This is a genomic window from Arthrobacter pigmenti, assembly GCF_011927905.1.
Lineage (GTDB): Bacteria > Actinomycetota > Actinomycetes > Actinomycetales > Micrococcaceae > Arthrobacter_D > Arthrobacter_D pigmenti.
In genome coordinates this window covers 2,010,888-2,066,760 of the sequence record NZ_JAATJL010000001.1, presented here as the reverse complement: position 1 = coordinate 2,066,760, position 55,873 = coordinate 2,010,888, and the positions used below count along the sequence as shown (strand labels likewise).

Below are 55,873 nucleotides of genomic sequence, written 5' to 3'. Positions count from 1 at the left end.
CAGAAGCGAAGCACCTGACGGCGAGGACGCCCGCGGCCGCTACGGCGACGCCGGCTATAACGCCGGCATGGCGGTTTTCAGCTATATCATTGGCGGGATCCTCGTCTGGAGTTTGATAGGGTGGGGACTGGACAATCTCCTGGGAACGCGATGGCTCGTGCTCGCCGGGGGCCTCTTGGGTGCCGTGGGCGGTTTCTATCTTTCCCACAAGCACAACCTCACCCGCTCCAGCCAAACTGAGTCCGGCTCCCCGCCGGAGGACGGCCGCGGCCCAGCGGAAGGTTCCCAGAGCGATGCCAAATAATTTCATTCGTCGGAGCAGTAACGCTGTGCCCGATCAAACTATGCCCAACGATGGACACTGCAGAGAGGAAACGCGTTGATCGCGCTTGCGCTCCCGGCTCAAACCACCACTGAAGAGGGCTTTGTCGCCCCCACCATTGAGGATGGGCACCACCCGGATATCCTGCCCTGGGGCGACCCCTATGGCGTCTGGTTCGACCCGGGTTTCGGTAAGCAGATGCTGATGATCATCATCTCGGTGGTCCTTATCGGTGCCTTCTTCTATGTCGCATCCCGCAAGGGCCAGTTGGTGCCCGGCAAGGTGCAGTTCCTGGGGGAGTCCGCTTATGGTTTTGTCCGCAACTCCATTGGCAAAGACATCATCGGCGGCCGAGACTACCTGAAGTACGTGCCCTGGCTATTCACCGCCTTCTTCTTCATTCTGGTGAACAACATCTTCGGCGCTGTTCCCATTCTTCAGCTGCCTAGCTTCTCCCACCCAGGCAGCGCCTACGCAATTGCGGCCATCTTCTACATTCTGTGGATTGCGGTCGGACTGAAGAAGCATGGCTTCCGGTACTTCAAGCTGGCTGTCGTCCCATCAGGTGTTCCCTGGCCGATTCTCTTCATCGTCGTGCCGATTGAGATCATCTCGAACTTCCTCGTCCGCCCCGTGACTCACTCCCTCCGTTTGTTCGCGACCATGCTCGCAGGACACCTCATCGTCATGCTGGCCGGCAGTGCAATCGAGTTCATGGCACTTTCCGGAAACGTTCTCCTGCAGGGCACAGGCGTGCTCGTGCTCGGTGGCGCAGTTGCGATGTACATGCTGGAGGCTCTGATCATGGTCCTGCAGGCATACGTGTTCACGCTGCTGGCAGCCATCTACATTGAGGGTGCGCTGCATGCGGACTCCCACTAAGTAATACAAGTCTTCCCCACCGGGGATGATCCCAACCAACCTGCCGCACACCGCGGCATCTTGAAAGGAACACAATGGAAGTACAGGGTAGCCTCAACCTCGTTGGATACGGTCTCTCCGCAATCGGCGGTGGTATCGGTGTGGGCCTGGTCTTCGCCGCGTACATCAACGGAGTTGCTCGTCAGCCTGAGGCCCAGCGTGTGCTGCAGCCGATCGCCTTCCTCGGACTGGCGCTCACCGAAGCTCTAGCCATTCTTGGCCTCGTCTTCGCTTTCGTAATCGGCGCGTAGTCCCGCGCGGATCAGTTCAGGGACTAGTTGTAGAAAGACGGGTGAAACATGGATAACGCAGTAATCATCGGAGCGTCGAACCCGCTCATTCCCAACGTCTGGGAGATTCTGGTAACGGTCGCGGGCTTCGCTGTACTGATGTACATCGTTATCAAGTTCGTCATGCCGGCGTTTGAGAAGACGTTTGCTGAACGGACTGAAGCCATTGAAGGCGGCATCGCCAAGGCTGAGGCAGCACAGGCAGAAGCCAATGCTGCCCGGGAAGAGTACAAGCAGCAGCTTGTCGACGCCCGGACCGAAGCCAACCGTATCCGCGAGGAAGCTCGCGCTGAGGGTGCCCAGATCCTGGCTGAGCTGAAGGAGAAGGCAACCGCAGAGGCGAGCCGCATTTCAGCTCAGGCGGAGGCACAGATCGAAGCCGAGCGGCAGGCAGCTGTTGTCTCCCTTCGGGCAGAGGTCGGCACGCTTGCCACCGAACTAGCCGGCCGCATTGTTGGCGAGTCACTTGCCGATGACGCGCGCTCCGCACGAGTCGTGGATCGTTTCCTCGCTGACCTGGAAGCGCAGTCCGCTACCCAGAGTGCAGGTGTGTCCAAGTAATGGCAGGCGTATCAAGCCAGTCCCTCGTTGAGGCAAGGCATGAACTCGAGTCCCGGCTCAGGGGAGCAACGCTGACCCTGTCCGAGGAGTTGTTCGGAGTGCTCGATGCCCTTGACAGCAACGCCGGACTCCGCCGGGCCCTGACTGATCCCAATCGCGAGGGTAAGGACCGGGTGGCGCTTGTCGACCAGCTGGTCCGCGGGCGCATTTCAGCAGAAGCCGCTGAGATCGTTAAGGATCTTGCCGGTCGCCGCTGGGGAAAGCCCCGTGACTTCGGGGATGCGCTGGAAACTCTTGCCGCAACTGTGGCGATCGCGGTCGCCGAGAACCGGGGACAGGGTCTGGAAGGGCTCGAGGGCCTGGAGAATGATCTCTTCTCCTTCATCCGGGTTGTCGAATCGAACCATGACCTGCAGCGGGCTCTCTCTGAGCCGCAGGCTGATTCCGGCGCCAAGTCGGCACTTGCCCTCAAGCTGGTGCCAACAGCTGGAGACGAAGCCAGGCTGCTGATCCGTCAGGCGGTGCTTTCCCCCCGTGGGCTGAGGCCGTCAGCGCTGGTCAACCGCTTCGTGGAACTTGTTGCACTACGCCAGGAGAGGTGGATTGCCAACGTCAGCGTTACCCGTCCGCTGTCGGATGAGCAGTACGCGCGCCTGGCGTCGGGTCTCAATGGGCTCTACGGCCGCGACCTCAAGGTCAACGTCACTGTGGATCCGTCCCTGGTGGGCGGCGTCCGGGTGAAGGTGGGAGACGAAGTGGTGGATTCTACTGCTGTCACACGCCTTTCCGAACTTCGCCGAATGATGACGGTCTAGCCGCGCACCTTACGGCTTCGTAAGAAGCGCACGCTTCGATACAGACGAAAACAACACCGGTTGCCGCCGAAGACGCGGTGATCACAACACAGGAGAGCAGGGACTGCAGATGGCCGAATTGACCATCAACGCCGAAGACGTCCGTAATGCGTTGAACGAGTTCGCGGCGTCCTACGAACCCGGAAACGCCGAGCGGGTCGAAGTCGGCCGCGTAACTAGCGCAAGTGACGGAATTGCCAGAGTCGAGGGCCTTCCCTCGGTCATGGCGAACGAGCTGCTGCGTTTTGAAGACGGCACGCTGGGCCTCGCCCAGAACCTTGACACCCGCGAAATCGGCGTGGTTGTCCTCGGCGACTACGCGGGCATCGAAGAAGGACAGGAAGTACACCGCACCGGCGAGATTCTCTCCGTGCCCGTCGGTGACGCATTCCTTGGCCGCGTCGTTGATCCGCTGGGACAGCCGATCGATGATCTTGGCGAGATCAAGGCCGAGTCCCGTCGTGCACTTGAGCTTCAGGCTCCGGGCGTTACCCAGCGCAAGTCTGTTCACGAACCGATGCAGACGGGCCTGAAGGCAATCGACGCCATGATCCCGATCGGCCGCGGCCAGCGCCAGCTCATCATCGGTGACCGCCAGACCGGCAAGACAGCCATCGCAGTTGACACCATCATCAACCAGAAGGCCAACTGGGAGTCCGGGGACGTCCAGAAGCAGGTTCGCTGCGTCTACGTCGCAATCGGACAGAAGGCTTCGACAATCGCTGCTGTCCGCCAGACCCTGGAGGAAAAGGGCGCCCTCGAGTACACCACGATCGTGGCGTCCCCGGCATCCGACCCCGCGGGCTTCAAATACCTGGCTCCGTATGCAGGCTCGGCCATCGGCCAGCACTGGATGTACGGCGGCAAGCACGTCCTGATCATTTTCGATGACCTCTCCAAGCAGGCCGAAGCCTACCGCGCCGTTTCGCTGCTGCTGCGCCGTCCGCCGGGACGCGAAGCCTACCCGGGCGACGTCTTCTACCTGCACTCCCGCTTGCTCGAGCGCTGCGCCAAGCTTTCGGACGAACTCGGTGCGGGATCGATGACCGGCCTGCCGATCATCGAAACCAAGGCCAACGACGTCTCGGCTTACATCCCGACCAACGTCATCTCCATCACCGATGGCCAGATCTTCCTGCAGTCGGACCTCTTCAATGCCAACCAGCGCCCCGCCGTCGACGTTGGTGTCTCCGTGTCCCGTGTAGGTGGTGCGGCGCAGGTGAAGTCCATGAAGAAGGTGTCCGGTACGTTGAAGCTGGACCTTGCACAGTACCGCGACATGCAGGCGTTCGCGATGTTCGCATCAGACCTCGACGCCGCGTCACGTCAGCAGCTCACCCGCGGTGCACGGCTCATGGAACTTCTGAAGCAAGGGCAGTACGCACCGTTCCCGGTTGAGGAGCAGGTTGTGTCCATCTGGGCGGGCACCAACGGTTACCTCGACGAAGTTCCGGTTGAGGACATCCGCCGGTTCGAAGGTGAGTTCCTCGAGCACCTGCGCCACAAGTCTTCGGTCCTGACCACCCTGGCCCAGACCAACCAGCTTGAGGACTCGACCGTCGATGAGCTGAAGTCGCACATCGTCGATTTCAAGGAAGGCTTCTTCGGTCGGGGCCATGACGGTCCCACCGCAGGCCACGAGGAGCACAGCGCTCTCGCCGAGGACTCTGTCGACCAGGAAAAGATCGTCAAGCAGAAGCGCTAACGGCCTTCCGGTGTCCGCACGCGAGTGCGGGCACCAGAGCCCCAGCAGTAGCTCCTTAGGGGGACTACGAAGGAAAGGACAAGTATGGGAGCCCAGATCCGGGTCTACCGCCAGAAGATCGTGTCGACCACGTCGATGCGCAAGATCTTCAAGGCGATGGAGCTGATCGCCACCTCTCGCATTGGTAAGGCGCGCGCACGTGTATCGTCCTCGCTTCCCTACGCCAATGCAATCACCCGAGCCGTTTCTGCAGTGGCATCGCAGTCCGAGATCGATCACCCGCTCACCACGGAACCGGAGCAGATCCGCCGTGCGGCGGTCCTGATCATGACCTCGGACCGTGGTCTGGCCGGTTCGTACTCGGCTACGGTGCTCAAGCAGGCCGAGTCCCTGATGGAACTGCTGCGTGAAGAGGGCAAAGAGGTCAAGCCCTACCTGGTCGGCAGGAAGGCGCAGGCTTACTTCGACTTCCGCGGCCGGCCGTACGAACAGGTCTGGACGGGCGGTACCGACGCTCCGGAGTTTGAGACGGCACGGGAAATCGGTCGCGTTCTGCTCGAGCAGTTCAACACCGACTACGACGACGGCGGCGTTGACGAGATCCACGTCGTGTACACACGCTTCCGATCCATGGTCACCCAGGAACCAACCGTCATCCGGTTGCTGCCGCTTGAGGTTGTCGAGGAAGAGGCGGCGACGGAGTCAGACCTGCTGCCGCTGTATGAGTACGAGCCGGAGCCTGAGAGGGTTCTCGATGCTTTGCTTCCGCGGTACATCGAGTCACGCATCTTTGCGGCACTGCTCCAGGCCGCTGCGAGTGAGCTCGCGGCGCGGCAACGGGCGATGAAGTCCGCTGGAGACAATGCAACCGAGCTCATCAAGAAGTACACGCGCCTTCGCAACACCGCCCGCCAGGCGGAAATCACGCAGGAGCTGTCCGAGATCGTTGCCGGAGCTGACGCGCTCAACGCGTCCTAACCGGCCTGGGTCTCACGGCTCGGCACGAAGCTGTTTCCAGCGATACAGGTTCGTGCCACGCACTACCATTAGCACCACGCCATCTACCGAATGAAGTGAGAGAGATGACTGCCCAGACTGTTGAGAACAGTACGGACTCAGTTGCCCCCGGAGCCACTGGCCGGATTGCCCGTGTCATCGGCCCGGTTGTCGACGTTGAGTTCCCGGCTGACGCAATTCCCGCGATCTACAACGCGCTGACCACTGAGATCACTCTCAACGGCCAGACGCACACCATCACTTTCGAGACCTCGCAGCACCTGGGCGACAACCTGGTCCGCGCTATCTCCCTGCAGGCAACCGACGGCCTTGTCCGCGGAACCATCGTCCAGGACACCGGAGAAGCAATCTCCGTGCCTGTCGGCGACGGTGTGAAGGGACACATCTTCAACGTGCTGGGCAAGCCCCTGGACGTAGAGGAATCAGCACTCGAGATCACCGAGCGCTGGCCGATCCACCGCAAGGCTCCTTCCTTCGCCTCCCTTGAGGGTTCGACGGAAATGCTTGAGACCGGAATCAAAAGCATCGACCTCCTTACCCCTTACATCAAGGGTGGAAAGATCGGCCTGTTCGGTGGCGCCGGCGTTGGCAAGACGGTTCTGATCCAGGAAATGATCACCCGTGTGGCCCGTAACTTCGGTGGTACCTCGGTATTCGCCGGTGTTGGAGAGCGTACTCGTGAGGGTAACGATCTTTGGGTTGAGATGGAGGAAGCCGGGGTTCTGAAGGACACCGCGCTTGTGTTCGGCCAGATGGACGAGCCGCCGGGAACGCGTCTTCGCGTGGCGCTGTCGGCCCTTACGATGGCGGAGTACTTCCGCGATGTGCAGAAGCAGGATGTGCTGTTGTTCATTGACAACATCTTCCGCTTCACACAGGCAGGGTCCGAGGTGTCGACGCTGCTTGGCCGTATGCCCTCCGCCGTGGGCTACCAACCCAACCTTGCCGATGAGATGGGCCTGCTGCAGGAGCGCATCACCTCGACTAAGGGTCACTCGATCACCTCGATGCAGGCGATCTACGTCCCTGCTGACGACTACACCGACCCGGCTCCGGCAACAACCTTCGCGCACCTGGACGCGACCACGGAGCTCTCGCGTGAGATCGCTTCGCGTGGTCTGTACCCGGCAATCGACCCGCTCACGTCGACCTCGCGCATCCTCGATCCGCAGTACATCGGCCACGATCACTACAACACCGCCGTGCGCGTGAAGCAGATCCTGCAGAAGAACAAGGAACTGCAGGACATCATCGCGATCCTGGGTGTTGACGAGTTGTCCGAAGAGGACAAGATCGTTGTCTCGCGGGCCCGCCGCATCCAGCAGTTCCTGTCGCAGAACACCTACACGGCAAAGCAGTTCACCGGTGTTGAAGGTTCGACCGTCAGTATCAAGGACACCATCGAGGGCTTCACGGCGATTTGCAACGGCGACCTCGACCACATTGCCGAGCAGGCGTTCTTCAACATCGGCGGTCTCGATGATGTCGAGCGGAACTGGGCGCGCATCCAAGAGCAGAGCGGAAAGTAAGGCCCCATGGCTGAGCTCGAAGTTGAAATCGTGGCAGCGGACCACTTCGTGTGGTCCGGTGCAGCGAGCATGGTCAAGGCCCGTACGGCCGACGGTGAGATCGGGATCCTTCCCGGGCATTCCCCCGTGCTTGCGATCCTCGCCGAGGGCGAGCTCGCAATCCAGCCGGTATCCGGTGAGCGTGTAACCGTTGGCGTAGACGGCGGGTTCTTCTCGGTCGACAGCAATCGAGTGGTGATAGTCGCCGACAATGCCAGGATTGGCGGCGCCGTAACCGCAGACGCGAAGTAGCAGTATCGCGATGAACGGCATCAGTATCGCGTTCATCACCCTCGCGGTGCTCTTTGCCCTGATCGTGCTTCTCATCGGTGCCTTCTGCCTGCGCCGCTATCAGCTACGAAGCGCACTCGGAACCTTCGACGCCTCCATCTGCCTCCCGCCCGCGGGATGGCGGATGGGGGTTTGTCGTTATACGGACATGCACCTTGAGTGGCTGCGCCTGATGTCACTCAGTCCGAGACCCCGTCACCGCTACCTGAGAAGCTCTATTGAACTCAAAGGGTGGCGTCAACCGACGGAAGCGGAAAAGTCCAGGATTCAACCTGGGGCGATCGTGGTCACGCTCACCTATGAGGGCGAGGAATTGTTACTGGCGATGAAGTTTGACGTTTACGCTGGACTTTCGTCCTGGCTGGAAGCCGGCCCCGTCATAGGGATCGGTACGTGGCGTTGAAGTCTTGAGGATGCCGAACTCTTGAGGATTCGGCACGGCAATAGGCAGGGCCCCTGCGTGAGCGGGGGCCCTGCCTATTGCATTGAAGAAACCGGATTAGAGTGCAGTCACTCCAGTAGCCTGCGGGCCCTTGGCGCCCTGCCCGATTTCGAACTGGACGCGCTGGTTCTCATCCAGCGTGCGAAATCCACCCGTCTGGATCTCGGAGTAGTGAACAAAAACATCGCCCTCAGAGTCGTCCGGCGTGATAAAGCCGAAGCCCTTCTCAGCGTTGAACCACTTGACGGTTCCCTGTGCCATCTATATTTCTCCTCATAATGAAACATTCTTGGCCGGCACACCGCGTGCCGCCCGGGAGTTACTCCGCGGGAATTCCGTCCTGGCCAAGTGAACCTTGTCATTCGGGGAGCTCCACGCTCGCAACTTGTCTTGCGAGCATGAAAAACACGTACACAAAGACTGCAATAAGCATCACATAGGGCCATGGACTGGTCAACGGAGAATCAGAGGATTAAACGAATTGTTAAGGACAAGTTCGAATAGTTAGTCATTCGACAATTATGTAACCGGTTCAATCCATTGTCCGTGGCGCATCACGGATTGCAGCCCGAGTTCCGGGGTGGTGATGACCAGGTCCGCGCGAAGCCCTTTCCGCAGGGCTCCAAGCTCATCGGAAAGACCGAGAATACCGGCGGGCACGGAGGTAGCTGAGTGTACGGCCCCGGCTAGCTCGACGCCGGCCCGGACCGTCCTGCGCACTATATCGAGCAGGGTGGCTGTCCCGCCGGCGAGGCTGCCGGTCCTGTCCAGCGTCACGACCCCGTCGCTGACCGTGACGGGGGAGGGGCCGAGCTCATACTTTCCGTCCGGCAGCCCGGTTGCGGCCATCGAATCGGTGACCAGACAGACATTGTCCGCTCCCACTAGCCCGAACACTGACCGAACAGTATCCGGCGCCAAATGGTGATTGTCAGCGATCAATTCGACAACGGCGTTACCTGCCGCTGCGGTCTGCAGGCAGACCAGTGCCGGGCCGGGCGAGCGGTGATGGATCGGAGGCATTCCGTTGAACAGATGAGTGACGGTTGGCCGGCCATTGAGTCCCGCTGACGCCATCCTCTGATGAGCGAGGGCCAGCGAGGACGCAGCCGTGGCCGAGTCGGAGTCGGTGTGACCGAGCGAAGGCGTGACTCCGTGACTGGCCAGCAGTTCGATGAGCTCATCGGCCCCGGGGCGTTCGGGCGCGTAGGTCATCGTCTTGAGCCGGCCCTGTGCCGCCTCGAGCAACCGCAGTACATCGACAGCGTTAGGGTCGAGAATGTAATCAGGATTCTGGGCGCCGCAACGGGCCTCGGAAACAAACGGTCCCTCCGCATGAATTCCTGCGATAACACCAGTCTCAGCAAGCGTGGCGAGCTTGGCGAACGCGGCTTCTATCTCGTCGAGCGGTGCTGTCATTGTGCTGGCGAGCAGCGTTGTGGTGCCACTGGCGTGAAGGAACTCGACCGCCGCGCGGCACTCCTCCACAGAGGCTGCTGAAAAGTCCGAGCCAAACGCCCCATGGCAGTGAACGTCGACAAGTCCGGGAAGGATCAGGCTTTCGGGCGAAACATCGGGAACCAGCGAGGCATCAGACGCAGGCCGGTATTCCCCAGCAGGACCGGCGTACGTAATCCGGCCGTTCGCGAAGGCGAGGACGCCGTCGTCGACAATGGTCCTGTCCTGCACCAGTCGTGCCCGGACATACTCCTCCACCCCAGCGATTTCTGTCATCTGCCGATTCTATGTGCCGCTGCACCGGCACAACGGTGCCACGTCCCGGCGTGACGTCAGAAGAGGCGCGAATCGACGTCGTCGACCCCGCGCATCGCGAATCGACGTCGTCGACCCCGCGCATCGCGTCATAGTCGAGGGTAAGACAGTCGATTCCGCGGTCCTGGGCAAGAACCCGCGCCTGCGGCTTAATCTGCTGTGCCGCGTAGACACCTTTCACCGGCGCCATCAGCGGATCCCGGTTCAGCAGTTCGAGGTAACGCGTCAACTGTTCCACGCCGTCGATGTCGCCGCGGCGCTTGAGCTCGATGGCGACGGTTCGTCCGTGACCGTCCCTGGCGAGGATGTCGACCGGACCGATCGCCGTCATGTACTCCCTGCGGATCAGCGAGTAGCCGTCCCCGAGGAGAGTGATCTGCTCTGCGAGCAGCCTCTGTAGATCGGCCTCCACTCCGTCCTTGACCAGGCCCGGGTCCACGCCCAGGTCATGGGAGCTCTCGTGCATGAGTTCATGGATGCTGATGACCAATCGATCATCGCTTTTGGCGTGCTGAACGTTCCACGTCTGCATCACTCCGAGCTCAGCGTCTTCCGGCGCAGGTTCGATGATCCGCAGGGTTGCAGGCGGACTCATCCAGTTCAGGGGTTTATAGGAGCCGCCGTCGGAATGGACCAGCACCGAACCGTCGGCCTTCACCAGCAGGAGCCGGGTGGCGAGCGGAAGATGGGCTCGAAGGCGTCCGATGTAATCGACGGAACAGCGGGCAATGACTAAACGCACCCCACGCACTTTACCGGCCCGGAGGCCATTTTCGGTTCAGGAGCACCGCGGTGCAGACTAAAGGCATGCCCCGATCCAATCAGCCCCGGAAGTCGCGGGGCCAACCCCGTCGCAAATGGGGCGAGGCGCCCGAACTGGACCTGGAACGCGCACGTGGCGGCCTTCCGACGAGGGAGAGCGGTCCGGATGGGGTCTGGTCGGTACGGCGGATCACTGAACGCAATGCGGCGAAGCATTATCTGTGCCCGGGGTGCCACCGCGATATCCCGCCCGGAGTAGCCCACCTCGTGGCGTGGCAGGAAGACTCACTGTTCGGCGCCGAAAGCGCGCTAGCCGATCGGCGGCACTGGCACGTGACCTGCTGGAGGACGCGACGGTCCGGCTGACGTTGCGCCGGTATGCCCTGCGCATGCGCTCGGTAGACTGTTCCCGATGACCAGCACAGCCCCCGCATACGAGTACGCCGACAGCGCCGAACCGACCCAGATCCGGGCGGGCACAGTTCTCCCCGCCTCACGCCGGAACATCGAGCTCACTACGGCCGATGGACGCCGGCTCGTCGGTGAATTCGCTGCTCCGGAGGGCAGGACGCCGACGGCGACGCTCGTGACCCTGCATCCCCTACCGACCGCTGGTGGGTTCATGGACTCGCATGTGTACCGCAAGGCGTCTTTCCGGCTGCCCGCGTTGGCTGATATTGCCGTCCTGCGCTTCAACACGCGGGGTACCTGTTCGCCACGCGGGTGCAGCGAGGGCGAGTTCGACGGCGGCGGCGCCGAACACCACGACCTCGAAGCCGCCGTGCGGTGGGTGGTCGAAGAGGGGCTGACCAATGTCTGGCTGGTCGGCTGGAGTTTCGGCACCGAGTTGTGCCTGAAGTATGGAGCGCGGGAACCGGTCGCCGAATACATTGAGGGCGCGGTCCTGCTTTCGCCCCCGCTACACCGTGCGGACGAGGCGGACCTCGACTCCTGGGCCGCCGCGGGGTTGCCGCTGCGCGTCCTCGTACCGGAACACGACGACTACCTGCAGCCCGAGGAAGCGGCACAGCGCTTTTCGCGCGTGCCGCAGGCGGAGGTGATCGGCGTCGACGGCGCCAAGCATTTATGGGTGGGGGAAAAGTACGTGAGCCGTGTGCTGGAGGAAATTGCCGGCGTCGTTCTCGGCAAGCCCATCACTCTGCCGAACGAATGGAACGGCCCGACGGCGCGCGCCCAAGACTAACGGGCGAGGGTCCCGGGCCGAGCGAAGCGAGGTTTGGGAGCCCGGTAGTCGCTAACGGGCGAGGGTCCCGGGCCGAGCGAAGCGAGGTTTGGGAGCCCGGTAGTCGCTAACGGGCGAGCGCTGGATCGGCGCGTCGACGGACGAGCTACTGGCTGTCCTGACGCGCGATGAAGACTTCCTTCAGGAGCAGCATCACGGCAGCGGCTGTCGGGATGGCTATCAGTGCCCCGAGCACCCCAAGGAGCGTCCCGCCTGCAATCACGGCGATCACAGCCACTGCACCGGGGACGGCAACGGCTTTCTGCATGATGCGCGGCGAAATGAAGTACGCCTCGAGCTGCAGGTACGCCACGTACATCACCGCGAAGAGCACCGCCGTCTGCCATCCCGCTGTGAGCGCCACCAGGCTCACGAGGACGGCGGCAATCAGCGCACCGACGAGCGGAATGAAGGCGAGCATCGCCACCACGAAGGCCAGCAGGACCGAGAAGGGAACCTGCGCGATCGTCATGAAGATGAACGCGAAGGTCGCGTTCAAAAGCGCTACGCACGCCTGTCCGATGACGTAATTGCCCACGCTGCGGGTTATCTCCTCCGAGAGCCGCTCAACCCGCGGACGGCGGGAACGCGGCGCGAGCCGGTAGGCCCACTTCTTCATTCCCGGCAGGGAAGCGAGGAAGTAGAGGGTCAGCACGAGGATGATGAGCACGCCGAACAGGCTGTTGAGGATGACCGTGCCGACCCCGAGCACGCCGCCGAAGATGCCACCCACGGCCTCCGAGTTCGCGAAGAACCGGTTGACCTCCTCCGTAACGCGCTCGCGCACCTCGAATTGTTGATCGATGTTGCGGAAGAACTCGGAATTGAGGAAGTCACGAATGTACCCGGGTGCCCGCTCGACCAGTTGGGTGGTCTGGGAGACGATCGTCGGAATCAGGGTGGCGAAGAAAGCCGCAATGATGCCCGCGAGCAGCAGCAGCGCGACGGTGATCCCGGCAGGACGGGGAACATGGCGTTTCTCCAGCCACCGCACAATGGGGTCCAGGCCGAGCGCGATGAACAGCGCAGCCCCGATCCAGACGAGCAATTGTCCGACGTTCGTGATCATGAAGTACGCCAGGAGCGCCAGGCCCGCACCGACGCTGGCCATGAAGCCGAAGTGGATGGGGTGCTGGCGCATTGAACGCGGTTGCGCTCCACCGAACTTCAGCCGGTCATCGCTGATACTTACCGATTCGTCAACCGGAACGTCACCGTTGCGTTCTGGCGGGAACTCGAACCTGGGGCGGGGTTGGGCAACGGGAACAACGCGGCGAAGACGTGCCATAGCGAAGCCGAGGCCCCGCTTGCGCACCTCGACCCGGGGCGCGGCAACGCTGGCTTCGGACGAGTCCGTCGCCTGGTTCACCGACGACGCCGGACGGGGCAGAGGCTCACCGATCGGCACCTCTTTGTGTTCGCTCACCCTGTGATTCCGCTTTCGCTCGCGTAATGGTGCGCGCGGCACCGGTTCCATGACTAGCGAAACACTAACAGGAGCATCTGCACCACAGGGGAAACTTCGTCCTCCTGTTGCGCGTTGGAAATGTGGCCCCAGAATGGAAATACCGCGTACAGGCGGCGTTGAGGCATGTTCGTTACCATGGGGTCCAGTTGTTCTGCCCGTTGTCGGGCGTTCTTCCAAACCCAACGATAGGTTCTTTAGTGCGCTTCCCAATTGCTGCTCCCGTCATGGTGATCGGCGCCCTGCTGGTCCTGCTGGGCATTGGCCAGCTCACCTGGTGGGCGCCGCCGGAGACAGTGACGGTTTCCGTTCCACAGGATGTCCAGAGCGGTCCCGTAACCGTCATCGACGCCGGAGCCAAGGCACCGGACGCCGACGAAGTGGACATTACGGTTGAATCGGAGGGTCCCTTCACCCTCGCGGTGGGCCGGGCGAACGACGTCGACGCCTGGGTGGGTGGCGCCGCGCACCTGGCCGTGACCGGAGTGGGCGAAGATGAACTGTTGACTGAGTTCACCGACGGCGAAGAAACCGTGCCTAATCCCAGCGGCGCTGATCTCTGGACAAGTGAGGAGACGGCCGAGGGCAGCCTCACGCACCGTTGGCTGAACCCCGGCGAGGGGGAGTGGTCCATTCTCATCGCGGCAGACGGTGAGGCTCCGGCACCGACTGCGATTTCCATTACGAGTCCAAACGACACAGCCACCCCTTGGGCGGTCCCGCTGATGATTATCGGAGCCCTCCTGCTGGTGTTGGGCATCGCCGTCGCGTTCATCAAGCCCGGGGGAGGGCGACGACGGCCGGCTACCGTCGGTTCGCGAGCCCATGCCAGAGCGCAGAACCGCCGCCGCGACTCCAGGCGTACTTTCGCTAAGCTGCCGGCCCGTAGACCCCTGGCCCTGGCTTTTGCGGTCGTGCTCGGACTGTCGGGGAGCGGGATCGCACACGCCGCGGAAACTGCGACTCCCGCGCCGTCCGCCACCGAAGCAGCCGAGACAGCCGAGACAGCCGAGACACCTGAAGATGCCGGGACCGGGGGCGCGGCCGAATACCCGGTGGTCCTCGAAAATCAACTGAACCGCATCCTCGAGTCTGTCGCGACCACGGTCGCCGAAGCTGACGCCGCCGCGGATGCCACCCTGCTCGAACCCCGCGTCGCCGGAGCAGCCGCCACGCTGCGGGGAGCGAACTATTCGGTGCGTTCACAGGCCGACGACGTAACGGCTCCAACGCCGGTAGCCGCAGAACCGGTACTGACCAGCATGATCCCGACCGGGAACGAATGGCCGCGCACCGTCGTTGCGCTGACCCAGGGCGAATCGAACCCCGTGCCGCAGGCATTGGTGCTTGTCCAGGAAGACCCGCGGTCCAACTATCGGATGACCTCGTCGATCCAGATGCTTCCGGGCACAACGTTCCCCACCAAGGGATCACCTGAGGGTCTCGAGGAATTGCCTGTCGATGAAGCCGGCAGCCTTGCGGTATCTCCGCAGGACGCCGTTTCAGCGATCGCCAACTACCTCACCAACCCCGACGGGGACAACGCGGAGACGTTCGAACCGAACTCATTCGCCGACGCCATTACGTCCTTCCAGTCCGATGTGGTGGCAGATGCTGGGAATGACTCCGCTGAGATCACGTTCACCCACGAGGCAGCCCCGGAGAATACGCGGGCGATTTCCACCGGCGACGGCGGTGCGATGGTCTTCGGTTACCTCAACCACACCTACAGCAGTGTTCCCGAAGGGCCGGGAGACTCGATTGCGCTTGACGGAACGGTCTACGAGACCCTGACCGGAGAGAACTCCACAGAGGAGGGGATAGATGTCCGCTACGGTGAAGCCGTGATGATGCATGTTCCTGCCGCTGACAGCGAAGAGCGAATCACCGTGATCGGCGCTGCCCAGCAACTGCTCTCGGCGGAGCTGCGCTAAGCCTGCCATCCGCACTTATTGATCCAGTAATAAGGTGAAACCATGACTATCCCAAACTCCCCGGGCGGCGCGGCGCCGTCGTCGATGAATCTGCGCGGCGCTGTGGATCTGTCCGCGCTCAAGGCACGCGCGCAGTCGAAGGGTGCGCAGGATTCCGGCACCGAAGCGCCCGGCGGCGCTTCTGGTGCAGGTGAAACCGCCAGCCCGTATATTGTCGATGTCACCGAGCAGGTGTTCCCGCAGCTCGTCCAGCTTTCGGCCCAGGTCCCGGTGATTGTGGCGCTCGGCGCGTCCTGGAGCGACCAGTCCTCGCAGGTCATTTCCGTCCTCGAAACGATCGCTGTGGAGCAGGCCGGCTCGGTTCTGCTCGCCCGTGTGGACTTCGATTCCCAGCCCGGAATTGCGCAGGCGTTCCAGGCTCAGGGCGTCCCTACCGTCGTCGCCGTGCTCAAGGGCCAGCCGGTACCCCTTTTCGAGGGTCCGCTCGCGGAAGCTCAGATTCGGTCCTACGTGGACGAGCTGCTGAAGGTGGCGCAGGCAAACGGGGTCACGGGCTCGCTCAATGACGCACCGGAGAACGGAGCTGCGCCTGAGGAAGAGCCCTCCGAAGCTCCGCTGCCGCCGCTCCACCAGGAAGCGTTCGATGCCATCGAGTCCGGCGACTACGCCGCTGCGGCAGCAGCTTACCGGAAGGCGCTGGCCGAACAGCCGTCCGACGCCGACGCGAAGGCCGGCCTTGCACAGGTGGAACTGATGCAGCGCCTCGAAAATGCTGATGGTACGGCGCTGCGCGGTGCCGCAGCCGAGTCCCCCGAGTCGGTGGAAGCGCAGTTGGCGGTCGCGGATCTCGATCTCTCGGGAGGGCACGTCGAGGACGCCTTCAGCAGGCTCACGGGATTCATCGCCCGTTCCGCCGGCGAAGACCGTGAAGCTGCCCGTCTTCGCCTTCTGGCGTTGTTCGACATCGTGGGCCCCAGCGACCCGCGGGTAGTGAAGGCGCGCAGCGCGCTCGCGAGGGCACTTTTCTAAAGATCAGGGGACGGGTTTTAGTCCTTTCGGATGAGGAACCTGTGCTGGCTCAGTTGCTAGCGTGGAATCATGACTTCCCAACCTGTTGCGCCAGATTCGTCCGACCGGGACACAGTGGCGGGCCGGTCCGCGCTCGCACTGCGCGGCCTCGCCAAACGCTTCGGTGACAAGATTGCGGTCAACGGCATCGACCTGGACGTTCCGGTAGGTTCCTTCTACGGGCTTGTGGGACCAAACGGAGCAGGAAAAACCACCACGCTGTCAATGGCCACGGGTCTTCTTCGTCCCGAAAACGGGCAGGCGTGGGTGCACGGCGTCGACGTCTGGCAGAACCCGCTCAAGGCGAAGAAGCTGATGGGCATCCTGCCGGACGGCGTGCGGCTCTTCGACCGACTCACGGGGGAGCAACTGGTCACCTATGCGGGACTGCTGCGCGGAATGGACCGCGAGGAGGTGACTTCCAGGGTAGGTGACCTGTTGCGTGCGCTCGATCTGACCAACGACGCCGGCACCCTGGTGGTCGATTACTCGGCAGGCATGACCAAGAAGATTGCTCTGGCGTCCGCGCTCATCCACGCGCCGCGTCTTCTGGTCCTGGATGAACCGTTCGAGTCGGTGGACCCGGTATCTGCCGCGAACATCCGCGACATCCTGTCGAGTTATGTCGCCTCCGGCGGAACCGTTATCGTCTCAAGCCACGTCATGGACCTGGTGCAGCGCATGTGCGACCACGTCGCCGTGATCGCGGCGGGGACAGTGCTCGCCGCCGGAACAGTGGATGCCGTCCGTGGAGAAGCCAGCCTTGAGGACCGCTTCGTTGAACTGGTCGGCGGCAGGAACACCGCGGAGGGGTTGGCATGGTTGCGCACCTTGTAAGGCTCAAACTCACACTGCTGCGGAACTCACTGAAGCGCAGCACCTGGCAGCTTGTCGGGGTGATCCTCGGAAGTCTCTACGGCCTCGGACTGCTGGGTCTCGTGGTGGCGGGCCTGATCGCCCTGGGGTCCGCGGACCCCGAACTCGTGCGCACCGTCGTCGTCATCGGGGGTTCGGTCACTGTGCTTGGGTGGCTCGTGATCCCGCTGGTGGCCGCCGGCGTCGACATGACGCTGGATCCGGCACGCTTCGTGACCTTCGCGGTACCGATGCGCCAGCTGATTGCCGGGCTGACCATCGGGGCAGTGGTCGGTATCCCCGGGGTGGTCACCCTGATCGCTTCGCTGACACTGGTCGCCACCTGGATCCGCTTTCCGCTTGCTGCGCTGGCAGCGGCGGTGTGCGCAGTGGGCGCGGTTCTTCTGTGCATTGTCGGATCGCGGCTGGTGACAACTGCGGGTACCGCGCTTGCGTCTTCGCGCAAGTTCAAGGACCTCAGCTCGACCGTCGCCATCATTCCGCTAATCCTTCTCGGCCCGATCATTGCTGGAATTACCGCCGGATTCCAAAGCTCGCCGGGCTTCGCCGGACAACTGGCGGATGTTCTTGCCTGGACACCGCTTGGAGTCTTCTGGGCAGTTCCGGCGGACATTGCAGCGGGAAACGTGCCACTGGCGCTCGGAAGGTTCGTGATGGGGGTGCTGACCATCGCCGTGCTGGGCTGGCTGTGGCAGAAGAGCCTCAGCCATGCACTGGTGACGCCAGCCTTCAACTCCGTGTCGCGAAAGGGTGCCGGCAATCTCGGGTTGTTCGCGCGCTTCCCCGCTACGCCGACCGGCGCGGTCGCAGCCCGCGCCCTGATCTACTGGGTGCGCGATCCGCGCTACGCGGCGTCTGTGGTTATCGTGCCGCTGCTGCCGATCATCCTGTGGTTCGTCAACCGCGAGTCCGGCGACTTGACGCTGCTCACCTATGTGGGTCCGCTCACCGCGTTCCTGCTGGCCTGGTCGATCTCCGCTGACATCTCCTACGACAACACCGCATTCTGGACTCACCTTTCCACAGGTGTCAGCGGCAAGGCAGACCGCGCGGGAAGGGTGCTTGCGCTCGGCGTGTTCGCTTTGCCGGTGACCATCGTGTTCACCGTGGTGCCACTCTGGCTGAACGGATCGCTGCAGGACCTGCCGATGATGCTGGGGCTGAGCATGGGCGCGCTCCTGACCGGCGCGGGGCTTTCAAGCGTTGTATCGGCGAGATACACCTACAACGTTCCCCTGCCCGGCGAGAGCGCATTCAAGACTCCGCCCGGCACCAGCTTCTCTATGTTCACCATTCAGATGCTGGGCTGGATGGTGTTGCTTCTGCTTTTGCTCCCCGAGATCGCACTCACCATTGCTTACGTCGTCTCCGGCCATGCGGTGTATGGCTGGCTGACCCTTGCGGCAGGGCTCCTGCTGGGTACAACGGCGTTGATTCTGGGCATCCGGATCGGTGGGAAGTGGTATGACCGGCGGGGGCCCGAACTGCTTCAGGCCGTGAGCGTGAACAAGTGAGCTGCACCGCCTTGGACTGCCCACCGGCAGTAGGATGGACCCTATGAGCACGCCAGCAGATCCTTTTGACGACAGCCCGCACGGAATGCCCGGAGACTCTGGGACCTCCACGGCAACGATCGAACGCGAGGAACTTCGCGAGGAGGTCGAGCCAGGCGACCGGGAGCGGTTTGCGCACTATGTGCGCAAGGAAAAGATCATGGAATCTGCGCTCTCCGGCGAGCCGGTCATAGCCCTTTGTGGGAAGGTGTGGACACCCGGGCGCGATCCACAGAAGTTCCCCGTCTGCCCCGAGTGCAAGGAAATCTATAACTCCATGCGTTCCGGAGACGATTCCTAGAACCAACTTGTTCCGGCTTCCGCTGAGCCATGAGCCCAGCGGAAGCCTTTCTTGCCGATGGGGTAAGCCATGCCTGCACGGGACGCTCCACCGCGCGGCGGAGCAATGTCCGCCCCGCTGCGGTCATTGACCGTCGGCGTCATCGCCATCATCACGTGTGCCGCCTTCGAGGCTATGGCGGTGGTCACGGCGATGCCGTCCGTGGCGTCGGAACTGAACGGTGTGGCCAGTTACGGTCTGGCGTTTTCGATGTACCTCACGGCCTCGCTGTTGGGCAGCGTGTTGGGTGGATCGTGGTGCGACCGGCGGGGCCCGCGCCCGGCCCTCGCCGTCGGCATGGGCCTGATGGTCCTCGGGCTGCTGATCTCCGGCAGCGCACCGGTGTTCTGGCTGATGACTTCCGGCCGCGCCGTCTCGGGACTGGGCGGCGGTTTCATGATCGTTGCCGTGTACGTGATCATCGCTCAGGCGTATCCCCAACGGATGCAGCCTGTGGTCTTCGGCTGGCTTGCTGCCGCATGGGTGGTCCCTTCCCTGATCGGACCGTACCTTGCGGGCATCCTTGCGGAGGAGGCGAGCTGGCGGTGGGTCTTCCTGGGCGTGGCACCGGTTGTTCTCGCAGCCTTTCTGCTGGTGTGGCCTCGTACCGCGCGCCTGAAAGCTCCGGGACCGAGAAGAGCGCTTGACGCCGCCGCGCGCCGAAGCGCCGTGACGGGCGTACTGCTGGCGGGGGGCGTGTTCGCGGCGCAGTTCGGCCTGACCCGGGTTGCAGCATCGGGATTTTCGGATCCGGTCTCCGGATGGCTCTACGTACTTCTCAGCATCGCGGGCATGGTTGCTGCGGCGGCAAGTCTTCCCCGGCTCCTGCCACACGGTACCTTGCGCCTTGCGCGCGGACTGCCGAGCGTCATTGCCACCCGGGGCCTGCTCACCGTGGCCTTCTTCGGCGCCGAGGCATTCATCCCCCTCATGCTGGTTTCCGCCCGCGGACTGGACGCCTCCACGGCAGGCCTGACTCTCAGCGCCGCTGCCATCGGCTGGAGTGCGGGCTCGTTCATGCAGGCGAGGGTCACCTTCCGACGGCAGTGGCTGCTGGTGATCGGATCCTCGCTGCTGTCCGTCAGCATCGGGTCTCTGGCGCTGACGGCGTTGGACGGCGTGCCGTTCTGGGCGTTGGTGGTTGTGTGGAGCGCAGCCGGTTTCGCCATGGGCCTCACTCTCTCCAGCACCTCGGTGTTGGTTTTGAAACTTTCCAAGCCGGAGGAACAGGGACGGAACTCGGCTGCGCTTCAGCTCTCCGACCAGCTCGGCGGCGTGATCGGAACGGCGGGCGCCGGGGCATTGTTCGCGCTGCTCCGGGACCCTGCGGACCCCGATCAGGTGCCCGTCTTTGTTGCAATCTGGTTGGCTCTGTGTGTGTTCGCGGTTGTCGGTATAGTGGCCGGGTTGAGGGCTGCGCAGGGTGACCGGGCTGCCCTCCCAGCAGGTGTAGCCGAGCCGCGAAAGGTGTAAGTCCACACAAGTGAGCAACAACGCACTGTTCGGCACCGCGCCGGCCCTGCCGCCCGCCTATCCGGAGCGCGCTGCGTGGGGTACAGCACCCAAGCTCCGCCAATGGCAGGAGGAAGCGCTCGCCAAGTATTTCGCCGATTCTCCGCAGGACTTCCTGGCCGTCGCCACGCCGGGTGCGGGCAAGACAACGTTCGCATTGCGCGTTGCCACGGAACTGGTGGAACGGCGCATCGTCAACCGCATTGTCGTGGTCGCTCCCACGGACCACCTCAAGCGGCAATGGTCGGATGCTGCCGCGCGCGTCGGACTATCCATCGACCCCAACTTCCGCAACGCGGACGGCCGCCACGGTCAGGGGTTCATCGGCGTCGCGGTGACCTATGCGCAGGTCGCGAGCAAGCCGATGCTCCACCGCGCGAAGACCGAGGCCGCCAAAACACTGGTAATCCTCGATGAGATCCACCACGGCGGCGACGCTCTGTCCTGGGGCGACGGTATCCGGGAGGCTTTCGAGCCGGCCACCCGGCGCCTTGCGCTGACCGGTACGCCGTTCCGTTCCGACACTGCGGCAATCCCCTTCGTGGAGTACGCCGAAGACGCCGACGGTATTCGTCGCTCCCGTTCCGACTACACGTACGGGTACGGCGACGCGTTGCGCGACCACGTGGTCCGTCCGGTCATCTTCATGGCGTACTCCGGCCAGATGCGCTGGCGCACCAGTGCCGGCGAGGAGATGGCCGCCTCACTCGGAGAAGCCGCGGTGACCAAGGACATCACAGCCCAGGCCTGGCGGACCGCACTGAACCCGAACGGCGAATGGATTCCTGCGGTGCTCGCGGCGGCGGACCGTCGATTGACGGAGGTCCGGCGCACGGTTCCGGACGCGGGCGGCCTGGTCATCGCGACAGACCATGAGGACGCCCGCGCCTACGCCGGACAGCTGAAGAAGATCACCGGGGAATCGCCCACCGTCATCCTTTCCGATGATGCCAAGGCATCGGGGAAGATTGAGGACTTCTCCGCGTCCGAGACCCGCTGGATGGTGGCGGTCCGCATGGTGTCAGAAGGCGTTGACGTGCCGCGCCTGGCCGTCGGCGTGTACGCGACCTCGACGGCCACGCCGCTGTTCTTCGCGCAGGCGGTAGGGCGTTTCGTTCGTGCGCGCCGGCGCGGAGAAACGGCGTCGGTCTTCCTGCCGTCCGTGCCGAACCTCATGCTGCTGGCCAACCAGCTGGAGGTCGAGCGTGACCACGCATTGGATCGGCCGGATAACAACGAAGACGGCCTCGCACCGGAAGAGGCGCTCATGGAGGCGGCCAACCGTGAAGAGAAGGCCTCCGATGAGCTGACGAAGCAGAAGTTCGAGGCCCTAGAGTCGCAGGCGGCCTTCGACCGAGTCCTGTTCGACGGCGGTGAGTTCGGCACGGGCGGTGAGATGGGCAGCGAGGAGGAACTGGACTTCCTCGGAATTCCCGGCCTGCTGGACGCCGACCAGGTGGGCGTGCTTCTTCGCCAGCGGCAGCAGGAGCAACAATCACGACGCCGGCCAGCTCAGTCAGGCTCCGTGGCGCAGGAACCCGCAGCGCCCGCCGTCGTCGACCACCGGCAACTCACTGAACTGCGCGGCCAGCTGGCGAAGAATGTCGCGGCGTGGTCGGCGCGCTCAGGCATGCCGCATGGAGTTGTCCATACCGAGTTGCGGAAGGCGTGCGGAGGTCCGGCGGTTGCCCAAGCCAATGAGGAACAGTTGCAGCGGCGGTTGAAGAAGCTGCAGGACTGGTTCATTGGCCGTACCTGAGGACAGCTGAGCTACCTGGATGTCAACCGGCGGGACTCCGTGTCAATCGACCAGTTCGACGCCGGCACCTTCCAGTTCCACCAGTACCTCACCCAGGCGATCCGGGTGGACGGGACGGGTGTATTCCACCAGCACTGAGGTTGAGTAACCGGCGCCGACGGCGTCGAGCGCAGTGGCCCGGACGCAGTAATCTGCCGCAAGGCCTGCAATGACCACCTCGTCGACTTCGCGGTCGCGCAGCCAGTCATCCAACGAGACGGCGTCGTCCGGCAGGGCTGCCGGCACCGCCGTCAGCTTCTGCTCGCCAGTGGGCACTTGGTCCTCGGGTGCGAGCACGCCCTCGAAGCCGGAATAGGCAGCTTCATACTGCCCTTTCCGGAATACCGCGTCGAAACTCTCGGTGTCGAGGTCGGGGTGGAACAGTGAACCCGCCTGCTCAGCGACACAGTGAACCGGCCAGGAGTCCACATAGTCGGGCTCGTCCGAGAAGTGGGAACCCGGGTCGATGTGCCAGTCCTGAGTGGCGATGATGTAGTCGTAGTGGTCAGCTTCGGCGTCGATGTGGTCGCTGAGGGACTGGGAAACTTCAGCGCCGCCGGACACAGGCAGTGACCCGCCCTCGCAGAAATCGTTCTGCACGTCGACAATAATCAGGGCGCGGGTCATGGAAGCTCCTCGAACTCGGTGGGGATGGCGGGTTCACCACGTTGGAGACGCATGACGGAACCGGGGAGTTCCGCCATGGAGTTCCGGTGACGCTCCGCGGCGAGACGGACAGCCTCAGGGCCGGTCCAGTCTTCCAGCACTTCTCCCTCAGCGACGAACTGCTGCAGCAGTGGACGGTCATTGCCGTCGTCGTGCGGTGCACGGCCCACGCCGATCACTTCGGCAACCGCGGTCCCGGACTGGTCCAACCGTCGCAGCGCGTACTTCCGCCCGCCCACGGATGCCTTGTTCGTGGCCGTCTTGGCCACTGAAACGAATGCTCCGTGATCGTCCGTGCGGCTCACCAGCTTGTAGACCATGCCCGCAGTTGGGGCTCCCGAGCCGGTCACCAGGGACGTTCCGACGCCGTAGGAGTCCACCGGCGCCGATGCCAGCAGGCCAATGGCGTATTCGTCAAGGTCCGAGGTGACTACGATGCGCGTCTGGTGGTTGCCGAGATCATCCAGAAGCCGGCGTACCCATCGCGCCTGTTCCACCAGATCGCCGGAATCCAGCCGGACGGCGCCGAGGTCCGGCCCGCCCGCAGCAACGGCATTGCGCACGCCGCGTTCGACGTCGTATGTGTCCACCAGCAGCGAGGTCCCCTTGCCGAGCGCTGCCACCTGGGCGGCGAATGCCTCGGGTTCCGAGTCGTGGAGCAGCGTGAAGGAGTGGGCGGCGGTCCCGACGGTGGGGATGCCGTAGCGTCGCCCGGCCTCCAGGTTCGACGTGCTTGCGAAGCCGCCGATGATCGCGGCCCGTGCCGCAGCCACGGCGGACTCCTCCTGTGTGCGGCGCGACCCCATCTCGATGCACGGCCGGGAGCCGGCGGCACCGGTCATGCGCGAAGCGGCGGAGGCGATGGCGCTGTCGTGGTTCAGGACGGACAACAGGTACGTCTCCAGGATGCACGCCTCCGCGAAACTACCCTCGACAATGAGGATCGGTGAGTGCGGGAAGTACGCCTCGCCCTCTGCGTAGCCCCAGATATTGCCGGTGAACCGGAAACGGGACAGCCAGTCCAGCGTGGCGTCATCGACCACCTCCGCGGCTGCCAGCGCATCCAGCTGGGAGGTTTCGAAGCGGAAGTGCTGCAGCCCCTCAAGCAACCTGCCGGTGCCGGCAACGACGCCGTAGCGCCGCCCCTCAGGAAGCCGACGGGTGAAGACCTCAAACACCGAGGTGCGGTGCGCGGCCCCCGAATGCAGGGCAGCCTGCAGCATGGTCAGCTCGTAGTGGTCGGTGTAAAGCGCGGAGTTGGGATGCTGCCAGGTGCTATGGGGGCTCACACGAAAACTCTAGCCCCGCGTCCGGCCAATGAGTACCGCCGGTTTCATGGTGCTCAGGTCGGGGCAGTTCGCCGACCTACAATGGGGATCATGAGTGTTGGCGTTGTTCCCGAAACCCACCAGCGTGAGGAAACCGACGTTGACCACCTGACGAGTACCGATGTGCCGTGGGTTGTGATTGTGTGGAACGATCCGGTGAACCTCATGAGCTATGTGACGTACGTCTTCCAGACGTACTTCGGTTACAGCGAAGCGAAGGCCCGCACGCTGATGCTCGAGGTTCATGAGCAGGGCCGATCGGTGGTCTCCACCGGCTCCCGCGAACAGGCGGAACGGGATACCGTGGCGATGCATTCATTCGGTTTGTGGGCCACTTTCCAGACAGCGGACACATAGGGAGCTGCACGTGGCGAAGGCATTCAAGGCAACGCGGCGCGGTATTGCCGGTGAATTCGAGGCAGGGGAGCTGAGGCTGTTACGCCGCCTGTTCGACGACGTCGTGCAGCTCCTCGAGCCCGAAGTGCGCGAGAACGAGGATCCGCTGGCGGCTATGGTCGGACTCGATTCAGAGGCCGTCAAGCCTGAAGACAGCGCGGTTGGCCGGCTGCTGCCGGATGCGGTGCGGAACGACGACGCCGAGGCCCTCGAGTTCCGGCGACTCACCGAGCGCTCGCTCAGGGAAGACAAAGTCGGCGCACTGAGGGGAGCCGCGCTGCTGCTGGAGAACCCCCAGGTTCTCCTGAATCCCGAGCAAGCACAGATGCTTGCCCGCGCCTTCAATGACGTGCGGCTGGTCCTGGCGGACCGGCTCCGGATCGAAACGGATGAGGATGCGGCACGTTTGCATGAGATCGCCGATCTGAAGGACGCGGAGGACCTTGAATCCTATCTGGCGCTGGTCTATAACTTCGTGACCTGGTTGCAGGAGGGGCTGATGCAGGCACTCCTGGGCGCAGCTCATCGATGAGGGATGTGACCAAGGACACGCCCTCTCGCTTAGCTAATGGGGGCGGCGCGTCCTATCCTCAAAGGATCATGAGTTCTGCCGCTGCCGACGACGCCGTCTTCCGGACTACGGAGGCGCCGATCGGCATTTTTGATTCCGGCGTGGGTGGTCTGACCGTGGCCCGTGCCGTGATCGATCAGTTGCCGCAGGAGTCCGTTCTCTATGTCGGGGACACCGCCCACGGCCCATACGGGCCGCTTTCCATCGCGCAGGTACGTGCCCACGCGCTCGGAGTGATGGATGAGCTCGTCGATTCCGGCGTCAAACTGTTGGTCATTGCCTGCAACTCCGCATCCGCAGCGGTGTTGCGCGATGCGCGTGAACGCTACACGGCGCGCTACGGCATCCCGGTGATCGAAGTGATCCAGCCCGCGGTCCGGAGAGCGGTCGCGTCGACGCGCACCGGCCGTATAGGAGTCATCGGGACCAGCGCAACCGTCGGCTCGCGCGCATACGAGGACACCTTCGCTGCGGCCCCGCATCTGGAGATAGTTTCCGCGGCGTGCCCGGCATTCGTTGAGTTTGTCGAAGCCGGGATTACCGCCGGCCCGGACCTGCTGGAAACCGCCGCAGGCTATCTTGCGCCCCTGCGTGATGCGGACGTGGACACGCTCGTTCTCGGCTGTACCCACTACCCTCTGCTCACCGGCGTGATTTCCTACGTCATGGGAGATTCCGTCACCCTGGTCTCCAGCGCGGAGGAAACCGCCAAAGACGTATACCGAGCCCTCGTCTCACACGATTTGCTGCGTACGGCCTCCACACCGCCGCGACACCATTTCGTTGCAACCGGCGACGCCGCGAGGTTCGAGGAGCTGGCGCGGCGCTTCCTCGGCCCGGAAGTACTGAGCGTTGAGCACGTTGACCGGGTGGCCGCCCAGTACCCGACAGGCAGCATGGCACGCATCACGCCGGAGATGATCTCCTCGGCGCGAGCGGATGCAGGTCCCGGGACACCCCAGCGATGAAATTGACCATCGTCGGATGCAGCGGCTCCTTTCCCGGCCCGCAGTCACCTGCTTCCTGCTACCTCATTACGGTGCAGGAAGACGGCAAGACCTGGCGGATCCTGCTGGACCTGGGCAATGGCTCACTCGGTGCCCTGCAGCGCTACATGGACCTCAGGGATATTGACGGTATCTTCCTGACCCACCTGCATCCCGACCATTGCATGGACCTTTGCGGGCTCCATGTCGCAGTCCATTGGGACCCGGAAGGATGGAACCAGCCACGTATTCCGGTCTGGGGCCCGGCCGCTACGGCGGACCGCATGGCAACGGCCTATGGCCTGGACCCCGAGCCGGGCATGCACGAGGACTTCGAGTTTCACTCCTGGGCGCCGCGCACGCCCGTGACGCTGGGGCCGTTCACCATTACTCCTTTCCCCGTGCTGCACCCCGTCGAGGAGGCATATGCGCTGCGGGTTGAGGTGACGGATCCCGATGCGCCCGGCGGGAAGCGGATTCTGACCTATTCCGGCGACACGGACGCCTGCGAAGGTTTGCTCGAGGCAGCCGCCGGGTCGAGCATCTTCCTCTGCGAAGCCGCGTTCCACGAAGGCCGCGACGACGCCATCCGCGGCGTGCACCTCACCGGTAAGCGCGCAGGCGACGTAGCCTCAGCTGCCGCTTCCCGGCGTCTGTTGCTCACCCACCTGCCGGTCTGGAATGACGCAGTGCGGACCATGGAGGAAGCCCGGACCAGTTACGCCGGCGACGTCGCCGTGGCGGTAGCCGGCGTCTCCTACGCAGTCTGACCCGGTGTCTCCTTAGCGCCTCCTGAGAAATCGCCCGCCCGAAGCGGCTCTGGCAGACTTGGCGTATGACTTCCGCTTCCTCACAGATTCCTGCGTCAACACGCGCCACTGTCCGTGCTGACGGGCGCGCGCCGGACCAGCTTCGCCCGATCAGCATCACCAGGGGGTGGTCCAACCAGGCCGAGGGCTCAGCCCTGATCGAGTTCGGCAATACCCGGGTGCTGTGCACGGCTTCACTGACCACAGGTGTTCCACGTTGGCTCAAAGGCGAGGGCAAAGGGTGGGTGACGGCCGAGTACGCCATGCTGCCGCGCGCCACCAATACGCGCTCGGACCGCGAATCGGTGAAAGGCCGGATTGGCGGGCGCACCCATGAGATCTCCCGGCTTATCGGCAGGTCGCTGCGCTCCATCATCGATACGCGGGCGCTGGGGGAGAACACCATCGTGCTGGACTGCGACGTACTCCAGGCCGACGGGGGCACCCGCACCGCCGCGATCACCGGAGCCTACGTGGCACTGGCCGAGGCGATCCGCTACGCGAAGGAGCACGGGATCATCGCGCAGTCCGTCCAACCGCTCACGGACACCGTCGCGGCAGTCAGCGTCGGGATCATTGACGGTGTGCCCATGCTGGATCTGCCGTACGTGGAGGACGTGCGCGCTGAGACCGACATGAACGTTGTGGTGACCGGCAGCGGAAGTTTCGTCGAAGTGCAGGGTACTGCCGAGGGCGCACCGTTTGACCGGGCCGAGCTGGACGCACTGCTTGACCTCGCACTCCTAGGCACCGGCCAGCTTGCGCAGATTCAGCGGGACACCCTCGGCGGGAGTGCCGGTGCCTGAGGCAAGGCTCGTCCTGGCTACGCGAAACGCCGGCAAGCTGCGTGAACTGCGGGCGTTGCTGCGTGATCAGGTACCGGGTCTCGACGTCGACACCCAGGTGATCGACGCCGTCGCGGCCGGGGCGCCCGACGTCGTCGCGGCCGGGGCGCCCGACGTCGTCGAAAGCGGTGTGACCTTCGAGGAGAACGCGCTCCTCAAAGCCCACGCTGTGGCCGCTTCCACAGGTATCCCGGCGGTGGCGGATGATTCCGGCCTCGCGGTCGATGTGCTGGGCGGTGCGCCGGGAATCTTCTCTGCCCGCTGGTCCGGCAGGCACGGCGACGACGGCGCGAACCTGCGCCTGCTGCTGGGCCAGCTCAGCGACGTACCGGCCGATCGGCGGGCGGCGCGGTTTGTTTGTGCCGCCGCGCTCGCGCTGCCGGGCGGCGCCGAAACTGTGACCCGTGGTGAGCTGCGCGGGACGCTCCTTGCTGCTCCGCGCGGGGACGGTGGCTTCGGGTACGATCCCATTCTTCAGCCGGAGGGGCTGGACCGCAGCTGCGCCGAACTTTCGGCTGACGAAAAGAACTCGATCAGTCACCGCTCGAAGGCTTTCAGGGAATTACTGCCCGCCCTCGTGGAGGTTCTCCGCTGAGCGTATCGACGGCGGTCCTCGGACGCGCTTTCTTCAGTGCGCTACCTGATAGGGCAGACTTAACCGGGTTATGAGAACAGAACTGAGCACCGTGGCGCCCACCCAGACCGGCAATGAATCCCTACTCGGGGGTGTCGCCGACTGGGCTGTCACCATGATGGAAACAATCGGGGCACCGGGCGCGGGACTCGCTATCGCTCTCGAGAACCTCTTCCCGCCGCTGCCCAGTGAAGTGATTCTGCCGCTGGCAGGCTTCACTGCGAGCCGGGGAGATTTTTCCCTCGCTGAGGCGCTGTTCTGGACAACTGCGGGATCAGTCGTGGGCGCCTATCTGCTCTATCTCCTCGGTGTACTGCTGGGACGTGACCGGATGCGCCGGCTTGTGGCCAGGGTGCCGCTGGTGGACCTTGAGGACGTGGACAGTGTAGAGGCCTGGTTCAACCGGCACGGTTACAAGGCCGTGTTCTTTGGCCGAATGGTGCCCATCTTCCGCAGCCTGGTGTCCATCCCGGCCGGCATTGAACGGATGCCGGTCTGGAAGTTCCTTGGCCTCACCCTCGCTGGAAGCCTGATCTGGAACACCATTTTCGTGCTCTCGGGATACTACCTTGGCGAGAACTGGCACTTGGTGGAGCAGTACGCGGACATCTTCCAGAAGCTCGTGATTGCCGCCGTGGTGCTGCTGGTCGCCTTCTTCGTGGTGAGCAAGGTACGGAAGGTTCGGCGTAAGCGCCAGTCGTCATGATGTCCTTGGGCGATGTGTGGCCGCTCTTCGATCTGGAGCTTCGTACACCGCGGCTTCGGCTGGCGCCTGTCCGTGATGAACAGTTGCCGGAGGTTGTCGACGCCGTACTGGCCGGGATCCACGACCCGTCCGTCATGCCGTTCAGCGTGCCGTGGACCGAAGCGCCGCGCGAGCAGCTGATACGCGAGACCGCCAAGCATCAGTGGCGCCAGCGGTGCACCGTTGAGCCCGGGAACTGGACGCTCAACTTCGCCGTGGAGTTCGAGGGCCGGGTGGTGGGCATGCAGGACGTTTCTGCACGGGACTTCGCGTTGCTGAGGACCGTGAACAGCGGTTCATGGCTTACCCAGAGCGCACAGGGGCAGGGGCTCGGCAAGGAAATGCGTGCCGCCGTCGTGCTATTCGCTTTCGATTACCTGAAAGCGACGGCCGCGCTGTCCGAGGCGGCCGACTGGAACGTCGCGTCGCTGGGAGTGTCGAAGAGTCTCGGCTACCGCGCGAACGGCGTGTCCGACGTCGTCGACCGCCCCGGCAAAGTGACCCGGCTGGTGCACATCCGCGTTGAGGAGGAGTTCCTCAAGCGGCCGGAGTGGAGCCTTCAGGTGAGTGGTTTCGAGCCGGTGAAGGCACTGCTCACCGGCGAGTAGTGTGCAGGGCCGGCTTATCGGTGAATACGCCGGCCTGCGTAGATTTCGAAAACGCCTTGATATTAGCTACTTTGGTTGTATGGTTAGTTACATGAGTAATGAACCCACTAAGCGAGCATGCGGTACATATCCGCGCAGACAGCGGTGGGCGTCATGTTGATCGATGAGGGCCGTCCGATCTTCCTGCAGATAGCGGAACGGATTGAGAGCGACATCATCGACGGCACACTGGCCGAAGAGTCCCAGGTGCCATCCACTAACGAATTTGCCGCCTTCTACCGCATCAATCCAGCCACCGCCGCCAAGGGCGTCAACCGGCTCGTCGATGACGGGATTCTCTATAAGCAACGAGGAATCGGGATGTTTGTTTCAGCAGGAGCGCGCGCGGTGTTGATGCAGCGCAGGCGCGAGCAGTTCTTTGACCAGTACGTTCAGCCGCTCGCCCGCGAAGCGCGAAAACTCGGGATTGAGCCGGCCGAGTTGGCTGACATGATTCGACAGGGCGAGCACGCCACTCTAGGGGGAACACAGTGAGCACCATCATCGACATCCAGGGCGTCACCAAGCGGTACCGGAAATTCGAAGCGCTGCAGGACGTGACTCTCGCGCTCGAGCCCAACCGTATTTATGGCCTTCTGGGGCGCAACGGTGCGGGAAAGACAACGCTCATGTCGATTCTGACCGCGCAAGGTTTCGCCACGTCAGGACAGGTACGGGTTTTCGGTGAGGATCCCTACGAGAACGAGCGCGTCCTCAGCCGGATCTGCTTCATCCGTGAATCGCAGAAGTACCCGGATTCCTTCAATGCGACTCACGCATTCAAGTCGGCGGCACTGTTCTTCCCGAACTGGAGCCAGGAGCTTGCGGACCGGCTGGTGGAAGATTTCCAGCTGCCGATGCGGCGCACCATCAAAAAACTCTCCCGAGGCCAGCTGTCCGCTGTCGGCGTCATCATCGGCCTTGCCTCGCGTGCCGAGCTGACCTTCTTCGACGAGCCGTACCTTGGCCTGGACGCGGTGGCCCGCCAACTCTTCTACGACCGGCTTGTGGAGGACTACTCCGCACATCCCCGCACAGTGATTCTTTCCTCCCACCTGATCGACGAGGTAGCGAACCTTCTCGAACACGTGATCGTGATCGACCAGGGGCGCATCCTTATGAATGACGACGCCGAAGCCATCCGCGGCTCAGCCTTCACCATCGTGGGCTCCGCCGAGAAGGTCACGGACTTCCTCGGGGCAAAGGAGGTGGTCCACACCGACAGGTTTGCTTCTCTTGCTTCGGTCACGGCACTCGGCACGCTGACGCAGGAGGAAATCCGGACTGCCGCCGACCTGGGGCTGGAGCTCGCCCCGGTCTCGCTCCAGCAACTCATCGTCCGCAAAACCCTGGCCGCCTCCACCGCGCCCAGCACGACGGCGGACGCCCACTTTTCGGAGGTAACCCAATGAACCGCGTCATCAAGGTCATGCGCATGCAACTGACCAACCGGTGGATCTTCATCGGTATCCCGATCATCATCCTGGCTGGGTCGTTCCTGTTGTCCCTTGTCATCTGGTCCTTCATTCCCTATGAGGGAGCGAAGTATTCCGGGGGCTCACAGGCGGTCATGTGGTACTTCTTCGCGCTGGGCATTCAGGCCCTGACTCTTACCTTCCCCTTTTCCCAAGGGCTGAGCATCACCCGGCGGACCTTCTTTGTCGGAACGTTTGCGCTCTTTTCACTGATTGCGCTCACCACAGCAGTCGTCTTTTGGACTCTGGGCCTCGTTGAGCAGGCCACCGGCGGGTGGGGGATGAACGGACGATTCTTCGCCATCGAATGGATTGCCGACGGTCCCTGGTATCAGCCGATCGCGTTCTACTTCGCCACGATGATGGCTCTCTTCCTGGTCGGATTCTGGTCCGCGACCATCTACAAGAGGTGGCAGGCTACCGGAATGCTTGTCGCGGGAATCGGTGTGGCACTCCTGCTGGTCGCAGGGATGTACATTGTGGGTTCGCGGAACGCGTGGGCCGAAGTGGGACAGTTTCTCGCCTCGCAGACGCAGCTGAACGTAGCGGGCTGGCTGGCAGTGCTTGCCCTCGCACTGGCGGGCGGGTCCTTCCTCACCCTCCGGCGGGCGGTGCCGTAGCGGCCGCAGCCGACCGGCCTGCCGCCGTCGTCGTAGCTGGTAGGAAGCGCTCCTCTTCAAACGCCACACGGCGCCGCCTCCGTGGGAGGGGGCGGTCCACCGACTACCGTGTCTGAAGTGGGAATTGAGTTCACGGCGATCGACTTCGAGACGGCAAACGGGTTTCGCGGATCGCCGTGCGCCGTTGGGCTCAGTAAAGTCCGCGACGGGAAGATTGTCGAAGAAGCACACTGGCTGATGCGGCCGCCCGAGGGACATGATCGCTTCGATTCCCGCAACGTTGCAATCCACGGGATCACAGCGGATATGGTTGCGAACCGACCCCGCTTTGGAGAGCTTTTCCCGGAGATCGGGGCATTCATCGGTAACGACGTGCTGGTGGCGCACAACGCCGCATTTGACCTCGGGGTCATTCGGTCAGCGCTTGAGGTATCCGACCAGGCCGGGCCCGCGTACGACTACGCATGCACCGTCCTGCTTTCGCGGCGCAGCTACTTCCTCGTCTCCTACTCCCTTCCGTACGTGGCCGAGGCTGCGGGCGTGCCGCTCGTGAATCATCACGACGCCGTGGAGGACGCCCGCGCCTGCGCCGGCATCATGGTGGACATTGCCCGACGCGCGGAATCCGCCTCCGTTGAGGAGCTGGTCACGGGTCACCGGCTGCGGATGTCCCGGCTGGAGGCCTATGAACCGGGCGTATCGGAAATTTCGAAGGCTACCCTGACGGCGTTGCAGCGCGGACCCGGAAGCGGCTGGGCGGGATGGCCGGAGGAGGGACTGAATCCTCCACCCAACCCGGCGGCGGATCCGGCGCACCCGCTGTTCGGCCAGACGGTGGTCTTCACCGGCGACCTTGGCATCTCGCGGCCCCAGGCAAAGCAGCGGGCGGCTGTGCTCGGCGCTTCGCCGGCGAGTTCCGTAACCCGCAGGACCACGGTGCTGGTGGTCGGCAACGGCTTTGTAGCATCGGACCTGCGGAGCGGCAAGGTGACCGGCAAGGCCCGCCGGGTGATGGAGCTGCACAACCGTGGGCAGAACATCGAAGTGCTCTCCGAAGCCGAATTCCTGCAGATGACCGGCGGACGCTGGCCTGCGAATAGCCAGTAGCAGGCGGGTTCAGGCGCCGATTGACGCGGCGAGCCTGCTCGCCATTTCCACGACGACGTCGGCTCCCTCCAACGTGTCGATCGCACCCTGGGGGAGTGCGTCAATGCCGTGTACTGCCCCGACGATGTTGCCGGCCAGTGCGGCGGCGACTCTCGAGCTTTCACCACTCGCGGCTGCGGTGGTGAGGAGCGCGCTGAAGGAAGCGGCGCCGTCGTCGTGGGCTGTTGTCAGCGCAAGCCGAATGGCGGTGCAGAGGGTCTGTGAAGCGTTCTGGCCGGGCGGTTCCAAGTCGTCGCTGCCAGTATCAGTCACCAGCGCCCGCAGATCCGTAGCGAGGCTTCCGGCACCCAGTGCTTCGGCCTGTGCGGCGACAGTTCGCACGGCGTCCGGTAGCGGTTGTTTCCGGATCGCGATCTCATGCACCAGCCCGGCGAGGACGGCGGACGGGTGCTGCGCATCCGGGTGACCGTGGGTGATAGCGGCTGCGTCCAGGGCGAGGCGCTCCATCATCGCCGCCGGAACGTTGGGAAGCAGACCGAAGGGTGCGGACCGCTGGAGCGCACCGGGGCCGTCGTCGGCGGATGCCAGCGGACGCTGACGGCTTCCCATCTGCCCTCCGGCAAGCGAACTCAGGTTCGTAGGGTCGGGATTCCGGCGTTGCCGCATGACCTCCTGTTGATCGAGCCAACGGGAAGGAGGGGCCGGAGCGGACGACGGCGGCGCCTCGCCCTGGGTGCGAAGCCAGCGCAGGTAGGCGAGCCAGAGGCAGGCGGTCTCGTCCGCGGCAACGCCGTCGTTAGCCCACTCGAGGGCCTCGGTCAGGCCGTCGACGGTATAGAGGGCCAGCTGCGTTGCATCGGCGAAGGAACGGCCCGAGGTCGCGGTGGAGGCTTCAGCGAGGGCGCCGCCGAGGAGCGATCCGGCGATTCGGCTGCGGAGTTCAGGAGGCTGTGTCACGGAGAACAGTCTAGGCACCGGCGGAGCGGGATCAGGCTCGTCAGCGCGCCTTCAGGAAATTTCCAGAATCGGATGGAACGCTGGGGGAGTTTGCTCCCTGGTTGGCGAGCTGACTCCAGGCCACATCCCCTTACGCCGAAGGATTTCCATCTCATGCAAGAAGCAAGGTCCGAAGCCCATGTCACCAGTGCAGCGCGCGATGAGACGAAGCCCGGCCTGCTGACAGGCTCGCTGATCGAGGCGCTCGGGGCATTCTTCATTGTTCTGGCGGGTTTTGGCGTCACAATGCTCAACCCCCAGGGAGGATTCGGTCCAGGTTTCGCCTTTGGACTTGCGTTCCTTGTTGTCATTGCAGCGTTCGGCCGTCTGTCCGGGGGGTACTTCAACCCGGCTCTGACGCTGGGCCTCGCCATGGCGGGCAAGACCCCGTGGCGTGCAGTCCTGCCTTTCATTGTTGCGCAGACGGTTGGCGCACTCGCGGCGGCAAGCTTCTTCTGGCTGATTTTCACGACCCACCCGCAGGAGATCCAGATCGCCGGGCTGTTCTCGACCGCGGCGAACGGCTATGCGGAGAACTCGGCGAACGCATTCCCCTTGGCAAGCATCCTCCTCGTTGAGGTGGTTGCCACTGCTCTGCTGACGGCGGTGGTGCTTGGCTCCACCGGGCGGCTGGCTAGCCGTGCTGCCGCACCCTTTGCGATCGGCCTCTCCTACGCGGTACTTCTTACCGCACTGGCACCCCTCGACAATGGCGGGCTGAACCCGGCGCGATCGCTCGCGGCAGCCGTGTTCGCTGAACCGTTGGCACTGCAGCAGGTGTGGCTTTTCTGGGTTGCGCCGCTGCTTGGTGCGCTCATTGCCGGGCTGCTGTACCGGAGCGTCGAATTGGGACAGCGGGTCAGCGCTGAAAAGACCCACGACGACGGCGGCGCACGCGACGACGTCGAACCCGACACCCACCCGGCCGCTCCGGCAGTGGCTGGGTCAGCCGTTGCGGCGGCTGCTTCCCACCACGAGGGGCACAACGCTCCGGCGAAGCGCGACGGTGAGACGGGCACGGACGAAGCCCGCACGTTCTTCGAGGACTCCTCCCCTGAGGATCCGGCGCAACCGAACGGAAACGACAACGACGACAACGACGCCGGCCAAACCCGCCACAGCCAGGGCTAGCCTGCCCCTGCGCCATTTGGGAGGTGGTCCGGAGGCTGCTTCGGCTTATAGCGACGGCGGGCGGCAGCAGCCGCTATTGCGCCCGCGCGGCGTTGCCGCCCGGAACTGTCAGAGGCGCCCGGTAGCTTGGAAACATGAGGTTACTCCACACATCCGACTGGCATCTTGGCCGCTCCTTCCATGGTGTCGGCATGCTTGAAGCGCAGCAGCTTTTCGTGGATCAACTGGAGAAGACGGTCCGCGAGGAAGAGGTGGACGTTGTCCTGGTCTCCGGGGATGTCTACGATCGGGCGCTTCCCGCGGTGGATGTAGTGGAGCTGTTCGATGAAACCCTGGAAAGGCTTACGGTGGCCGGCGCCCGGGTGGTGGTGAGCAGCGGTAATCATGACTCCGCGGTCAGACTGGGGTTCGGCGGCAAACTGATCGAACGGGGCGGAGTGCACCTGCGCACCCGGCTCGAGGACATTGCGCGGCCGGCCCTGTTTCAGATTGACGGGGAGGCGGAGCTGGCTGTCTACGGTCTGCCCTACCTGGAACCCCGTATGGTCGCTGATCAGTTGGGCTGCGAAGCTCCCACCCATACCGCGGTAACCGCTGCTGCACTGGACCGTGTTCGGGAGGATCTGGGCAGGCGGCGTGAAACGCGCACGGTGCATTCGGTGGTCATGGCGCACACGTTCACCAGCGGTGGCGTGGGATCGGATAGCGAGCGTGAGCTCAGCATGGGTAATCTCGGGGTTGTCCCACTCGAGGTTTTCAGCGGGTTCGACTACGTGGCGCTCGGGCATCTCCATGGCAGGCAGCGGCTCGCCGACCGCATTCGCTACTCGGGATCTCCTCTGCCTTACTCCTTCTCGGAAGCCAGTCACACCAAGGGGGCTTGGCTCATTGACCTGGATGTGAGCGGGGTGACCGGCATACGGGAGGTCTCCTGGGAGCCGCCGAAGCGGCTGGCCATCCTGAAAGGGCCCATCGATGAACTGCTGGAGACGCCTGTTCACCGGTATGCCGAAACCGCGTGGTGCCACATTACGCTCACCGACTCCGAGCGGCCACGGCAAGCGATGGAACGGTTGCGCGTGCGCTACCCGGGTGCCCTTGTGTTGGCGTTCGAACCCGCTGCCGGCAATGACGCCACCCGGATGACCTACAGCCAGCGCATTGCTCAGGCAGCCGATGACAACGCGGTCTGCTGCGGATTCCTCGAGCATGTTCGTCAGCGGAAGGCCGATTCTGCGGAAGCCGCCCTCTTCGCCGAGATGATCGACACCATGCGCGCAGCAGAGAGCGGTTCATGAGAATTCATCGGCTGGAGATTCAGGCGTTCGGTCCCTTCGCCGAGCGGCAGCACGTTGATTTCGACGCCCTCACCGAGCAGGGTTTGTTCCTGCTGAACGGCCCAACCGGGGCAGGAAAGTCCAGCGTGCTCGACGCCGTCTGCTACGCGCTCTACGGTTCGGTGCCGGGTGCCCGGCAGACCGCGAAGAGGCTGCGAAGTGATCATGCCCCTGAGAACCTGATGCCGGAGGTCGTCTGCGAATTTTCTGCCGGTTCAAGGCGGCTGGAAGTCACTCGGAATCCGGCGTGGCAGCGCCCGGCAAAGCGTGGAAAAGGAACTACACCCGAGCAGGCAAAAACACTGCTGCGTGAGCGCGTGGAGGGGGAATGGATCACCCGTTCAACACGGAACGATGAGGCCGGGGCCGAGCTCCAGGCCCTCCTCGGCATGAACCGCGAGCAGTTCACCCGGGTGGTGATGCTGCCCCAGGGGGAGTTCGCAGCCTTCCTACGAGCCGACGCCGCTACGCGGGCTGAGCTTCTGCAGCGGCTCTTCGCCACTGACCGGTTCTCCACGGTGGAGCAGCTGCTTGCAGACTACGCGGCATCGGCGGCTGCAGGCCGGGAGAAGGCGGAGGGGGAGCTGGATGCAGTGCTGGCCAGGGCAACGGAAGAGGTACGGCGCCACGGTTTGGAGGATGACGAGTGTGAGGACGTGCCCGGAGAAGGCGGAACGGCAGAGAACCAGACTGGGCAGCCCAATCTGATCATTCTGCAGGACCGCCTGATGTCCGCTGTACAGCGGGGCCGCGAACGGGTGGCAGACCTGAAAGTCCTGCGGGACGCGTCCGTTGAGAAACGATCCCGGCTGGAAGGTGAACGTCGGGACCGCACGGGGTATCAACGGCTGCTAGCGGAGACGGAAAGTAACCGGAAGAACCTTCTGGTAGCGGCCGAGCTACAGAAGGCGATCGAAAACCACCGTCGCGCGCAGGTCCTCGAAGGGCCACTGCAGGCACGGGACCAGTGCGGGGAGGAACTGCGGCTCCGGGAGGATAGCCTGCGCTCGGCGGTGACGAGGTTGCGCCGGAACGAGCTGGCGGATAGGGAAGTGCCTGAGCTCACGGAGTTACTCAGCGACGAACGCCTCGAGGGACTGGAGACGGCATATAGGCGCATTCGCGAGGAACTGGCGGCCACGCTCGCAGCCCAGCCGCAGGAACGGGAGCTTGCAGCCCTCCATACGCGAATCGCCGGCGCAGAGCGGAAAGTCGAGGAGCATGCCTCCGACGCCTGGCGGTGCGCTGGTACCCGCGAGGAGCTGGAGGCGGAACTCGCAGCGGGCACAACTGACCTCCACGCTGCTGAGACAGCATCCGCTCGCGCCGTCGGTTTGACCTCCGAGTGCGAGGAAGTAACAGGGAGGCTCGCCCTGCACTCCAAGGCAGAGACCGCGGAGCAGTCGTTGGAGCACCTGGAAGACCTGCACAGAACTCACACGGGGCTGTTCCTTGAGGCAAAGGAACACTGGCTCGAGAAATTGCGGCTGCGTTTGGAGCAGGCTGCTGCTGAACTGGCTGCCGGACTCCGGGAAGGGGATCCGTGTCCCGTCTGCGGCGGCGAAGAGCATCCGGAACCTGCGACCATCGGCGACCATGCTTTGGTGAGTCGCGAGGAAGAGGAACGGGCGCGCACAGACCAGGAACACGCCGAACAGCGCCTGCGTGAAACGTCAAAAGCCCGTGATGCCGCTGCGCTTGAGGCGGCGGGCCTTAGAGCACGCGTCGGGTCGCTGGATCCGGAGGACGCGCGGGAAACCCTCCGCGGGCTCCAACAGGAGTTGGCCGAGACGGAACTATCGGCGTCCAGGCTCCCCGCTCTCTCCGCAAAGAAGCTCGAACTTGAAAGGCGGCTTACCGAGCTTGAGGCGCGGCGGCAGGAACTGGTGCGCAGCGAGGCGCGCGAATCGTCCCTCATTGCGGCCCTGCGGGAACAGGCTGCCGCCCTGACTCTACGGGTGGACGCAGTCCGTGCAGGCTATTCGTCGGTCGAGGAACGTGTGGCAGCGCTCAGGCAGGTGGAGGAAGGCATCGGAGCGGTCTGTTCTGCTATCAGCAGGCGGGATCACGCCCAGGAATCCTTTGCCACGGCAGAGACTGCGCTGCAGACACGCCTGGCGGACAGCGGTTTCGTGCGCGACCAGGCGGTGCGGGATGCGCTGCTGCCGCATGGTCGGGCGGCCGAAGCAGAGCGGACAATCAGGGAAGCCGAAAGCACCGCGCATCGGATTGAGCTCGAGCTCCAGCGCCCGGAAAATCTTTCGGCGGCAGCTCTGGATCGTGAGGGTCATGCTGTCCCTCGGATCGAGGACATTGATGCGGCTGCCCGGAGCGAAGAGGACGCGTTAACCAAGCTGGAACGGGCGGTGCTGGACGTTGGTCTGCTTGAACAATCAGTGGTGCAGCTTGCTTCCTACGCTGACCGCGTGAAGATCCTGGAGGAACGGCTCGAGCCCCTGCGCCGAGCGCACCAGCTCGCCAAGTCCGTTGCCGACACCGCGCGCGGCAACGGGGAGAACCTCTACAAGATGAGCCTTGCCACCTACGTGCTCGCGGCCAGGCTTGAGCAGGTTGCAGATGCGGCGACAGAACGCCTGCAGCAGATGTCGGACGGCCGGTACGCGCTCGTGCACAGCGACGCCAAATCGGGGAACAAAAAGTCCGGGCTTGGCCTCCACGTCACTGATAACTGGACGGGGACGAGCCGCGACACCGCCACCCTGTCCGGGGGTGAGTCATTCATGGCGTCGCTGGCGCTCGCACTGGGGTTGGCCGATGTCGTGCAGCAGGAGTCCGGGGGCCTGGACATTGAAACACTCTTTGTCGATGAAGGATTCGGCAGTCTGGATGAGCAGTCGCTGGAACAGGTAATGGACGCGCTCGAGAACCTGCGCGACGGCGGGAGAGTGGTTGGACTCGTGAGCCATGTTCCCGAACTCAAACAGAGAATTCCCGCGCAACTACTTGTGCTGAAAGGGCGGACCGGCTCCACCCTTCGCTTCGTGGATCAATTGCAGCGGGTGTAAAATCATGGGTGTTACCGGGTTCGGCGCATCGGGAGGAGGGACGATGCGCGCTTTGAAGTACCGGAAAGAACATGGCTACACCATCCCCGGCGTCCTCCAGCCGCACGCACAGTCCCACACCCGCTGAGTCACCCGATATGCAAAAGGGCCGCTTCAGCCGCCTTCCTGCCATTGCAGGCAAGACCTTCATTCCGCTCGGTCTGATTGCCCGGCTGCCGCTGGCGATGCTCACTGTGGGCGCGCTCACCCTGATCACTGCTGTAAGCGGATCCTACGCCGCAGGTGGTTTCGCGGCGGGCGCGGTGGGAATTGGTTCAGCGCTCGGTGCTCCGACCCTCGGATTCCTCGCCGACAAGGTGGGGCAGCGGCCCGTGCTGCTTGTCGCGGCTGCACTCAATGCGCTGGCCATCGCCGGTATGGTAATCGTCGGCTACGCCGGTGGCCCTGGTGCCGCGATCATCCCCACGCTGCTAGCTGCCTTTGCCATGGGCGCCACCTGCCCGCAGATCGGCCCGCTCGCAAGAGTTCGATGGATGGCACTGACCGAAGGCCACCGACCGGCCGACCTCGACACAGCCATGTCCTACGAAAGCACCGCCGATGAACTGACCTTCGTGCTTGGTCCCGCACTCGTGGGTCTGCTGGCAAGCCTCGTTGCTCCCTGGCTTCCGCTCGCACTCGCGGCAGCGCTGACTGTGGTGTTCGTGTCAGCCTTCGCCGTGCATCCGACCGAACAGTCAGTTGTACCGCTGCGGAGCCGGCCACGCACAAAGGCGCGGTTAACAGGCTTTCGTCGGGGCGCGGGAAGCCGCGGGATTTCAGTGGCGGTTCCCATCCTCGGAATGGTGATGATGGGAACCTTCTTCGGATCGACCCAAACCGCGCTGATCGCATTCGCCGGCAGCTTCGACGCCGCGTCCTCGGCCGGACTCCTGTACGCAGTCATGGGCATCAGTTCGGCGGTAGCGGCCCTCTCAGTCGCCTACTGGTCACAGCGCTTCAGCCACCCATTGCGCTGGATGGTGTCCGCTGCCGCCATGTGCGCCGCGGCCCTGTTGCTGTTCCTGCCGCAGGGAATCCCGCTCATGCTCCTCGTCCTCTTCGTGCTCGGCATTCCGGTTGGGCCCACGATGGTCACTATTTTCAGTATCGGCTCGCTGGTGGCACCGAAGCACCTGGTCGGAACGGTGATGACGCTCCTTGCAAGCGGAATCGTCGCCGGCACGGCCCTGGGTGCCTCGGTGGCTGGCGCGCTCGCGGAACGCGGTGGACTGAATGCCTTCGCGGTTCCTGGGATGGCGGCCGCGGGCCTGTTGCTGCTCGGGTTGCTGTCGGGTGTCGTTGTGCGGAAACATTGAGTTGCCTAGCGCGTCGAAACCTCCCCGCACTCGCTCCGCTCGCACGGGTACCCCGCGTTTCTAGCGCGTCGAAACTTCCCCGCACTCGCTCCGCTCGCACGGGTACCCCGCGTTTCTAGCTGAGTTGGTTCTCGACCGCGTGTGCGCTGCGGGCGATGCGCGCACCGAGCTCCGCAGGCGGGTGAGCTGAACGGATATAGACGACGGCCACCGCGGCCGGCAGGCGACCGGGCAGCCGCACAGGAGCAGCGACCGAGGACAGCCCGGCGATCACCTCGTCATGACTTGTGGCGAAGCCCGAATTTCGCGCGAGCCGTGACTCCTCCCGATAGGGCTGCGCAGGCGCCAGTCGTTGCCACTCTTCTTCGCTCACCGCAGATTGGATAGCGATGCCGGGCGCCCCGGCACTGAAGGCATGCCTGCTGCCCGGACGCTGCGCCACAGCAGCAGCGGAGTCGCGGGGTTCCACGGTTACGAGCGTCACGCAGTCGTGCTGATCCCAGACCGCAATGAACGCGGTCATTCCCAGTTCATTGGCCAGCGCAGTCAGCTCGGGCAATGCTGCAGCCTGCAAGTCCCGTGATACTCCACGCGCCAAAGCGGCGAGACCGGGGCCTGAAGAGACTCTGCCCGCGCCATCGCGAACCACCAGCGAGTGGTCCTCCAGGGTTCGCACTATCCGATAGGCGATCGAGCGATGGACAACCAACTCGGCAGCAAGATCGGCAATGCTCAGGGCATTAGGCGAGTCGGCGAGGATTTCCAGCGCACGCAAACCACGGGAGAGCGTCTGCGAATGCTGGGGCGTTGTGTCGGAAGTCACATCACGATATTATTCACTATAAGAACGTATTGTTCAACTATCGAACACGCTCGGACCGCTGAGAACTAGGAGGCATCACAGAAGGCGATTGAAGAGTATGATCTAAACCACATTTACCGAACGTTCTGTCGGTAATTCAAGTCCGTCCACTTGGAGTAACAATGACGTCTTCAACAGCTGCCCCACGGCAGCGCATGTCGCGGGAGGACCGCAAGGTAGTTGCCGGCACCATGGTTGGCACCACCATCGAATGGTATGACTTCTTCATCTTCGCGCAGGCAGCCGGGCTCATCTTCGCCCAGCTGTACTTTGCTCCCCTGGGCGAAGACAGCCCGGGCCTCGCCCAGCTAGTCTCCTGGGCCACTATCGGCATCAGCTTCTTCTTCAGGCCTCTTGGCGCGGTGGTCGCCGGACACCTGGGGGACCGCATCGGGCGCAAGGCCATGCTGGTCTTCACCCTGGTCATGATGGGGGCATCCACGGCGCTGATCGGCCTGCTGCCGACCTACGCACAGATTGGTGTCGCAGCTCCGATCCTTCTGATGCTCCTCCGCATCCTGCAGGGATTCTCGGCAGGAGGTGAATGGGGAGGTGCCGCCCTAATGGCGGTGGAACATGCGCCTGTCAATAAGCGCGGCTTCTGGGGCGCCTATCCTCAGATCGGCGTTCCCGTCGGGATGATACTTGCGACGCTTGTACTGTTCGCGCTGCGATCGTCCATGTCCGAGGAAGCTTTCCTTGCCTGGGGTTGGCGTGTGCCCTTCCTGATCTCCGTTGTGCTGATCGTGGTTGGATACTTCATCCGGATGGCGGTTGCCGAAAGCCCTGTCTTCAAGGAGATGTCCGAACGCAAGCAGGAGTCGTCAGTCCCCCTTGCCGAACTCTTCCGGCATAACACGAAGCAAGTAATCCTGACGGCGGCAATCTTCATTGCGAACAACGCAGCCGGTTATCTCCTCATTGCCTTCTTCTCTGCGTACGCTGTCAGGACGCTAGGCATGCCGGCCGAACCGGTGCTGTTCGCTACCCTGCTGGCATCCTTCGGCTGGCTTATCTTCACAATGTACGGCGGCATCCTTTCGGACCGGATTGGGCGCGTACGCACCTTCCAGATTGGCTATGCGATTGTCTTCGTCTGGATGATCCCGCTGTTCATGATGATCGACACCCGCAACATACTGGCTTACGGCGTTGCGCTCTTCGTGCTCACGATCGGACTGGGGCTTTCCTATGGACCAATGTCGGCGATGTACGCCGAGATGTTCCCTCCGCAGGTGCGCTACTCAGGCATCGGTATCGGTTACGCACTCGGCGCGATACTCGGCGGTGCGTTTGCTCCTTTGATCTCGCAGGCGTTGCTGAATGAAACCGGCGGCTCGATCTCGATCGCCATTTACATCATGGTGCTCTGCGTCATCTCGTTCGTGGGCGTAAGCATGGTCAAGGAGACACGCGGCGCACCGCTGCGTGTGTCGGAAGTCCACAAGCAGGCCAGCGACAAGTAAGCAACACGCCGAAGGCCGCCCTGCGTCGTCGTCCTCGTTCTATCATTGACGAGGACGACGACGCAGGGCGGCCTTTCGCTGTTTGTGAGCACTCACGAGCCACCACGACACCATGGATAGTGCCATGGGTACTTCTCCCCATGGTTGATTCCGGAGATGGTTCGTAGACTTCATATCAAGACGGGCCTTGTACGAGGGGCCCGCCACCGGGCTGACGGGCCCGGGTTTTGAAAGGCCGGCTCGCCAGGGTTCCCCCAAGCCCTCCCGAGCTGGCCTTTCGCACGTGGGGGTATTCGAACCACCCGACAGACCGCGACGCTCCGGCACCTGCTAATCGGGACTGACTGGCCGCCGCTGCTGCAGCCCGAGAAGAAGCGCATCGAGTCCCACCTCGAACGCCAGATCCGCCTGGCGCCCGCCAACTCCCCGGTCCTGTGCTGCCACGGCCGCTGTGAACCGCGGATAATCCTCGGCAAGCTTGCCCGGCTCAAAAATGGTTTCAGGAGCGGTCGCGTCGAACGCCGAGCCGAAGATGAATGACTCCAGTGCGACGATGGCCGGCACGATCATCTCCTCGGGCCAGTCGGCCTCCGCAAATCCACGGGTGACCGCCTCATATACGGCGAGAGTCTGCTTCGCACCGCTGACCGGCAGCACGGCGATCACCGGGATCAGCGGCGTGTGCCGCGTGAAGACGTCGCGGTAGGACCGGGCGAAGCGGCGCACAGCGTCTTCCCACGGCTCGCCTCCGAACCCGGATACGTCAACCTGCGTCATCACGTGGTCCTGGACCAGGATCAGTACGTCACCCTTGGATTCGACATGGTTGTATAACGACGACGGCGCCACATGCAGCGCGCGGGCGAGTGAGGACATTGTCAGGCCCTCATAGCCACGGGACTCGATCAGGGTGAGGGCCGCTTGGGTGATCGACTCCTGTGACAGGACCTTGTTGAGTGGTCTGCCTGCCGATCGCTGTGAACCTGTTGCGGTGGCCATACGTGGTGCTCCTGATGTCTGCGCGATGCTTCGGAAGGCTTACCGGCCCGCGGTCTGCCCGGTATCCACCGTAATCGAAGAGGAGTTATTGGGATGCCATAGCACGCTGGTGGTGTGGTCCAAGGGCACGAAGCGCCGCTGTCGTAAGCACATAGCGCTGCTACCGTAGTGCCATGCCGGAGATGCCTGAAGTTCAGGGGCTGGCCCAATTCCTGGGTAGCAAGCTTGTGCCCGAGGATGGGCCGCCCGCGGTTGTGCGGGACCTGCAACTGGGATCCTTCGCGATCCTCAAGACGGCGCAGGTAACGCCTGCAGCACTCGCAGGGATGTCCTTCACCGGTGTCGGCAGACGGGGCAAGTTCCTCATCCTGAGCCTCGAAGGCGTACATCTGGTGTTGCATCTTGCGCGGGCCGGATGGCTGCGCTGGTCGGATGCCATCCCGGGTACGGTGCTGCGCCCCGGCAAGGGACCCATCGCGTTGCGGCTAAGGTGCGCCGAGCCGGACGGTTACGGCTTCGACATCACCGAAGCGGGCACACGGAAGTCGGCGGCTGCGTACCTGGTCGGGGATCCTGCCGAGGTGCCCGGAGTGAGCAGGCTCGGGCCCGAGGCCTTTGACGTGGGCAGGGAGCAGTTCCTATCGATGCTCCAGGGGCACCGGAACCAGCTGAAGGGCCTGTTGCGGGATCAGTCGTTCATCGCCGGAATCGGAAACGCATACAGCGACGAGATCCTGCACGCGGCCCGGCTTTCGCCGTTCACCCTGGCGACAAGTCTCACTGATGAACAGCTCGCGGACCTTTACACGGCGATGCATTCAGTCCTCGAAACTGCGGTCAAAGCGGCCGCCGGAAAGCCTGCGAAAGAGCTCAAGGACGCAAAACGACGTGAAATGAAGGTTCATGGCCGAGCCGGAGAGACCTGCCCTGTGTGCGGGGATGCCGTGCGTGAAGTGTCCTTCGCGGATTCAGCCCTGCAGTACTGTCCCACCTGCCAAACCGGTGGTAAGCCACTCGCAGACAGAAGAACGTCGAAGTTCCTTAAATGAACGCCTCTGAGCCGAAGTCTCCACCCCATCCTGCGGGTGGCAGGAATAGGATCAATAGCGTAAGCATCCGGTTCCAACCACGGAGGTAGTCATGACCAGTGAGCCACGCGATCACGACAAGGACGCTCAGGGCGAGGAGTCCAAGAGCACTGAGCCGGAAGGAACCATCCCCAATTCCGAGGACGGGGTAGGCGCTACATCAACCGACGAGCCGAGCAGCTTCGAGCCGGAGGAAGACCCGGACGAAGACGTCAACTGAGGCTGCGGCCGCTAACCGAGGCTCGGTGCGCGCGAGGGCGGTTCGGGAATGTGTACGTTCCCGGTGGTCACGCCACCAGTGACGACCTCGTGAGTCTCGTCCTCGGCAGGCACGGAATGTGACAGGGTGAGCGGCGCGGCGTCGTCGTCCTTGTGGCTCTCCCAGGAGCGCAGGGCGACGGCGACCTCGTGCGCGTCGGGGCGCGCCTGTGGATCACGTGAGGTCATCCGCTGCAGGAGGTCCTTCCACTCCGGGCCCAGCGACTCCGGTACGTCGGGATCGCGAAGCAAGCGGGCGACGGCGGCTTCCACCACTGGCCCGGGGAATGCCTTCACGCCTGTCAGGCATTCGAGGAGAACCAGTCCGAGGGAGTAGATGTCGGTGCGGGGTTCAACGGTGGTACCTTCGGCCTGCTCCGGGCTCAGGTAGTTCGCCGTCCCGATGGTGGCACCATGGGCGGTTGACTGGGTGGCATCGACCATACGGGCAATCCCGAAGTCCGTGAGCTTCGGATACAACCGGGTGTCCTGATCACCCGAGTGGTACATCAGGATATTCGCCGGCTTCACGTCGCGGTGGATGACTCCCTGCGTGTGGATGTAGGCGAGCGCGTCGGCGAGGTCTGCACCCAGCTGTGCCACGTGGTCGGAGGGGAGCGGCCCTGATTTCAGGAGCTTGCGCAGGTCCAGTCCGTCGACGAGTTCCATGACGAGGAAGCTCGTGGTTTTCCCGGCGCCGTTGTCCTGCAGCCCGGCGTCGTGCAGCGTGACGAGCCCCGGGTGATTCAACGTCGACAGCAGCAGCGTCTCGGTGTGCTGGCGGCGGTAATCGTCATCATCAGAGGTAGTGGGGTTGAACACCTTTACTGCGACATCCCGGCCGAGGTTCCGGTCCAGTGCCCGAAACACCGAAGCTGCGCCGCCGGTACCGATCAGCTCAACCGGCTGGTACCGCTCGGCCAGGAGTTCATCCACGTGAGACCTCCGGGAAGAAAGAAGTTATAAGAGTGAAAAGCGAGTGATAAGCATGCTGATCACCTTCGATATTCTACCTTGCCCGCGGCGCGCAAAAAGCCTTGCCCTGCCCGTGGCGCTAAAAGTTCGGTAATTGTTACGCGGCCAGGAACTCGATGGCCGTGCTCTTGAAAGTTCTTGAGGTTACGGCGTTGGTGTGTGTGCGGCCTGGCAGCCAGAGGACCTCCGCCTGAGCGCTCAGCTCCGCTAGTTCAGGGAGGGTCCGTGCGCGTTCATCGGCGTCGCCGGCAACCAGTAGTAGCGGCATGTGCGGCACGGCGTCGGAGGGCACGAACGGCTCGCGCTTGATTGCTTCGATCATGGTCAGCAATGCGAAGACATCGTTTGTCGGCACCAGGCGGGCAATCGTGAGCAGCCCGGCGGTTGACTTATCCTCGATCGGAGTGCCGTCTGTCAGGAAGCGCTGGGCGGCAGCGAGGTCGAATTCGGCCAGCGGATCGCCGCTGCCGGGTCCTCCCAGGACCATCCGGTGCACCAGCTCTGGTTGGGTGGCGCCGAACTCCCAGGCAAGGCGGGAGCCCAGCGAGTAGCCGATGATGTCCACACCGGAGGCCGGATTGCCTTCGGTCAGTGGAACCACATGCGCGTCCTGGAGGATTTGCAGGATATCGGCGCGGAGCCGACTGGGGGAGTAGGCATCCATCTCCTCGGGGGCGGCGCTCAAACCGTGCCCTGGCAGGTCGACGGTGACCACTTTCCGGCCGGTCTCTGTCAGCGCCCGCACCCAGCCGGAATCCTCCCAGTTCAGCTTCGCCGACGAGGCGAACCCATGCAGCAGGAGGACCGGGCGGAGGGCTGACTCCCCAGCCGGTGCGGAGATTGCGACGTTGAGCCGCGGGTCTGTGCCCTCCACCAGATGGTCACTGTGCCGTCCCATGACATCCCTCAACTTTCTCTGCTTTGGTTGCCCGGTCAGTCCTCGACGACATTGCCGGGCCCTGCTTGAACTCTAACCACAGTTCGGGTCTGGGGCGACGCAAGTGGAGGGGGAATGACAGTTCAGCCACGGCGATGCTCCACTACTCGCTGGATCCGGAACAGGATGCCCTGCCAGGTGCCGTCGTCGCGCGCTTGTCTGCCCGAAGCGCAGAGGTGGTGGGCCTGCTCCGGATTCGACGGCGTGACGACCATCAGCCCTGGAACAAGGGTGGAGAGTGCTGCGGCTGCGATAGTTCCAGTGAAGAGTGCAGTGCAGAAAGTAAATGCGGCGAAGAACTGTGCTCCGTTGAACAGATCTCCGCCGCCCGGCCAGCAGTGGCCAACCCGTGTGACTTTAGTCACCGCTTCTGTTCGGATGCAAATCGGCGTCCACATGAGCGGCCATGTTGGCCGTCCCGGCGCGGGAGGATGCGGGCGGAGCCTGCATCGAGCGGGCGCTGACAACCGCCGCACAACCGCCGCGCGGCCAAAAAATCGCTCTGAGCGCCCGCTCGGTGAGGGAGTGGGGGACGCGTTCACAAACCGGACGTCTTCGCGGGCTGATTCGTCGATTGCTCGAAGTCGGGTCTACAATGACTTAGAGTCAACTTGACTATAAGTCCTGCATTGAGGAGGTGAACGATGGTGAGGCCCGATTCAGCCAATGTCTCCGAACGGAGCGAGCAGCCGCCGTCGTTGGCTATCTCCACGGTGATCTTCGCATTGCGGCCAAGCGAATCCTCCGGACGCCCCACCCTCTGGCTCCCGCTGGTGCGCAGGATCCGCCAGCCCTACCTCGGGCAGTGGGCACTGCCTGGCGGACCGCTGGCCCACTCCGAGTCGCTGCAGGACGCCGCTGCGCGCAACCTCCTCGATACCACGGGCCTCGCTCCGAAATACCTTGAGCAGCTCTACGCCTTCGGAGGGTTGCACCGTTCGGTTGGCCACCGGCTGGTCTCCATCGTGTACTGGGCGCTGGTGCAGCCGGACGAGGCTGAACTGACGCGGGAGTCGACCAACGTGCAGTGGTTTCGGGCGGATCGGCTGGAGGCCCTCGCTTTCGACCACAACGAAATAGTGGACTACGCGCTGTGGCGGCTGCGCAACAAAATGGAGTACGGGTCTATCGCCTACCACTTCCTGGGCGAACGGTTCACCCTCGCCCAGGTCCGTGAAGTGTACGAGGCAGTGCTGGACAGGCAATTGGACCCGGCCAACTTCCGCCGCCAGCTGCGCTCTGCGCCGCACATCCAGGAAACCGATGAATACCTCCAGGGCACGCGCCACCGCCCACCACGGCTGTACCGCTACACCGGTCCAGCACCGCTCTACGGAGCGAACCAACAGTCCAAGCAGCCCGCAGAGGGCCTGAACGAGTCCGAGTTACGGAGAGTCCCATGACGAGCATCAACACCGCCATCCAGCTGATCACGCGCGAGGACGCCGAGCGCTCGCAGGCGTGGGGAAGTACCTGCAGCCCGGAGCTGGCGAAGGGCCCGTGGGAGTTCGACGCGCCCGCAACACCGGAACAGGTTCCCGACTACGGTCCGGGCGCGTCCATGCAGGACACTGCACCGGCGAGCACCCCGCGGCAGGGTGAGCTGCCGGAGGAGTACCGCCTTGCGGGGGAAGCGGAGCTCGACGCCCGCATCGTCGCAGCGAAAGAGACGCTGGGGGACAGGCTCGTGATTCTCGGCCACTTCTACCAGCGGGATGAGGTGGTGAAGCACGCCGACTTCGTGGGTGATTCCTTCCAGCTTGCGAATGCAGCGCTGACCAAGCCCGACGCCGCGGCGATTGTGTTCTGCGGCGTCCACTTCATGGCCGAGACCGCGGACATCCTGTCCCGCAGTGACCAGAGCGTCATCCTCCCCAACCTCGCGGCCGGCTGCTCCATGGCGGACATGGCCGACATTGACTCGGTGACCGATTGCTGGGAACAGCTCGAAGAGCTGTTCGGGACCGAGCCCGACGACGACGGCCGCCAGCCGGTCATCCCGGTCACCTACATGAACTCTTCAGCCGCGCTGAAGGCGTTCTGCGGCGAGCACGGCGGCATCGTGTGCACCTCCTCGAATGCGGCAACCGTACTCGAATGGGCGTTTGAGCGGGGACAGCGTGTGCTCTTCTTCCCGGACCAGCACCTTGGCCGGAACACCGCCAAGGCGATGGGCGTCCCGCTGGAACAGATGCCCATGTGGAACCCGCGAAAGGTGCTGGGTGGCAGCAGCGAGCAGGAACTGCTGGATTCGCGCGTGATTCTGTGGCACGGCTTCTGCTCGGTTCACAAGCGCTTCACGGTGAACCAGATCGAGAAGGCGCGTGCGGAGTTCCCCGGTGTACGGGTGATCGTGCACCCCGAGTGCCCCATGCCCGTGGTGGACGCCGCGGATGAGGCGGGCTCCACCGATTACATCCGCAAGGCGATCGCCGCCGCGCCGGATGGCACCACCTTTGCCGTGGGCACGGAGATCAACATGGTCAACCGCCTGGCAGCGGAGTTCCCGCAGCACACCATCTTCTGCCTGGACCCCGTGATCTGCCCGTGCTCGACGATGTACCGCATCCATCCGGGTTACCTGGCGTGGGTGCTCGAAGGATTAGTGGCAGGTGAGGTGCGCAACCGGATCACCGTGGACAGGGACGTCGCGACGCATGCGCGGGTCGCACTTGAGCGGATGCTGGCCGCGAAGCCGTGACACGTGTCCTGGTTGTCGGCAGCGGTATTGCCGGTCTGTACACCGCACTGGAACTGCGTCGGCGGTCCAATGTCGACGTCACTCTCGTGGCCAAGGGTGCGTTGCGCGAGAGCAACACCTGGTATGCGCAGGGTGGAATCGCGGCGGTCCTGCCTGGTGCGGAGTCGACGGACAGCACGGGCCGGCACGTGGCCGATACCCTGACCGCTGGTGCCGGACACTGCGACGAGGAAGCAGTCCGTGTGCTGTGCGCGGATTCAGCGGCACATATCGACCGGCTGCTGACCCTCGGAACCCGTTTCGACAGGACCGACGACGGCGCGCTCGCCGTTGGGCACGAAGCCGCGCACTCGGCGCCGCGTATCTTGCACATCGGGGGTGACGCAACCGGTGCCGGTATTGCAGACCCGCTGGTCCGGGCCGTCGAGTCCGATCCGCGGATCACCATTCTCGAACATACTTTCCTCGCGGACCTGACGACTAGCGGCGGGCAGGTGACGGGCGCCGTCGTCGTTCGTGGAAGTGGCGAAAGCGTACCGCTGGAGACCGACGCCGTGGTGCTGGCGACCGGTGGTGCCGGCGGGCTGTTCCGGCACAGCACCAATCCGTCCGTTGCCACGGGCGACGGCGTTGCGGCAGCCTGGCGTGCCGGTGCCGTGGTGGCGGATCTCGAGTTCTTCCAGTTCCACCCGACCTCCCTGGACGTGGACGGGCATCCGTTGATCTCGGAAGCGGTTCGCGGTGAAGGCGCGGTGATCAGGGATGCCGCAGGACACCGCTTCATGGGCGACTATCACCCCGACGGCGAGTTGGCGCCGAGGGACGTGGTCTCCCGTAGCATCGCGTTGCATCTGGCGAGGACGGGCGAAAGCCGCGTCTTCCTCGACGCTACGGCATTCAGTGCCGGGTTCCTGTCCCGCCGCTTCCCCACACTGACTGCTGTGACAGCGGCGGCGGGCTTCGACTGGTCCCGGGACCTGTTGCCGGTTGTACCGGCGGCGCATTACTGGATGGGCGGAGTTGCGACGGACCTGTACGGCCGCACCTCCCTTCCTGGCCTGTATGCGGTGGGCGAGGTGGCCCGAACCGGCGTGCACGGCGCCAACCGGCTTGCCTCCAATTCCTTGCTGGAGGGACTGGTGTTCGGAGCCCGTGCGGCCAACGTCATCACCGGTTCGGCTGGAAACTGGCCGGTGTTCGACGCACAGGAAGTTGACCTGTCGATGGGGCGCGAGACCGCCCGACGCGACGACGTACGGCAGGTCATGTCCGAGCACGTCTGTGTGCTGCGCGACGAGTCCGGCTTACGCGTCGCCGCCAAGCAACTGGCTCAATGGCGGGTTGGCGGATCGTCGATCGAGGACCGGGAAACCGCCAATCTGCTGCTGTGCGCACGGCTGCTCACTCACGCAGCCGCCCTTCGGAGCGAGTCCAGGGGCGCACACTACCGCAGCGACTTCCCGACGGCGGGCGCCGCCGTCGTCGGACCTACCATGCTGAGGAGCAGCACGTGAGATTTGCACTGGCCACCCCGTCCGCAACCGAGGTCGACCGGATTGTCGCCGCAGCCCTGCAGGAAGATGCTCCATGGGGTGATGTGACCTCGCAAGCGCTGATCCCGGGTGACGCGCAAGCCGAGGCAGCGGTGGTTGCCCGCGAGGCCGGGATCTTCTGCGGCGAACTGGTGATCGAGGCGGCCATGCGGCTGACCGCCCCCGGCCTGCAGGTCGCGTTCCAAGTCACGGACGGTGAGGCGTTCGACGCCGGTGCTGTGCTGGCTACCGTGCACGGGCCCGCGAGATCGTTGCTGACGGCCGAGCGTGTGGCCCTCAATCTCGCGCAGCGGTTAAGCGGGATCGCAACGCTGACGGGGAAGTTCGTTGCCGAAGTGGCTGGTACGGCCGCCCGCGTTGTTGATACCCGAAAGACGACACCGGGTCTGCGGGTCCTTGAGCGCTACGCGGTCCGGTGCGGCGGAGGGCACAACCACCGGTTCAGCCTGTCCGATGCCGTGATGGCCAAGGACAACCACCTTGCGGTCCTGACCCAGGGCGGCGTACTTGGGCTGACCGAGGCACTTCAAGCGGCCAGGGCGCGGCTTCCCCACACCGTCCACTTCGAGGTGGAGGTGGACCGGCTGGATCAGATCGAACCAGTGCTCGCTGCAGGGGTGGACACCATCATGCTCGACAACTTCAGCATTCCGGAACTTGAGGCCGGCGTCCGGCAGGTAGCGGGGCGTGCGCTGGTGGAAGCGAGCGGCAACGTGCGGCTGGAGACCGTCGGGGCAATTGCCCGCACCGGTGTGGACATCATCTCCTCCGGAGCGCTGACCCACAGTGTGCGGGCGCTCGATCTGGGACTGGACATCAGGATCAGCATCGAATCCCCAGCGGGCGGTATGCCGTGATCTACCTGGACGCCGCTGCAACTGCCCCGGTGCGGCGGGAGGTTCTCGAGGCCATGTGGCCGCTGCTCACCAGCGACTACGGGAATCCGTCGAGCCACCACAGCGTCGGGGAGTCAGCTGCCCGGGCGCTCGACTACGCCCGCCGCCTCGTGGCGAATGAGCTGAACTGCCGGCCGAACGACGTCGTCTTCACCTCCGGCGGTACGGAAGCCGACAACCTTGCCATCAAGGGCATCGCGTTGGGGCGTCCGAAGGGCAGGCACATTGTCGCTTCGGCCATTGAGCACCCGGCTGTCCTGGAGTCCCTGGACTACCTTGAGCGCCTGCACGGGTTCAGCATCGATTTGCTTCCGGTGACGGCCGAGGGGACGGTCGAGGAGGCTGTGCTGCGCAACGCGCTGACGCCTGAGACCACCCTGTGCACTCTCATGTACGCCAACAACGAGGTGGGCACGGTGCAGCCTATTGCTACGCTCGCAGCCGTGTGCCGCGAATTCGGCGTGCCGCTCCATACCGACGCCGTACAGGCTGCCGGCTGGTTGTCGCTGGACACCGCGCAGCTGGGCGTCGATGCGCTGAGCATTTCCGGCCACAAGATCGGTGCGCCTAAGGGCAACGGAGTGCTGTACGTCCGGTCACGGCTGCCGCTGGAACCGCTCGTTCACGGTGGGGGGCAGGAGCGGGGCAAGCGGTCAGGCACTGAGAACGTTGCGGGAGCCGTGGCTGTTGCCACGGCTCTTCAGCTGGCCCAGCAGGAGCGCGAAACCGCTGCGGCTGCGGCAACTACCCGACGCGACCATCTGATCTCTGCCGTGTTGGACGCGGTGGATGGTGCATTTCTTACCGGCCACCGCGAGCACCGGTTGCCGAACATCGCATCGTTCTGTTTTCCGGGGACCAGCGGCGAGGCGGTTCTGCTGGAACTGGAGCGTGCGGGCGTGGTTTCTTCGAGCGGCTCGGCGTGTGCGGCGGGCGCAAGTGAGCCATCGGCCGTGATGCTCGCCCTTGGAATTGAACCGGAGATTGCCCAAACGGCGCTACGCCTTTCATGGACGTCTTCGACTACCGACGCCGAGATCGCGCTGGCTGCCCGCGCTGTCATTGCCTCGGTTCGGACTGTGCAGGGGCTGGGGAACCTGGTCTAGCGTCCTGTCCTGCCAGGAGAGCCGCTATCGCGTTCGGGTCCTCGACATGGGCGAAATGGCCGGTTCCCGCCAGCACGACCGTCCGCGCGTGCGCGATCAGCGTCGTCAGTTCGCGCAGTTCTGCTGCTGGGGTGAAGATGTCCTTCTCGCCGCGTACCAGAACTGTTGGACAGGAGATCCCACGCCACCTGCCGACGTCGTACTGTCCTAACGCGCGGGCCGCGGCAATGAAGGACGCCGGACGGGCGTCGCGCGCGAGGTCGGTGAAGACCTGCGCCCGAACGCGGGACGGATGGGCGAAGAACGGGGCAAGGATGAGCCGGAGCAGCCCGGTGCGCCGTGCGAAGCCGAGTAGCTTCGGTCCGGCTTTGCGAGTTGCCCTAAGGAATCGCATCAACGCATACATGCCCACCAGCGGCGCCATGGTGGGGTTCATGAGGGGATTGCCAAGGGCAGCGGCAGCGGTCAGCGCTGTTGGTGAGAGTACGACGACGGCGCGCGTCTTGCCAGGCTCAGACGCGGCGATTTCCAAGGCAAGCACCCCACCCATCGAGTGGCCGAAGATGGACCATGACCGGTAATTGAGCGCCCGCAGGACGGTCCTCACCGCGGCGCCCTGCTCCTCGATCGAGAAGGGTAGTGTGCCGGGAGAATCGCCCCACCCGGGCAGGTCGATGAGGACTATATCTGACTCCCGGCCCGGCGCGCGGGTGTCGATGAATTCGCTGAAAGTGCGCCATGAGCCGGACGCTCCGTGCAGGAAGACCCAGGGAGGTGCGGCCGGTGTCGTGCCTTTCAGGACCCGGACGGCTACAGGTCCGAGGCTCGTGGGGACGGTGTGCTTCATATAGGTGATTCTGCGCCGCGCCCGTCGCGGATGCCTCCCCGCGGTGCCTATTCCTGCATAGAGTTGGAGGCGGGGCCATAGCGAAAGGGACTGATCATGGCACAACCAGTGCAGATCCGTATTGTGGGGGCGGGCATGATGGTGGCGGCTGCGGTCGCGTTGTCCGGGTGCAATGACTTCGTTATCGGTGACCGTCCGCCGAGCACGGCCCCTTCTGAACCAGCCACGAGTGCCTCGGCTCCCGTATCAACCAGTGCCACGCCCCAGGCGCTTCCCATGCTGCCCGAACGTCCCGCACCGGGGGAGGGTTGGGTGGCCTTCACGGACGAGCAGCGTCTGGTGAGCTTCGAGCTACCCGAGGACTGGACTGTTGAGCCGATCGAGGATCCCGGTGACGGGTTCGAGGAGGGTGGGCTCCACTTCGAGGTCTTGAACGCGGATGGGGACGCCAAGGCGGAGCTGCATACGCGCATCACCCCTCGCCGCGACGAGTGTGAGCAGGATGCCGCGAGCCCCTACACCGTCCTTGCCAGCGAACCCGTTGATATCCCGTCAACTGCCGAGGCTGAAGGTTCGATCGAACCACGCTTTGTCCTGCGGCTCATTCAGGGATTCCGTTTCTTCAGTTCGTATGGTGTCACTGACATGGTGGGCGGTGCTGAGAATTCGGCGTGTGTTCTGCTCAACACAGTCCAGGGTCCAGAACACATCGGCCTGTATTCGTTCGGGGATCGCATTGCCCTGGCGGCGCTGGACCCGTCGCAGGTGGGATCCGGAACCGAGTCCTTCCCCACGATCGCGGATGCGCAGAAACGCTTCGACCAGGCGGACTTCGACCAGATCCGGCGGATGATTACCTCGCTCCAGGTTGCGAGCTAAAATTCTGCGCGAAAGTTTCAGCCCGCAGCAGGCAGGCCCTGATAGACAACGCCCGTGATCTCCTCGCTGACGCTCCAGAGGCGTGCTGCGGTTACCTCATCGAGAACGGACGGGGCAGGAGCAACGAGTGCCGGTCTGCCACGTGTCTCCCCTGGACCGTCGGGACCATAGTAATCGCCTCCGTGTACCTGATCCCCCGTGGCGGCAAGGATGGTGGGTTGTGCGCCGGCCTCGTCCGACTGCCCCATAACCCGAAAGAAGCCGCCCAGCAGGTCCAGGACACCCGCGCCCCGCATTCCCGCGGTGAGGTTGGTCGACGACAGCCCGGGATGAG

57 protein-coding genes and 1 pseudogene (2 of these 58 only partly in view) are annotated in these 55,873 nt (G+C 63.9%); 44 read left to right on the top strand and 14 right to left on the bottom strand.

Annotated elements, in window-relative coordinates; translation table 11 throughout:
* The 10 genes from BJ994_RS09525 to BJ994_RS09480 form a co-directional block, all read left to right on the top strand.
* A protein-coding gene (locus BJ994_RS09525; protein ID WP_342450338.1) for a hypothetical protein crosses the window boundary here: on the top strand, positions 1 to 304 show its 3' portion. 32 nt of this gene lie to the left of the window's left edge; 304 of the gene's 336 nt are visible here — the last part of the coding sequence; its start codon lies beyond the left edge, outside the window; its stop codon occupies positions 302 to 304.
* Between the two features lie 75 nt (positions 305 to 379).
* Positions 380 to 1,204, top strand: a complete 825-nt coding sequence (gene atpB / locus BJ994_RS09520; protein ID WP_167993628.1) for a F0F1 ATP synthase subunit A — start codon at positions 380 to 382, stop codon at positions 1,202 to 1,204.
* A 74-nt stretch (positions 1,205 to 1,278) separates the two neighbouring features.
* Positions 1,279 to 1,494 carry an ATP synthase F0 subunit C gene (locus tag BJ994_RS09515; RefSeq protein WP_019481292.1) on the top strand — a complete coding sequence of 72 codons (216 nt, stop codon included), beginning with the start codon at positions 1,279 to 1,281 and terminating at the stop codon, positions 1,492 to 1,494.
* A 48-nt stretch (positions 1,495 to 1,542) separates the two neighbouring features.
* Complete coding sequence (locus BJ994_RS09510) at positions 1,543 to 2,094, top strand: F0F1 ATP synthase subunit B (RefSeq protein WP_167993626.1); 552 nt, start codon at positions 1,543 to 1,545, stop codon at positions 2,092 to 2,094.
* The gene (locus tag BJ994_RS09505; RefSeq protein ID WP_167993624.1) at positions 2,094 to 2,909 is read left to right on the top strand and encodes a F0F1 ATP synthase subunit delta; all 816 of its coding nucleotides are present in this window, start codon (positions 2,094 to 2,096) and stop codon (positions 2,907 to 2,909) included. The genes BJ994_RS09510 and BJ994_RS09505 overlap by 1 nt, the downstream gene beginning before the upstream one ends.
* Before the next feature lie 109 nt (positions 2,910 to 3,018).
* Complete coding sequence (gene atpA, locus BJ994_RS09500) at positions 3,019 to 4,653, top strand: F0F1 ATP synthase subunit alpha (RefSeq protein WP_167993623.1); 1,635 nt, start codon at positions 3,019 to 3,021, stop codon at positions 4,651 to 4,653.
* Between the two features lie 84 nt (positions 4,654 to 4,737).
* Entirely contained in the window at positions 4,738 to 5,631 is an 894-nt protein-coding gene (locus BJ994_RS09495; protein ID WP_167993622.1) for a F0F1 ATP synthase subunit gamma, read from the top strand.
* 104 nt (positions 5,632 to 5,735) lie between these two features.
* Positions 5,736 to 7,199 (top strand): F0F1 ATP synthase subunit beta, encoded by a 1,464-nt coding sequence (gene atpD / locus BJ994_RS09490; RefSeq protein ID WP_167993621.1) that lies wholly within the window; start codon positions 5,736 to 5,738, stop codon positions 7,197 to 7,199.
* A gap of 6 nt (positions 7,200 to 7,205) precedes the next feature.
* Positions 7,206 to 7,490, top strand: coding sequence for a F0F1 ATP synthase subunit epsilon (locus BJ994_RS09485; RefSeq protein ID WP_167993620.1), 285 nt, complete (start codon positions 7,206 to 7,208; stop codon positions 7,488 to 7,490).
* Between the two features lie 10 nt (positions 7,491 to 7,500).
* Positions 7,501 to 7,932, top strand: a complete 432-nt coding sequence (locus BJ994_RS09480) for a DUF2550 domain-containing protein (protein WP_167993619.1) — start codon at positions 7,501 to 7,503, stop codon at positions 7,930 to 7,932.
* Positions 7,933 to 8,028: 96 nt separating this feature from the next.
* On the opposite strand, the gene BJ994_RS09475 is transcribed toward BJ994_RS09480, so the two are convergent.
* The 3 genes and pseudogenes from BJ994_RS09475 to nucS form a co-directional block, all read right to left on the bottom strand.
* Positions 8,029 to 8,232, bottom strand: a complete 204-nt coding sequence (locus BJ994_RS09475) for a cold-shock protein (protein ID WP_026545871.1) — start codon at positions 8,230 to 8,232, stop codon at positions 8,029 to 8,031.
* 258 nt (positions 8,233 to 8,490) lie between these two features.
* On the bottom strand, positions 8,491 to 9,705 hold the full coding sequence (locus BJ994_RS09470) for an N-acetylglucosamine-6-phosphate deacetylase (RefSeq protein WP_167993618.1): 1,215 nt from the start codon (positions 9,703 to 9,705) through the stop codon (positions 8,491 to 8,493).
* 94 nt (positions 9,706 to 9,799) lie between these two features.
* Positions 9,800 to 10,486: pseudogene (nucS, locus tag BJ994_RS09465) on the bottom strand (endonuclease NucS); the annotation flags it as partial.
* A gap of 65 nt (positions 10,487 to 10,551) precedes the next feature.
* Here nucS and BJ994_RS09460 point away from each other — a divergent pair.
* A complete protein-coding gene (locus BJ994_RS09460) occupies positions 10,552 to 10,872 on the top strand; it encodes a hypothetical protein (RefSeq protein ID WP_167993617.1) in 321 nt (106 codons plus the stop codon).
* 46 nt (positions 10,873 to 10,918) lie between these two features.
* The gene (locus BJ994_RS09455; protein ID WP_167993616.1) at positions 10,919 to 11,710 is read left to right on the top strand and encodes an alpha/beta hydrolase; all 792 of its coding nucleotides are present in this window, start codon (positions 10,919 to 10,921) and stop codon (positions 11,708 to 11,710) included.
* A gap of 145 nt (positions 11,711 to 11,855) precedes the next feature.
* Here the strand turns inward: BJ994_RS09455 and BJ994_RS09450 are convergent, their stop codons facing one another.
* Positions 11,856 to 13,175, bottom strand: coding sequence for an AI-2E family transporter (locus tag BJ994_RS09450; protein ID WP_425339377.1), 1,320 nt, complete (start codon positions 13,173 to 13,175; stop codon positions 11,856 to 11,858).
* A gap of 239 nt (positions 13,176 to 13,414) precedes the next feature.
* Between BJ994_RS09450 and BJ994_RS09445 the strand changes: the two genes are divergently transcribed.
* From BJ994_RS09445 to BJ994_RS09415, 7 genes are all read left to right on the top strand, one after another.
* Positions 13,415 to 15,148 carry a DUF8094 domain-containing protein gene (locus BJ994_RS09445; protein ID WP_167993614.1) on the top strand — a complete coding sequence of 578 codons (1,734 nt, stop codon included), beginning with the start codon at positions 13,415 to 13,417 and terminating at the stop codon, positions 15,146 to 15,148.
* A gap of 42 nt (positions 15,149 to 15,190) precedes the next feature.
* Positions 15,191 to 16,177 carry a tetratricopeptide repeat protein gene (locus BJ994_RS09440; protein WP_167993612.1) on the top strand — a complete coding sequence of 329 codons (987 nt, stop codon included), beginning with the start codon at positions 15,191 to 15,193 and terminating at the stop codon, positions 16,175 to 16,177.
* Between the two features lie 69 nt (positions 16,178 to 16,246).
* Complete coding sequence (locus tag BJ994_RS09435; protein WP_167993610.1) at positions 16,247 to 17,053, top strand: ABC transporter ATP-binding protein; 807 nt, start codon at positions 16,247 to 16,249, stop codon at positions 17,051 to 17,053.
* The gene (locus BJ994_RS09430) at positions 17,035 to 18,606 is read left to right on the top strand and encodes a transporter (RefSeq protein WP_167993608.1); all 1,572 of its coding nucleotides are present in this window, start codon (positions 17,035 to 17,037) and stop codon (positions 18,604 to 18,606) included. The genes BJ994_RS09435 and BJ994_RS09430 overlap by 19 nt, the downstream gene beginning before the upstream one ends.
* 43 nt (positions 18,607 to 18,649) lie before the next feature.
* Positions 18,650 to 18,946 (top strand): DUF3039 domain-containing protein, encoded by a 297-nt coding sequence (locus BJ994_RS09425; RefSeq protein ID WP_245192279.1) that lies wholly within the window; start codon positions 18,650 to 18,652, stop codon positions 18,944 to 18,946.
* Between the two features lie 69 nt (positions 18,947 to 19,015).
* On the top strand, positions 19,016 to 20,458 hold the full coding sequence (locus BJ994_RS09420; protein WP_167993604.1) for an MFS transporter: 1,443 nt from the start codon (positions 19,016 to 19,018) through the stop codon (positions 20,456 to 20,458).
* Between the two features lie 10 nt (positions 20,459 to 20,468).
* Positions 20,469 to 22,256 carry a DEAD/DEAH box helicase family protein gene (locus BJ994_RS09415; RefSeq protein ID WP_167993602.1) on the top strand — a complete coding sequence of 596 codons (1,788 nt, stop codon included), beginning with the start codon at positions 20,469 to 20,471 and terminating at the stop codon, positions 22,254 to 22,256.
* 42 nt (positions 22,257 to 22,298) lie between these two features.
* On the opposite strand, the gene BJ994_RS09410 is transcribed toward BJ994_RS09415, so the two are convergent.
* Positions 22,299 to 22,922 (bottom strand): isochorismatase family protein, encoded by a 624-nt coding sequence (locus tag BJ994_RS09410; RefSeq protein WP_167993600.1) that lies wholly within the window; start codon positions 22,920 to 22,922, stop codon positions 22,299 to 22,301.
* Complete coding sequence (locus tag BJ994_RS09405; RefSeq protein WP_167993598.1) at positions 22,919 to 24,250, bottom strand: nicotinate phosphoribosyltransferase; 1,332 nt, start codon at positions 24,248 to 24,250, stop codon at positions 22,919 to 22,921. Before BJ994_RS09405 ends, BJ994_RS09410 begins: the two co-directional genes overlap by 4 nt.
* 90 nt (positions 24,251 to 24,340) lie before the next feature.
* On the opposite strand from BJ994_RS09405, the gene clpS reads away from it, so the two are divergent.
* The 12 genes from clpS (at position 24,341) to BJ994_RS09345 (ending at position 33,124) form a co-directional block, all read left to right on the top strand.
* Positions 24,341 to 24,646, top strand: coding sequence for an ATP-dependent Clp protease adapter ClpS (gene clpS, locus BJ994_RS09400; RefSeq protein ID WP_167993596.1), 306 nt, complete (start codon positions 24,341 to 24,343; stop codon positions 24,644 to 24,646).
* Between the two features lie 10 nt (positions 24,647 to 24,656).
* Entirely contained in the window at positions 24,657 to 25,217 is a 561-nt protein-coding gene (locus BJ994_RS09395; RefSeq protein ID WP_167993594.1) for a DUF2017 family protein, read from the top strand.
* A 68-nt stretch (positions 25,218 to 25,285) separates the two neighbouring features.
* Positions 25,286 to 26,224, top strand: coding sequence for a glutamate racemase (murI, locus tag BJ994_RS09390; RefSeq protein WP_167993592.1), 939 nt, complete (start codon positions 25,286 to 25,288; stop codon positions 26,222 to 26,224).
* Positions 26,221 to 27,012, top strand: a complete 792-nt coding sequence (locus BJ994_RS09385) for an MBL fold metallo-hydrolase (RefSeq protein WP_167993590.1) — start codon at positions 26,221 to 26,223, stop codon at positions 27,010 to 27,012. Before murI ends, BJ994_RS09385 begins: the two co-directional genes overlap by 4 nt.
* Before the next feature lie 65 nt (positions 27,013 to 27,077).
* A complete protein-coding gene (rph, locus tag BJ994_RS09380) occupies positions 27,078 to 27,857 on the top strand; it encodes a ribonuclease PH (protein ID WP_167993587.1) in 780 nt (259 codons plus the stop codon).
* Positions 27,850 to 28,491 (top strand): RdgB/HAM1 family non-canonical purine NTP pyrophosphatase, encoded by a 642-nt coding sequence (gene rdgB / locus BJ994_RS09375; RefSeq protein WP_342450337.1) that lies wholly within the window; start codon positions 27,850 to 27,852, stop codon positions 28,489 to 28,491. The genes rph and rdgB overlap by 8 nt, the downstream gene beginning before the upstream one ends.
* Before the next feature lie 70 nt (positions 28,492 to 28,561).
* A complete protein-coding gene (locus BJ994_RS09370; protein ID WP_167993583.1) occupies positions 28,562 to 29,236 on the top strand; it encodes a DedA family protein in 675 nt (224 codons plus the stop codon).
* On the top strand, positions 29,236 to 29,883 hold the full coding sequence (locus tag BJ994_RS09365) for a GNAT family N-acetyltransferase (protein ID WP_342450336.1): 648 nt from the start codon (positions 29,236 to 29,238) through the stop codon (positions 29,881 to 29,883). The genes BJ994_RS09370 and BJ994_RS09365 overlap by 1 nt, the downstream gene beginning before the upstream one ends.
* Positions 29,884 to 30,000: 117 nt before the next feature.
* A complete protein-coding gene (locus BJ994_RS09360) occupies positions 30,001 to 30,417 on the top strand; it encodes a GntR family transcriptional regulator (protein WP_167993579.1) in 417 nt (138 codons plus the stop codon).
* The gene (locus BJ994_RS09355) at positions 30,414 to 31,334 is read left to right on the top strand and encodes an ATP-binding cassette domain-containing protein (RefSeq protein WP_167993577.1); all 921 of its coding nucleotides are present in this window, start codon (positions 30,414 to 30,416) and stop codon (positions 31,332 to 31,334) included. Before BJ994_RS09360 ends, BJ994_RS09355 begins: the two co-directional genes overlap by 4 nt.
* The gene (locus BJ994_RS09350; RefSeq protein WP_167993575.1) at positions 31,331 to 32,017 is read left to right on the top strand and encodes a hypothetical protein; all 687 of its coding nucleotides are present in this window, start codon (positions 31,331 to 31,333) and stop codon (positions 32,015 to 32,017) included. Before BJ994_RS09355 ends, BJ994_RS09350 begins: the two co-directional genes overlap by 4 nt.
* A gap of 117 nt (positions 32,018 to 32,134) precedes the next feature.
* Positions 32,135 to 33,124 (top strand): exonuclease domain-containing protein, encoded by a 990-nt coding sequence (locus BJ994_RS09345; protein ID WP_167993573.1) that lies wholly within the window; start codon positions 32,135 to 32,137, stop codon positions 33,122 to 33,124.
* Positions 33,125 to 33,133: 9 nt separating this feature from the next.
* On the opposite strand, the gene BJ994_RS09340 is transcribed toward BJ994_RS09345, so the two are convergent.
* Positions 33,134 to 34,081 (bottom strand): ADP-ribosylglycohydrolase family protein, encoded by a 948-nt coding sequence (locus BJ994_RS09340; protein ID WP_167993572.1) that lies wholly within the window; start codon positions 34,079 to 34,081, stop codon positions 33,134 to 33,136.
* Positions 34,082 to 34,234: 153 nt separating this feature from the next.
* On the opposite strand from BJ994_RS09340, the gene BJ994_RS09335 reads away from it, so the two are divergent.
* From BJ994_RS09335 to BJ994_RS09320, 4 genes are all read left to right on the top strand, one after another.
* Positions 34,235 to 35,251, top strand: coding sequence for an MIP/aquaporin family protein (locus BJ994_RS09335; protein WP_167993571.1), 1,017 nt, complete (start codon positions 34,235 to 34,237; stop codon positions 35,249 to 35,251).
* Positions 35,252 to 35,385: 134 nt separating this feature from the next.
* Positions 35,386 to 36,549 carry an exonuclease SbcCD subunit D gene (locus BJ994_RS09330; protein WP_167993570.1) on the top strand — a complete coding sequence of 388 codons (1,164 nt, stop codon included), beginning with the start codon at positions 35,386 to 35,388 and terminating at the stop codon, positions 36,547 to 36,549.
* Positions 36,546 to 39,614, top strand: a complete 3,069-nt coding sequence (locus tag BJ994_RS09325) for an AAA family ATPase (RefSeq protein ID WP_167993569.1) — start codon at positions 36,546 to 36,548, stop codon at positions 39,612 to 39,614. The genes BJ994_RS09330 and BJ994_RS09325 overlap by 4 nt, the downstream gene beginning before the upstream one ends.
* A gap of 71 nt (positions 39,615 to 39,685) precedes the next feature.
* Positions 39,686 to 40,972: an MFS transporter gene (locus BJ994_RS09320; RefSeq protein WP_209066735.1), complete on the top strand. Its 1,287-nt coding sequence runs from the start codon at positions 39,686 to 39,688 to the stop codon at positions 40,970 to 40,972.
* 115 nt (positions 40,973 to 41,087) lie between these two features.
* Here BJ994_RS09320 and BJ994_RS09315 read toward each other — a convergent pair whose 3' ends face one another.
* The gene (locus tag BJ994_RS09315) at positions 41,088 to 41,795 is read right to left on the bottom strand and encodes a helix-turn-helix domain-containing protein (protein ID WP_167993568.1); all 708 of its coding nucleotides are present in this window, start codon (positions 41,793 to 41,795) and stop codon (positions 41,088 to 41,090) included.
* A gap of 161 nt (positions 41,796 to 41,956) precedes the next feature.
* Here BJ994_RS09315 and BJ994_RS09310 point away from each other — a divergent pair, with 161 nt between their 5' ends.
* Positions 41,957 to 43,300, top strand: a complete 1,344-nt coding sequence (locus BJ994_RS09310) for an MFS transporter (RefSeq protein ID WP_167993567.1) — start codon at positions 41,957 to 41,959, stop codon at positions 43,298 to 43,300.
* 330 nt (positions 43,301 to 43,630) lie between these two features.
* On the opposite strand, the gene BJ994_RS09305 is transcribed toward BJ994_RS09310, so the two are convergent.
* Positions 43,631 to 44,299, bottom strand: coding sequence for a TetR/AcrR family transcriptional regulator (locus BJ994_RS09305; RefSeq protein ID WP_167993566.1), 669 nt, complete (start codon positions 44,297 to 44,299; stop codon positions 43,631 to 43,633).
* 173 nt (positions 44,300 to 44,472) lie between these two features.
* Between BJ994_RS09305 and BJ994_RS09300 the strand changes: the two genes are divergently transcribed.
* Together BJ994_RS09300 and BJ994_RS09295 are read left to right on the top strand one after the other, a co-directional pair.
* Entirely contained in the window at positions 44,473 to 45,348 is an 876-nt protein-coding gene (locus BJ994_RS09300) for a DNA-formamidopyrimidine glycosylase family protein (RefSeq protein WP_167993564.1), read from the top strand.
* Positions 45,349 to 45,439: 91 nt separating this feature from the next.
* A complete protein-coding gene (locus BJ994_RS09295; protein WP_167993562.1) occupies positions 45,440 to 45,607 on the top strand; it encodes a hypothetical protein in 168 nt (55 codons plus the stop codon).
* 11 nt (positions 45,608 to 45,618) lie between these two features.
* Here BJ994_RS09295 and BJ994_RS09290 read toward each other — a convergent pair whose 3' ends face one another.
* The 3 genes from BJ994_RS09290 to BJ994_RS09280 form a co-directional block, all read right to left on the bottom strand.
* Positions 45,619 to 46,581, bottom strand: coding sequence for a protein kinase domain-containing protein (locus BJ994_RS09290; RefSeq protein WP_167993560.1), 963 nt, complete (start codon positions 46,579 to 46,581; stop codon positions 45,619 to 45,621).
* Positions 46,582 to 46,717: 136 nt separating this feature from the next.
* A complete protein-coding gene (locus BJ994_RS09285; RefSeq protein ID WP_167993558.1) occupies positions 46,718 to 47,518 on the bottom strand; it encodes an alpha/beta fold hydrolase in 801 nt (266 codons plus the stop codon).
* A 122-nt stretch (positions 47,519 to 47,640) separates the two neighbouring features.
* A complete protein-coding gene (locus BJ994_RS09280; RefSeq protein ID WP_167993556.1) occupies positions 47,641 to 47,922 on the bottom strand; it encodes a hypothetical protein in 282 nt (93 codons plus the stop codon).
* A gap of 279 nt (positions 47,923 to 48,201) precedes the next feature.
* Between BJ994_RS09280 and BJ994_RS09275 the strand changes: the two genes are divergently transcribed.
* The 5 genes from BJ994_RS09275 to BJ994_RS09255 are packed head-to-tail and all read left to right on the top strand — an operon-like array spanning position 48,202 to position 53,813.
* Complete coding sequence (locus BJ994_RS09275) at positions 48,202 to 48,960, top strand: NUDIX hydrolase (RefSeq protein WP_167993554.1); 759 nt, start codon at positions 48,202 to 48,204, stop codon at positions 48,958 to 48,960.
* Positions 48,957 to 50,258 carry a quinolinate synthase NadA gene (gene nadA / locus BJ994_RS09270; RefSeq protein ID WP_167993552.1) on the top strand — a complete coding sequence of 434 codons (1,302 nt, stop codon included), beginning with the start codon at positions 48,957 to 48,959 and terminating at the stop codon, positions 50,256 to 50,258. The genes BJ994_RS09275 and nadA overlap by 4 nt, the downstream gene beginning before the upstream one ends.
* Complete coding sequence (gene nadB / locus BJ994_RS09265) at positions 50,255 to 51,772, top strand: L-aspartate oxidase (protein WP_167993550.1); 1,518 nt, start codon at positions 50,255 to 50,257, stop codon at positions 51,770 to 51,772. Before nadA ends, nadB begins: the two co-directional genes overlap by 4 nt.
* The gene (nadC, locus tag BJ994_RS09260; protein ID WP_342450335.1) at positions 51,769 to 52,668 is read left to right on the top strand and encodes a carboxylating nicotinate-nucleotide diphosphorylase; all 900 of its coding nucleotides are present in this window, start codon (positions 51,769 to 51,771) and stop codon (positions 52,666 to 52,668) included. Before nadB ends, nadC begins: the two co-directional genes overlap by 4 nt.
* Positions 52,665 to 53,813, top strand: a complete 1,149-nt coding sequence (locus BJ994_RS09255) for an aminotransferase class V-fold PLP-dependent enzyme (protein WP_167993548.1) — start codon at positions 52,665 to 52,667, stop codon at positions 53,811 to 53,813. Before nadC ends, BJ994_RS09255 begins: the two co-directional genes overlap by 4 nt.
* On the opposite strand, the gene BJ994_RS09250 is transcribed toward BJ994_RS09255, so the two are convergent.
* Positions 53,767 to 54,660 carry an alpha/beta fold hydrolase gene (locus BJ994_RS09250; RefSeq protein WP_167993547.1) on the bottom strand — a complete coding sequence of 298 codons (894 nt, stop codon included), beginning with the start codon at positions 54,658 to 54,660 and terminating at the stop codon, positions 53,767 to 53,769. The genes BJ994_RS09255 and BJ994_RS09250 overlap by 47 nt on opposite strands.
* A 96-nt stretch (positions 54,661 to 54,756) precedes the next feature.
* Here BJ994_RS09250 and BJ994_RS09245 point away from each other — a divergent pair, with 96 nt between their 5' ends.
* Positions 54,757 to 55,539, top strand: a complete 783-nt coding sequence (locus tag BJ994_RS09245) for an MATE family efflux transporter (RefSeq protein ID WP_167993546.1) — start codon at positions 54,757 to 54,759, stop codon at positions 55,537 to 55,539.
* Between the two features lie 17 nt (positions 55,540 to 55,556).
* Here BJ994_RS09245 and BJ994_RS09240 read toward each other — a convergent pair whose 3' ends face one another.
* Positions 55,557 to 55,873 carry the 3' end of an oxidoreductase gene (locus BJ994_RS09240; RefSeq protein ID WP_167993545.1) on the bottom strand. The gene runs 604 nt beyond the window's last position, so only the last 317 of its 921 coding nucleotides appear in the window; its start codon lies beyond the right edge, outside the window — the gene reads right to left on this strand; the stop codon is at positions 55,557 to 55,559.

What these genes read in the sequence shown, in the direction of transcription:
- BJ994_RS09515 (WP_019481292.1), top strand. Translation starts at nt 1,279, where the DNA reads ATGGAAGTACAGGGTAGCCTCAACCTCGTTGGATACGGTCTCTCCGCA.
- BJ994_RS09510 (WP_167993626.1), top strand. Translation starts at nt 1,543, where the DNA reads ATGGATAACGCAGTAATCATCGGAGCGTCGAACCCGCTCATTCCCAAC.
- BJ994_RS09505 (WP_167993624.1), top strand. Translation starts at nt 2,094, where the DNA reads ATGGCAGGCGTATCAAGCCAGTCCCTCGTTGAGGCAAGGCATGAACTC.
- atpA (WP_167993623.1), top strand. Translation starts at nt 3,019, where the DNA reads ATGGCCGAATTGACCATCAACGCCGAAGACGTCCGTAATGCGTTGAAC.
- BJ994_RS09495 (WP_167993622.1), top strand. Translation starts at nt 4,738, where the DNA reads ATGGGAGCCCAGATCCGGGTCTACCGCCAGAAGATCGTGTCGACCACG.
- atpD (WP_167993621.1), top strand. Translation starts at nt 5,736, where the DNA reads ATGACTGCCCAGACTGTTGAGAACAGTACGGACTCAGTTGCCCCCGGA.
- BJ994_RS09485 (WP_167993620.1), top strand. Translation starts at nt 7,206, where the DNA reads ATGGCTGAGCTCGAAGTTGAAATCGTGGCAGCGGACCACTTCGTGTGG.
- BJ994_RS09480 (WP_167993619.1), top strand. Translation starts at nt 7,501, where the DNA reads ATGAACGGCATCAGTATCGCGTTCATCACCCTCGCGGTGCTCTTTGCC.
- BJ994_RS09475 (WP_026545871.1), bottom strand. Translation starts at nt 8,232, where the DNA reads ATGGCACAGGGAACCGTCAAGTGGTTCAACGCTGAGAAGGGCTTCGGC.
- BJ994_RS09470 (WP_167993618.1), bottom strand. Translation starts at nt 9,705, where the DNA reads ATGACAGAAATCGCTGGGGTGGAGGAGTATGTCCGGGCACGACTGGTG.
- BJ994_RS09460 (WP_167993617.1), top strand. Translation starts at nt 10,552, where the DNA reads ATGCCCCGATCCAATCAGCCCCGGAAGTCGCGGGGCCAACCCCGTCGC.
- BJ994_RS09455 (WP_167993616.1), top strand. Translation starts at nt 10,919, where the DNA reads ATGACCAGCACAGCCCCCGCATACGAGTACGCCGACAGCGCCGAACCG.
- BJ994_RS09440 (WP_167993612.1), top strand. Translation starts at nt 15,191, where the DNA reads ATGACTATCCCAAACTCCCCGGGCGGCGCGGCGCCGTCGTCGATGAAT.
- BJ994_RS09435 (WP_167993610.1), top strand. Translation starts at nt 16,247, where the DNA reads ATGACTTCCCAACCTGTTGCGCCAGATTCGTCCGACCGGGACACAGTG.
- BJ994_RS09430 (WP_167993608.1), top strand. Translation starts at nt 17,035, where the DNA reads ATGGTTGCGCACCTTGTAAGGCTCAAACTCACACTGCTGCGGAACTCA.
- BJ994_RS09425 (WP_245192279.1), top strand. Translation starts at nt 18,650, where the DNA reads ATGAGCACGCCAGCAGATCCTTTTGACGACAGCCCGCACGGAATGCCC.
- BJ994_RS09420 (WP_167993604.1), top strand. Translation starts at nt 19,016, where the DNA reads ATGCCTGCACGGGACGCTCCACCGCGCGGCGGAGCAATGTCCGCCCCG.
- BJ994_RS09410 (WP_167993600.1), bottom strand. Translation starts at nt 22,922, where the DNA reads ATGACCCGCGCCCTGATTATTGTCGACGTGCAGAACGATTTCTGCGAG.
- clpS (WP_167993596.1), top strand. Translation starts at nt 24,341, where the DNA reads ATGAGTGTTGGCGTTGTTCCCGAAACCCACCAGCGTGAGGAAACCGAC.
- murI (WP_167993592.1), top strand. Translation starts at nt 25,286, where the DNA reads ATGAGTTCTGCCGCTGCCGACGACGCCGTCTTCCGGACTACGGAGGCG.
- BJ994_RS09385 (WP_167993590.1), top strand. Translation starts at nt 26,221, where the DNA reads ATGAAATTGACCATCGTCGGATGCAGCGGCTCCTTTCCCGGCCCGCAG.
- rph (WP_167993587.1), top strand. Translation starts at nt 27,078, where the DNA reads ATGACTTCCGCTTCCTCACAGATTCCTGCGTCAACACGCGCCACTGTC.
- BJ994_RS09370 (WP_167993583.1), top strand. Translation starts at nt 28,562, where the DNA reads ATGAGAACAGAACTGAGCACCGTGGCGCCCACCCAGACCGGCAATGAA.
- BJ994_RS09365 (WP_342450336.1), top strand. Translation starts at nt 29,236, where the DNA reads ATGTCCTTGGGCGATGTGTGGCCGCTCTTCGATCTGGAGCTTCGTACA.
- BJ994_RS09360 (WP_167993579.1), top strand. Translation starts at nt 30,001, where the DNA reads ATGCGGTACATATCCGCGCAGACAGCGGTGGGCGTCATGTTGATCGAT.
- BJ994_RS09350 (WP_167993575.1), top strand. Translation starts at nt 31,331, where the DNA reads ATGAACCGCGTCATCAAGGTCATGCGCATGCAACTGACCAACCGGTGG.
- BJ994_RS09335 (WP_167993571.1), top strand. Translation starts at nt 34,235, where the DNA reads ATGCAAGAAGCAAGGTCCGAAGCCCATGTCACCAGTGCAGCGCGCGAT.
- BJ994_RS09330 (WP_167993570.1), top strand. Translation starts at nt 35,386, where the DNA reads ATGAGGTTACTCCACACATCCGACTGGCATCTTGGCCGCTCCTTCCAT.
- BJ994_RS09325 (WP_167993569.1), top strand. Translation starts at nt 36,546, where the DNA reads ATGAGAATTCATCGGCTGGAGATTCAGGCGTTCGGTCCCTTCGCCGAG.
- BJ994_RS09320 (WP_209066735.1), top strand. Translation starts at nt 39,686, where the DNA reads ATGGCTACACCATCCCCGGCGTCCTCCAGCCGCACGCACAGTCCCACA.
- BJ994_RS09310 (WP_167993567.1), top strand. Translation starts at nt 41,957, where the DNA reads ATGACGTCTTCAACAGCTGCCCCACGGCAGCGCATGTCGCGGGAGGAC.
- BJ994_RS09305 (WP_167993566.1), bottom strand. Translation starts at nt 44,299, where the DNA reads ATGGCCACCGCAACAGGTTCACAGCGATCGGCAGGCAGACCACTCAAC.
- BJ994_RS09300 (WP_167993564.1), top strand. Translation starts at nt 44,473, where the DNA reads ATGCCGGAGATGCCTGAAGTTCAGGGGCTGGCCCAATTCCTGGGTAGC.
- BJ994_RS09295 (WP_167993562.1), top strand. Translation starts at nt 45,440, where the DNA reads ATGACCAGTGAGCCACGCGATCACGACAAGGACGCTCAGGGCGAGGAG.
- BJ994_RS09285 (WP_167993558.1), bottom strand. Translation starts at nt 47,518, where the DNA reads ATGGGACGGCACAGTGACCATCTGGTGGAGGGCACAGACCCGCGGCTC.
- BJ994_RS09275 (WP_167993554.1), top strand. Translation starts at nt 48,202, where the DNA reads ATGGTGAGGCCCGATTCAGCCAATGTCTCCGAACGGAGCGAGCAGCCG.
- nadA (WP_167993552.1), top strand. Translation starts at nt 48,957, where the DNA reads ATGACGAGCATCAACACCGCCATCCAGCTGATCACGCGCGAGGACGCC.
- BJ994_RS09250 (WP_167993547.1), bottom strand. Translation starts at nt 54,660, where the DNA reads ATGAAGCACACCGTCCCCACGAGCCTCGGACCTGTAGCCGTCCGGGTC.
- BJ994_RS09245 (WP_167993546.1), top strand. Translation starts at nt 54,757, where the DNA reads ATGGCACAACCAGTGCAGATCCGTATTGTGGGGGCGGGCATGATGGTG.